We start from the raw sequence: 57346 nt of genomic DNA, 5'->3' as shown, positions 1-57346 counted from the left end.
CAGCGTCGCGCGGTCGACGTCGACCGGTGTCGGTGCGGGGGCAGCGTCCGCCGCGGGGACGACCACCTGCTCCGGGCCCTCGACACCGGCGGGGAACACGGTGCGCAGCGACTCGTGCCGTGCGACGACGTCGGCGAGCGCGGCCCGCAGCGCCCGCACGTCGAGGTCGCCGGCGAGTGTCACGGCGAACGGGATGTTGTAGAGCGGTGAATCGGTATCGAGCTGGTTGACGACCCACATCCGTTGCTGCGCCGGCGACAGCGGCAGCCGGGCGGGCCGCTCGCGTCGCGCCGGTGCCGGGACGTCGACCGGTCCGCCCGCTCCACCGCCGGTCGTCATCAGTTCTTCGGCCCGGCGGGCGAGGCGCCTCGGGGTGGGGTGCTCGAACAGGTCCCGCACGGTCAACGACACGGGCAGCGCCGAGACGACCCGGGCGACGACCCTGGTGGCCACCAGCGAATCACCGCCGAGATCGAAGAAGCTGTCGTCGGGCCCGACCGGGCCGGCCACGGCCAGCACGGAGGTGAACGCGTCCACGACCGCCCGCTCGGTCTCGGGTCCCGGGGTCCCGGCCTCCGGCTCGGCCGGGTCCGGGTCGGCCCGCCGGCCCGCCGTGCCCGGCATCGGCGCCCCGGGTGGGGGTGCCGGCGCGGCGTGCAGCTCCGCCAGCGGCGTCGACGGTGCCGCGGCGGCGAACTCGTCGAGGAACGCGACGAACAACCGGTGGTAGGCGCCCTGCAGGTCCTCGGGGTACCGACGCGGGTTCGCCCGGAACCCGACCAACGTGCGCACCGGCCTGCCGGACTGGTAGACGTTGACCAGCAGATCCTCCACCGGCCCGGACGTGACGATGTGGAACTCGGTGGCCAGCTCGCCCATCACGATCTGTGGGTGGAAGAACATCACGTTCACGATCGGCCCCGCCGGGTCGCGGCCGATGTCGCGCAGGATGTCGGCACGGATGCACCGCTGATGCCGTAGCGCGGCAACGAGTTCCATCGACACGCGGTCCGTCAGCGCACCCACCGTGTCGCCCTCGCGGACCTCCAGCGGCAGGGGGAGCAGGTTGGCGGTCATCCCACCCGAGCGGCGCAGCACCGCGGTGCTGCGCGCCGACACCGGGATGTTCACGAGCACGTCGGCGCGCCCGGTCATCCGGCTCATGTAGCCCGCGAACGCCGCGATGATCCGTGCGGCCGCGGACGTGCCCGATCCCGCACCGGCCTCGAGGCTGCGGACCGTCCGCGGTGACAACGCGCGGGACGCGAGCCGGCTCTCCGCGGACGCGGGTGCATCCGCGTCGGTGAGGCCGATCCCGCGGACCGTGGAGAGCCGGTCCGCCCAGTACTCACGGTCGGTGTCGTGGCGCGGGGAGGCCCGGTACCGGTCGTCGATCCCGAGCAGCGTGCGCAGGTCGGCGGCGGCGGCAGGTTCCGGCGGCCGCCCGGTCACCGTCGCGGTGTACAACTCGGCGACACGGTAGAGCATCGTCGCGGCCCCGTAACCGTCGAGGACGATGTGGTGACTCCTGCTGTACCACAGGAAATGTCGCTCCTCGACCTGGAGTATGACGGTCTGGACCAGCCGGTCGACGGACAGGTCGACGGGGGTCGCCGTCTCGCGTCGCATCCACGCGTGCGCCGCCGCCACCGGATCGTCCTCGGCACGCAGGTCGATCAGGGTGATCGAGGTGTCACGCGTCGCGTCCACGTACTGCACGGGCTCGCCGTCGACGGTGACGACGCGCAGGAACGGGGAGCGGAACTCGCGGGCCGCGCGGACGTTCGCCGCCCGCAGCGCATCCACGTCGAGCGGTCCCGTGATGTCGACGTACTGCGCGATGAACAGCGGGACGTCGGGGGCGAGTTGCTGCGCGAACCAGAGGGCACGTTGCGCCTCCGACAGGGGAAACCGGTCGGTGTCCGTGCTCGGGTGTGCGCGGTGTCGTGGGTGAGGATCGGCGAAGTCCATCTATCGCCCTCGGAGGTTCAGTTGTGTTCGCAGCGGTGGCCGCGCCACCGTCGCCGAACGAAACGTTCCCTCCGCCGGAAGCCGTCCCACGACAGCAGCGCCTATCTGTGCAGTATCCACCCGCCCGGCAACTCGGTCCAGAGTGACCGTTCCCGGACGGGAGGATCGTCGGCGGTCGCCGTCGGGTGCGCAGCGGCGGGCGGCACGTGTGGATGCGTGTGGATACTGACACGCATGAACGAGCACATCGAGGGCGGCGGACCCGGTATCAACGGCGACACCGCGGATTTTCGGGTGCGCGTCGCAGCGCAGGCGATCCGGCTGTTCGCCGCGCACGGGTACGAGGCGACGACCGTCGATCAGATCGCGGCGGCGGCCGGGGTGTCGCGGCGGACGTTCTTCCGCCAGTTCCGGTCCAAGGAGGACGTGATCTTCACCGATCACGAGTCGCTGCTGGCGCAGGCGTCGGCGCATCTGGCGGCGACGGACGAGGATCCGTGGACGGCGGTGTGCACGGCCGCGCACCTGGTGTTCGACCGGTTCCGGGAGAACCGGGACCTGTCGGTGCGGCGGTACCGGGTGGTGCAGCGGGTGCCGGCGCTGCGCGACCGTGAACTGGTCACCGTGCACCGGTACGAACGTTTGTTCACCGACTATCTGCGCGACGCGGTCCCGACGGCACCGGCGGTCGACGTGGTCGGGTTCGCCGCGGCCGTCACGGCCTGCCACAACCACCTGCTGCGCGCCATGATCCGCGGGGACGAGACCGCCACCCCCACGGCACTCGAGCGCACCCTCACCGACATCCGCTGCCGGTACGGCGTCACACCCGATGCGCACGTCCCCGCACCGGAGTCGCGCCCCGCGGTGACCGTCGTGACCTACCCGGCCGGAACCGCCCCGGACGAGGTGGCCCGGCGCGTCCGCGAGCAGCTCAGCCAATATTGACCGGCACTCAGTGCCGTGGTTGACTGGAAGCAACTTTGTTGCGTGCACGCAACCGGCGAAAACATCACCGGTTACCGCGTCACCACACCCACCGAAAAGTGACACTCAGTGCCCCTGCTGAGTAACCGGACGAGGGGCGGCCGGCGCTGCCAGACTGGACTCCCGACCGTCCCCGCACACCGAGGAGCGTCCCCATGGCCGGCAATCCGGATTTCCCCCTCTTCCAGCTGAACGAGGAGCACGACGAACTGCGGGCCGCGATCCGCTCGCTCTGTGAGAAGGAGATCGCCCCACACGCGAAGGACGTCGACGAGAAGGCCCGCTTCCCCGAAGAGTCCCTGGCAGCGTTGATCAACTCCGGCTTCAACGCCGTCCACGTGCCCGAGGCGTACGGCGGTCAGGGCGCCGATTCGGTCGCCACGTGCATCGTGATCGAGGAGGTCGCGCGGGTGTGCGGCTCGTCGTCGCTGATCCCGGCCGTCAACAAGCTGGGCACGATGGGCCTGATCCTCAAGGGTTCCGACGAGCTCAAGAAGCAGGTGCTGCCGGGCATCGCGGAGGGCGCGATGGCGTCGTACGCGCTGTCCGAGCGGGAGGCCGGCTCCGACGCCGCCGCGATGCGCACCCGAGCCAAGGCCGACGGTGACGACTGGATCCTGAACGGCTCCAAGTGCTGGATCACCAACGGCGGCAAATCCACCTGGTACACGGTGATGGCCGTGACCGACGCCGACAAGGGCGCCAACGGCATCTCCGCGTTCATGGTCCACTCCGGCGACGAGGGCTTCGTCGTCGGCCCGCTCGAACACAAGCTGGGCATCAAGGGTTCCCCCACCGCCGAGCTGTACTTCGAGAACTGCCGCATCCCCGGCGACCGCATCATCGGGACGCCCGGCACCGGTTTCAAGACCGCCCTCGAGACTCTCGACCACACCCGTCCCACCATCGGCGCGCAGGCGATCGGCCTGGCGCAGGGCGCGTTCGACGCCGCGCTGGCCTACACCAAGGACCGCAAGCAGTTCGGCAAGTCGATCGCCGACTTCCAGAACACCCAGTTCATGCTCGCCGACATGGCCATGAAGATCGAGTCGGCCCGCCTCATGGTGTACACCGCCGCGGCCCGCGCCGAGCGCGGCGAGAAGAACCTCGGATTCATCTCGGCGGCCGCGAAGTGCCTCGCCTCGGATGTCGCGATGGAGGTCACCACCAACGCCGTCCAACTGTTCGGCGGCGCCGGCTACACCACCGACTTCCCGGTCGAGCGGATGATGCGGGATGCGAAGATCACCCAGATCTACGAGGGCACCAACCAGATTCAGCGTCTGGTGATGTCACGCGCACTCCTCAAGTGACGCGCACGGCTCGAGTAACGCGCGCTTCTCGAGTGACGCACAGTTCCGTGTCAGCGGTTCCCCCGCACCCGGCACCCGTGTTCCATGGAAGGGACGGCGCTCTCCCGCGCCGTCCGTGAAGCACGGTTCGGGCCGGAATCAGTCGGGGCGTCGGCCGCGATGCCGTGACCGACGTGCAAGGAGTTGATTCCCGTGGGATCGATAAGCATCCTCAGTGAACTGGTCGGCGTCCTGGGCCAGCTGATGGGCATGATGGGCCAAGGTGGTGGGACTGGTGGCCTCGGAGGCCTGGGTGGCGGCGGCAGCCTCGGCGGGGGCGGCGGCAGCCTCAGTTGACCGAGGCCGGAAACGAATTCGGGCCGGTGGGCGCATGTGCCCACCGGCCCGAGTTGCAGAATGATCTTGGACAGCGCGTCACCGCACCGGTGACGTGAAGAGACGACAGTGGAGATTCGACTGTGGAGCTTGTGGGTGTGATCGGTGGTGGCACGATGGGTGCCGGTATCGCCGAGGTGTGTGCCAAGGCCGGGAGCAACGTGCTGGTGCTCGAGACGAAGCAGGAGTTCGCCGACGCCGCGCAGACGCGCATCGCGTCCTCGATCGGCAAGGGCGTCGCCCGCGGCAAGATCACTCAGGAGGAGGCGGACGCCGCCGTCTCCCGGGTGCGCGTGACCCTCGACATCGAGGAGTTCGCGGACCGTGACCTCGTCATCGAGGCCGCCCCGGAGATCGAGGCCCTCAAGTACGAGATCTTCGGCAAGCTCGACAAGATCGTGAAGCCGTCGGGCATCCTGGCGACCAACACGTCGTCGATCCCGGTCATCAAGGTTGCGAACGCGACGCAGCGCCCCGAGCAGGTCGTCGGCGTCCACTTCTTCAACCCGGTTCCGGTGATGCCGCTGGTGGAGATCATCTCGACGCTGGTCACCGCCCCGGAGACCGCGGCCGCCGTCACCGACTACGCCAAGAACACCCTGGGCAAGACCACCGTGCAGGCCGGTGACCGGGCGGGTTTCATCGTCAACGCGCTGCTCATCCCGTACCTGTGCGACGCCGTCCGGATGCTCGAGTCCGGTTACGCGACCGCCGAGGACATCGACGACGCCATGAAGGGCGGCTGCGGCTACCCGATGGGTCCGCTGACGCTGCTCGACACGGTCGGTCTGGACATCGCCCTGGCCGCCGCCGAGTCGCTGTACGCCGAGTTCGGTCAGCCGCACTACGCGCCGCCGGCACTGCTGCGCCGCAAGGTCGACGCCGGCCACCTCGGCCGCAAGACCGGCCGGGGCTTCTACAGCTACAAGTAGTTACCCCGCAACGACTTCCGGCCCGCACCCCCTCGAGGAGGGCGCGGGCCGGAGTCCGTTCGGGCGGAGATCAGCCCTTCGGCATCAGCGCGTTCACTGCGCCGACGAGCGTCAGGATCGCGCCCACGCCGCCGAGGACGGTGCCGACACCGCTGACGACCGGCTGGATCTGCTTGATCAGCGCGAGATCAGACTCGGAAGAACCCATGTCAAAACTCCTCACAATGAAGTGTGTCCGCGCTGGTGCGCGTCCGATTGGCTGCCGCGACGCCCACGAGAATACGTAAGTCGTTCGGGCAGAGATTCTGTGAGACAGCCGATTTCGCCTCCGGCCTCCTCGAATCTCCGTGAGAAATAATCACGCGACCCGGCAACGGTTCGAGAACGGCCGGGTGACGTCGAGGAAAACAGTTACCGACGAGTCGGTGGTTCCGACTCGATCAGCTCGACACGACCGGCAGCAGGTCGGGGGCGACCACGTCGGACAACCGGTCCCACGGCACGGTCACCACGATCAGGCCGGCCGCGTGCGGACCCACCTGGTAGTCGGTGAAGTGCAGTTCCATCCCGGCCGGGGTCGCCACCCAGTTCGCGAAGTTCTCCACCCGCGGTTCGATGCCGTCCCGGACGAAGTCCGGCCCCGCAGCGGTGGACGGCAACAGCCGTGCCGACTCCTCCGACAGGCGTTGCAGGCCGGCCTGCAGGTTCGGGAACAGCCGGTCCAGGGTGATCGGCTGGGCGTCGTCCCCGATCACGACCGTCGCGACCAGCGGCGTCGGGTGCGCTCCCGGCGGGTCGGCGTTCCACGACGTGATCAGCAGTCCGCTCACGACGCGGGCCCCGATGTGCGTGACGGCCGAACCCCGGCCGCTGTCGAGCGTGAACCGCTCCCCCGACCGGCCGTCGATCTGATCCTGCAGCGCCGCCCGCATCGACTCGTCGAACTCGCCCGTCACTGCCGGATCCCCGCCGGTGAGTTGCGGGACGAGCACGTCGTAGCGGACGCGTCCGGTGTCGCCGGTGACCTGTATCGAGGTCGGGGTGTAGGGCACGGCGGGTACACCGGTGGAGGTCGGCTCGTCGAACGTCCCGACGGACACCGACGCCGATGCAGATGCCGTCGCCGGTGCGTCGTGTGCGGTGGGGGTGCCGTCGGTGGTGGACGAACAGCCCGCACCGAACGCGAGCGATCCGGCGGCGAGCAGGACGAGGGCGGTGCGCGGGTTCCTCATCGCCTCATTGTCGCGCCGACCGGACGTGGTTGCCGGGTGTTTGACGGCCCTGACCCCGGCCTGCGGGCTGTTGCTGCGCCATCGCCCGAGTGGCGTGCGCAGCAACAGCCCGCAGCGGATCGGTCGTCTCGAGGCTGATGCAGGTCGGCCCGCGACCGCCGGCCACACCGGCGCGATACTCCACGGGTACGCCGCCGTATTTCCACACGGCGTCGAGGTTCATCGCGTCGAGCAGGCCCCGTGGCCGGGTTGCGTTCCTCTCCCCGTGTCCCCCGCGTTTCGCGCACTTGTCGCGGCCGGATCACCCGATCCGGCGCGACAAGTGCGCGAAACGCGAGAGGGTCAGACGTTGTGGCAGGCGACGAAATGCCCGTCGCCGACCTCCCGCAGCTGCGGCTCCTCCGACGCGCACCGGTCCGTCGCCAGCGGGCAGCGGGTCCGGAACCGGCACCCCGACGGCGGGTTGAGCGGCGACGGCAGGTCGCCCTCGATCACCGGGGTGGCGTCGGCCTCGCCGCGGTGGATGTCCGGGTCGGGGATCGACGCCAGCAGCAGCCGCGAGTACGGGTGCACGGAGCGCTTCTCCATGTCGTGGCTCGGCGAGATCTCGCACACCTTGCCCAGGTACATCACCATGACACGGTCGCTGATGTTCTTGACCACCGCCATGTTGTGGGCGATGAAGATCATCGACAGGTCGAACTCGGCCTTCGTGTCCTCGAGCAGGTTGAGGATCTGCGCCTGGACGGACACGTCGAGGCTCGACACAGGCTCGTCGCAGATGAGGACCTTCGGGTTCATCATCATGGCGCGGGCGATGCACACGCGCTGGCACTGGCCGCCGGACAGCTCGCCGGGCAGCCGTTCCCACACCATGTCCGGGTCGAGGCCGACCGAGCGCAGCAGGTCCCGGGCGAGTGTCTCGAGCCGTTCCTTGTTGTGCTGACCCCACATCCGGGCACCCTCGGTGACCAGATTCTTGACCTTGCGGCGCGGGTTCAGCGACGAGATCGGATCCTGCATGATCATCTGCATCTTCGCCCGGATCGAGCGCAGCGCGGACGGGCTCAGCGTCGTCAGTTCGATGCCGTCGATTTCGACGCTGCCCGACTTCGGTGACGGCAACTGCAGCACCGCGCGACCGGCGGTGGACTTGCCGCAGCCGGATTCGCCGACGATGCCGAGGGTTTCACCGGGCATCAGATCGAAACTGATGTCGGACACCGCGTACACCGTCTGGCCCCGGCCGGCCGGGAACTCCACGACCAGGTTCTCGACGGTGAGGACGGGTTCGGCATCCCTGCGCAGGTGCGCAACTCCACTACCGGCCATCAGATGTTCTCCACTTCGAGCTCACGATCGAGCGCACCCTCGGTGCGCGGCATCCCGAGGTCGGCGGTGCCGGCCAGCGGGAAATGACATGCCACCTGGTGCGGGTGACGATCGCCGGCCGTGTCGGCGGACGACGTGAGGGTGGGCACGATCTCGCGGCACTTGTCCTGCGCGTACTTGCAGCGCGACGCGAACGAGCAGCCCTTCGGCGGCTTCGTCATGTCGGGCAGGCCGCCGTCGATGGACTCGAGCCGGGTGTGCGGTTCCTGTTCGAGCCGTGGCACGGCCGCGAGCAGTGCCTCCGTGTAGGGGTGGCTCGGGTTCGTGAACAGCTCCCGGGTGGGGGCGGTTTCGACGATCCGGCCCGCATACATCACGGCGACCCGATCCGTCTGTCCGGCAACGACACCCAGGTCGTGGCTGACGAGGATGCCGGCCATGCCCATCTCGGTGCGCAGCGAGTCGAGGAGCTCGAGGATCTGCTTCTGCACCGTGACGTCGAGGGCCGTGGTGGGCTCGTCGGCGATGGTCAGCTTGGGGTCGCAGGCCAGGGCCATCGCGATGACGACACGCTGACGCATGCCGCCCGAGAGCTCGTGCGGGTACTGGTCGATACGCCGCGACGGCTCGGGGATCCGCACCTTGCGCAGCAGTTCGATCGCCCGCTCCCGGGCCTGCGTCTTGTCCAGACCCAGGTGCGACCGCAGCGACTCGGTGAGATGCGTGCCGATCCGCTTGAACGGGTTGAGCGCCGACATCGGGTCCTGGAACACCATCGCGATGTCGTTGCCCCACAGCTTCTGCTGATCCTTGCGGCTCAGCGTCTGCATGTCGCGGCCCATGAACTGCACCTTGCCGGTGACGGTGGTGCTGCCCCCGTGCGAGACGAGGCCCATGATGGTCTGTCCCAGAACCGATTTCCCGGATCCGGACTCGCCGACCAGGCCGAGGGTCTCGCCGGCCTCGAGGGTCAGCGACACGCCTTCGACGGCGCGCAGCTGCCCACGCTTGGTGCGGAATCTGGTGGACACGTCGTCCACGGTCAGAAGTGGTTCGTTGCTCACAGCTTCACCTCCCGGGCTCCGCCGGTACGCTTCTGGGCCTTCTCGCCGACCATGTTGAACGCGAAGACCGTCAGGAACAGGAACAGGCCGGGCACCAGCACGATGTACGGGTGCTTCTCGAAGACGTTGCCCTGGCCCTCCGAGATCATGTTGCCCCACGTCGGGGTCGGCGGCTGGATGCCGAGACCGAGGAAGCTCAGCGACGCCTCGGCGACGATCATCACCGAGAGCATCACCATGCCGAGCGAGGCTAGCGGCAGTGCGACGTTGGGGGCGATCTCCCGGATCATCACCCGCCACTTGGTGGCGCCCATCGAGCGGGCCGCCAACACGAATTCCCGTTGCGAGAACACCAGGGTGTTGGCTCGCGCGATCCGGATCATGCTGGGGATCGCCAGGATCGCCAGGGCGAACGAGATGTTCCGCAGGTTCGGCTCGAGCACCGACGCGAGCGCGATCAGCAGGATCAGTGCCGGCACCGCGAGCAGCGAGTTGGTCAGCACACCGATGATCTTGTCGACCTTGCCGCCGAAGTAGCCGGAGATGATGCCGATCGCACCGCCGACGATCAGTCCGATCAGGACCGCGGACACCGCAACCACGAGCGAGCCGCGGGCACCGAAGATGGAGCGTGCCAGCATGTCGAGGCCGAAGTTGTTGGTGCCCAGCGGATGATCGGAGAACAGGCTCGGCGGCGAGTAGCTCTTGGCGCCGAGCGTCTTGGTGGTGTCCTCGTGTTCGGCGAGCGGCAGGATCGGGGCGAGCAGGGCCGCCGAGACCAGGATCACGAGCCAGATGCAGGACAGGATGAACGTCAGGTCGAAGTCGGGTCCGAAGCGGGCCAGTCCCAGTCGCCGCGCACCCATGTAGAGGGCGATCAGGCCGACCGCGACGAGCACGATCCGGCCCCCCGTCACCAGCATCGGGGCGATCCCGAGTCCGGCGGCCACGACACCCACGACGGTGAGGATCGTGCCCACGCGGTACAGGTTCCGCTGTTCGGCGGAGTCCGTGGTGTCGATCACGGTCGTGGTCGCACCGTCGTCCAACTCCCGGCCCGTCTCGGCCGGCATCTCGATCTCGTCTGTTGTGGTGTCAGACATGGGCACGTCGGCTCCTTGGGTCGAGGTATCCGTAGGAGAGGTCGATGACGCTGTTGGCGACCACGTAGATGACCGCGATCACCAGCACCGCACCCTGCACCATCGGCATGTCACCCTGCTGCGCGGCACGGACGATGAGCGAACCCATGCCCGGCAGCGAGAACAGCGTCTCGACGATGACAGTGCTGCCGATCATCGAACCGAGGACGATGCCGAGCATCGTGATGAGCGAGAACGACGACGGCCGCAGCGCATCGCTGAACAGCAGGTGCCGGTTCGACATGCCCTTGGCCTTCGCGACGAGGATGTAGTTCTCCTTGAGCGTCGTCACCAGGTCACTACGCAGGATGCGGGTGAACATCGCCATCTCCAGAAGGCTGATGGCGACGGCCGGCAGGATCGCGTGGTACAGGTTGTCGCCCAGCCCCTCGGACACGCGCACCCACTGCGAACGCGGGAACCAGCCGAGAGCGTTGACGAAGATCATGATGAGCAGCAGGCCCGACAGGAAGCTCGGGATCGACAGCACACCGAAGGTGCACGCGCTGATCGCGCGGTCGATCCAGCCGCCCTGGTGGCGGGCCGAGTACATCGCCAGCGGCACCGAGACGACGAGTGCGATGACCAGGCCCATGACGGCCAGCTGCACGCTCACCGGCAGCGCCGACGCGATGCTGTCGGTCACCGATCCCTGCGGCGGAACCATCGACTGCCCCAGATCACCCTGCAGGGCACCGGACAGCCAGTGCCAGTACCGCGTCAGGAAGGGGTCGTCGAGGCCCATCTCGGCTCGAACCTTCGCGTACTCTTCCGGGGCACGTCCCTCACCGAGCACTGCCACCGACGGATCGCCCGGGATGAACGATACGAGGGCGAACGTGCCGAGACTGACGATGAAGAGCACGACGACCAGTTCGACCAACTTGTCGATCACTGTTCGCGTCATCGTGTCACCGCCTCCTTCCTGTTATTCGTGAGCGTCCCAATCCGAGTTGCGACGAGAGTTGATTCAGGACGCGGAACCGGAAGTGAGTCATGCGTTTTCCGAAAAGCATGATCCCGTCCGCGCTGGGATGGATACCGTGTGCATTCCTGCGTCACGGGATGAAGGGTCGGTCGGTGTCGGCGTCGAACACCACACGGCCGTCGACCACCGTTGCGAGCACGGCGACGTCCTTGATCGCCGACGGCGGGCAGGACAGGGGGTCCGTGTCCAGGACGACGAAGTCCGCGAACAGACCCGGTGCGATCGAGCCCTTGACGGCGTCCTCGCCGACGAGCAGCGCGGCCTCGCTCGTGTACCCGGCGACCGCGGTCGCGGCGTCGACGCGCTGCTCGGGTCCGAGCACCTGGCCGCCGCGGGTGATCCGGGTGACGGCGGTGCCGATCGTGAACAGCGGATCCACCGGGGTGACCGGACTGTCGCAGTGCAGCGCGAACCGCAGGCCGGCCCCGGTGATCGAGGCGAGCGGGCTGATCCGTCCGCCGCGGTCGGGTCCGAGGAACCGGTCCCGGTGGCGATCACCCCAGTAGTAGACGTGGTTGACGAACACCGATGCGGCGACGCCGAGTTCGCTCATGCGCCGAATCTGGTCCTCGCGCAACGTCTGCACGTGTTCGAGGCGATGCTGGAGTCCGTTCGGGAGGCCCCTGCCGCTGGCGGCCACGGCCTTCTCGATCGCGTCGAGCGCGACGTCGATGGCGTGGTCGCCGTTGGTGTGGATCGCGACCTGCAGTCCCGCGGCATGGCAGCGGGCCACCATCACGTCGAGGTCTCCGGACGGAATCGCCATCTCGCCGCAGTGGCAGCCGTCGAGATCGTGGTAGGGCTCCGACAGGGCACCGGTGTGCAGTTGGATCGAGCCGTCCGAGATCAGTTTGACGCCACCGACGGTCAGGGTGTCGCCGGACAGGTCCTCGGCGGCAGCGGCCGGATCGAACCCGTCGAGCGCACCGGAGCCGATGTACAGGCGTCCGCGCAGCGTGAGGTCACCGGCCGCCTGCAGGCGCCGGTAGGAGTCGATCATCACCGGGGTGACGTACATGTCGCTGAAGCTGGTGACGCCGACCGACGCCATCCGGGCCAGGGCGCGGCGCAGCGACGCATCCAGGTCCTCGGGGCCGGGCATCGTCTCGGCGGGGTCGACGACCAGGCTCATCGCCGGCATCTCCCGGAACTCGCCGGTGGGGGCGCCGGACGCGTCGCGGACGATCACGCCGCCCTCCGGGTCCGGGGTGTCGCGGTCGATCCCCTTGGCCTGCAGGACGAGCGAGTTCACGTACACCGCATGCCCGGACAGGTGCCGGACGAAGATCGGCCGGGTCGTGTCGGCCCGGTCGAGGTCGGTGGCGGTCAGTCCGCGGTCGTCCGCGACGAGGGTGTCGTCGAATCCGGCGGCGAGGACCGCCTGCCCCGGCGCGGTGCCGGCTGCACGGGCCGCGAGCGCGACCACCAGGGTGTCGACGTCCGGGCAGGCGGTCACGCCGGCGTCCACATCCGCCTCGGCGTTGCCGGACATGTGGGGGTGGACGTGGGTTTCGACGAAGCCGGGGAGGACGGTGCGGCCGGCGAGGTCGACACGGGTGGTGCCGGGTCCCGCGAGGGCGGCGATCTCGGCGTCCGAGCCAACCGCGACGAACCGTCCGTCACGTACGGCGAAGGCCGTGACCGGACCGGGGGCCGCCATGGTCTGCACGACGCCGCCGAGGCAGATCAGGTCGGGACGCAACGTGCCTGTATCGGCACCCGCTGCCAAACAATCGACCATTTGATCTCCTTCTGAGACGTGCGTCACAAGACGCTTGAGGGAGGCTAACGCACAATGGAATTCGTTCCGGCCGTCGGGGCGTTCCTACTGGCGAGTAGGTTCCGAAATGCCCTGATCCGGACAAGAAACCGCACGTCGGGGCCCAGTCCCGCTCAGCGAGACCGGCAGGCTCACGGACGTGACCACCCGATAGCGCTCGGCCGGATGCACGTGCACCCCCACGGCCTCGAGCAGGTCGTCCATGTCGAAATGACGATGGGTCACCACCAGTGCGGCGCTACCTTTTTCGACACCCAGTGCCGTTGCGGCAGCGGCCGGTACCTCGGCCGCCGACACCTCCTGGGTGATCCGCTGCCGGATCAGATTGACGATGTCGAAGCGGCCGGACATCAGCATCTGCCGATGCGGCAGATCCGCTCGCAGATACAGCTCACTCCAGCAGGGCGGCGGCCCCGACGACTCACGCAGCTCACGCACACCCGAGACGCAGAACCATTCCGATCCCACCGCGACACCCAGCCTGTCCGCCAATCCCCGGTCCGCGACAAGAACATTCGAGACCGGACGCCGGATCCGTGTCCGCTGCACGAACGCCAGCAACTCCGCACGGCCGGCGACGAAGGCGTGGTAGCCGTCCGCCGGGGACGGCGCGGTGACCGTGGTGCCCGCGCCGCGCCGACGGGTGATGATCCCGGCATCCTCGAGATGTCCCAGCGCCTGCCGCACGGTGCCCCGGGACAGGGAGCGACTCGCGCACAGTTCGAGCTCGGTGGGCAACCGGTCGCCCACCCCGAACTCACCCGCACGGATCCGCGCGATCAACTCCTGAGCGAGGAGCACGTGCTGCGGATCCGGCACGACACCTCCGCTTCCGGCGCTTGCCGTCGCACTCGCTGCCCTCACCCCGAAAAGAGTGCTGAGCTGCGAAAACGACGGTACTGGACATTGTCTGTACAAACTCGCGTCCCGACAATCTAGGACACGTTTCTCAGTTCCACAAGGGTTTCCCGGAAATCTGCGCCGCCGGTACGAATGCCGCTGGGAGAGCAGCGAACACCGGATTGCCCGAATCCTTGTGTGACGCCCGTCTCGCCCGCTAGAGTCCGTTTCTGCAACGGACCGCGCGGCGTGCAACGCCATGGCCGTCAGCACTCGGCGACCGGGCACTCCGCCCTGTCGGATGCCCGAGATATCAACTCGATCAGGCGGACGGGACCTACGAAACCCGTACCGGCAGCGCGGGCGCCAACCCCCAACCGTGGAGGTTCTTCATGAACAAGTATTCGAGGAGAGTCAGCCGGATGCTGGCGATGGTCGCCATCGGCGCAGTCGCTCTCACCGGCTGCGCCAGCAACGGCGGCAGCGAGGAGAGCTCGTCGTCCGGCGGTGCGACGACGACGGCCTTCGGCATCCTGGGCGACCAGGGCGACGGCGGCACACCGGTCGCCGGCGGCACCCTCAGCTACGCCACCTACGCCCCCGTCACGAGTCTCGACCCGACCGTCACGCAGCCCGCGGGCGCGACCGGCGGCTCCGAGATGGCCGCGGTGTACGACGTGCTGGTCCGCTACGACACGCAGAGCCAGACCTTCGAGCCGCAGCTGGCGAAGTCGTTCGAAGAGAGCGCCGACCACCTGACGTGGACGCTGAAGCTGCGTGACGGCGTCACGTTCAGCGACGGCACCCCGCTCGACGCGAATGCCGTCGTCGCGAGCATCAACCGCTACAACCAGCGGCGCGGCGCCAACTCGCAGGTGTACACGCAGATGGTCAAGAGCACCGAGGCGAAGGACGGATCGACCGTCGTCTTCACGCTCAACCAGCCGTGGCGCACCTTCCCGGCGATCCTGTCGTTCGGTCACGGCATGATCGTGGCGCCGTCGGCGCAGCAGGGTGACAAGTTCACCCCGATCGGTGCCGGCCCGTTCACCGTCGTCAGCCTGGCACCGCAGCAGGAGCTGCAGCTCAAGGCCCGCCAGGACTACTGGGGCGGCGCACCGAACCTCGAGGGCCTGAAGTTCGTCGCGATCAACGCCGAGCAGCCCAAGATCGATGCCCTCAAGACCAACGGCGTCGACATGATCTACCTGCGCAACGCCGAGACGGTGAATGCGGCCAAGGACGAGTTCCCCGGCTACATCGAGACCGTGAGCATGTCGATGGTCGGCCAGCTCAACAACGCGGAGGGACGCCCGGCCTCGGATCCGCGGGTCCGCCAGGCGATCGCGTACGCCGTGGACCCCGAGGTCCTGAACCAGCGGGCGCGTAACGGGCAGGGCATGCCCGGCACCGACCTGTTCCAGCCGTGGTCGATCTGGCACGGCGAGACCGACGGCATCACCCCGGACGCCGCGAAGGCCAAGGAGCTCGTCGAGCAGGCGAAGGCCGACGGTTTCAACGGCAAGATCACCTACGTCGGTGTCAACGAGCCCAACGCCCAGCAGATCGCGCTGGCCGTGCAGGCGCAGCTCAACGCCGTCGGTTTCGACGTCGTGCTGGAGAACACCAGCAACATCACCGACATGGTCAAGCGGCTGTACGTCGACCGCAACTACGACGTGAGCTTCGGCGCCTACAGCATCTCGGACGTCGCACCCGAGATCCGGCTGTTCAGCTCGCTGTCGAGCACCTCGACCAACAACATCCTCGGCTACAAGAACCCGAAGATGGACGAGCTGCTCGGCAAGGTGCTCTCGGCACCGGACGAGACCGCCAAGCGTGCCGCCATCGACGAGATCCAGCAGCTGGTGAACACCGATCAGCCGTTCCTGGCGTGGGGTGCCGGCACCAACTTCGTCGCGTGGAACGACAACGTGTACCGCGTGAACCCGACCGTCGACGGCATGATGCTGTTCGACAAGGCGTTCAAGAAGTAACGCGACACCGCATCACCCACGAAGGCCCCGCCACTCGAGAGTGGCGGGGCCTTCTGCCGTGATGACGGCTACCCGGTCACGGACGCCGGCGCCGGCTGCGCACCGCGGACGAGACGCCCCGGCAGCGCCCCGGTGTGTGCGCCGTGCTCGAACACCACCTCGCCGGCGACGACCGTCGCGACGTATCCCGACGCGGTCTGCATCAGCCGCCGCCCGCCGGTGGGCAGGTCGTAGCGCACCTCGGGACGGTGGGCCTGCAGCCGGTCGAAGTCGATCACGTTGAGGTCGGCGCGGTAACCGGGCCGCACCTGTCCGCGGTCGAGCAGCCCGACGACTGCGGCAGTGTCGGCGGTGTGCCGCTTGACCAACCATTCGACCGGGAACCGGTCGCCGCGGCGGCGGTCCCGGCCCCAGTGCGTCAGCAGGGTCGTCGGGAAACTGGCGTCGCAGATGGCGCCGCAGTGGGCACCGCCGTCGCCGAGCGCCGGGACGGTGTCGGTACGAGCCAGCATCTCCCCGACCGCGTCGAGATTGCCGGCCGCATAGTTGAGCATCGGGAAGTACAGCAGGCCGTGCCCGTCGCCGGACGTCATCGCGTCGTACGCCACCGCGGCCGGATCGGCGCCGACCCGCTCCGCGAACGCCGCCACCGAATCCTCCGGCCCCGGCTCGTAGTTCGGCGGATCGCCGAGCAGGTACACCTGATCGAAGCGGGTCGAGAGCCGAGCGACGAACTCACTGTCGGTGACCGGGCTCTCGGCCAGGATCGCCGCACGGACCTCGGGGCGTCGCAACTGTTCGACCCGTTCGGCCGGCGGCAGGTCCGCGAACGCCGCGTAGCTCGGGTACGCCATGAACGGATGCCAGCTCAGCTCCCAGCCCAGGACGACGCCGACCGCACGCGGTGCCACCTGACCGGTGATCGGGACACCGTGTCGCGCAGACGCGTCCGCGAGCCCACCCAGCAGGCTCCGCCACTTGTCCGGCGCCCGGTCGCTCTGCACGATCGACACCGACATCGGACGCCCGGACGCCTCGGCGATCGCGCGCACGAACTCCATCTCCTCGGGCTCGTCGAGGAAGTCGGAGACGAGGTCGACGACCCCGGCACCCGCCTGCGCGAGTCCGCGGGCCAGATCGGTCAACTCCTGTCGGGACGCCGTGAGGCTCGGGGTCGGTTCACCGGTGGACGTCTTGTGCGCCGTCGTGCGCGACGTGGACCAGCCGAGAGCGCCGGCCTCGACCGCTTCGGCGACGAGGTCGCGCATCCGGGCCGATTCTGCGTCGGTCGGCCGGGTGAGGTGGTCGCCGCCCCGCGGACCCATCACGTAGGTGCGCAGCGCACCGTGCGGGAGCTGGGCCGCGAAGTCGATCGCGTGCGGGGTGTCGATGGCGTCGAGGTATTCGGGGAAGGTTTCCCAGTTCCACGTCATCCCTTCCGCCAGAACACTTCCCGGGATGTCCTCGACACCCTCCATGAGGCCGATCAGCCAGTCGCGCCGGTCCGCCTCGACGGGTGCGAACCCGACGCCGCAGTTGCCCATCACGACGGTGGTGACGCCGTGCAGAGACGACGGTGTCAGCAGCGGATCCCAGGTGACCTGCCCGTCGTAGTGAGTGTGGATGTCGACGAATCCGGGGGTGACGAGCAGTCCGGCGGCGTCGATCTCGCGTCGTCCGGTGCCGGGAACGTCCCCGACCGCGGTGATGCGACCGTCGTCGACCGCGACGTCCGCGGCGCGCGGCGGCGCACCGGTCCCGTCGATCACCCGCCCGCGGCGGATCACCAGATCGTGTACATGTGCCCGGTCCGTGGAATCACCTGTTGCCATGGACTGAAATGTAACTCTAGCGTCGGCCCATGACAACGGGAGCGATCCACTCGTCGGGAATCGGATCACCTTGTGGCAGTGGGAACAACGAGTTCCCACCCACCTACGAGGTGGTCGTGGTCGGGGCCGGTTTCGCGGGCCTGTACGCGCTGCACAGTCTGCGCCGGCGTGGGCTGTCGGTGCGCCTGTTCGAGGCCGAGGACGGGGTGGGTGGCACGTGGCTGCGGAACCGTTACCCAGGCGCGCGCTGCGACGTGGACAGCGCCGACTACTCGTACTCGTTCGACGATGCCCTGCAACAGGATTGGGTGTGGACCGAGCGATTCCCGGCGCAGCCGGAGATTCTGCGCTACCTCGAGCACGTCGCCGACCGGTTCTGCCTGCGCGAGGACATCACGTTCGGCACCCGGGTGACGTCGGCGCATGTCGACGACGCCACCGGGTGGTGGACGCTCCGCACCGATACCGGTGGACGTGTCGACACGGTGACGGCCCGTTGGACGATCATGGCGACCGGCGCACTGTCCGCCGCCCGGATTCCCGATATTCCGGGCCTGGACACGTTCACCGGCAGCGTCTTCCACACCTCGGCGTGGCCGGCGGGCGACGTCGACTTCACCGGCCGGCGGGTCGGCGTGATCGGCACCGGATCGTCCGGGGTGCAGGCGATCCCGGTGATCGCCGAGCAGGCCGAACGGCTGACGGTGTTCCAGCGCACGCCGGGGTTCGTCGTCCCGGCCCGCAACCGGCCGCTCGACCCCGGTGAGCTCGACGCGATCAAGGCCGACTATCCGGCGCGGCGGCAGCGGCTGCGCGAGTCGCACGGCGGCTGGACGATCGCTCCTCCGGTCGGCCTCGCCCGCGAAACCGCCCCCGAGGTCCGCGACAAGGAGTACGAGGGCCGCTGGGCGGCAGGTGGTATCGGCTTCCAGAACACGTTCGGCGACATCATGCTCGACGCCGATGCCAACGAGACCGCCGCCGAGTTCGTGCGCACCAAGATCCGGGAGACGGTCGGCGATCCGGCCACCGCCGAGACTCTGTGCCCGCGGGGCTACCCGTTGGGTGCGAAACGGCTGTGCATCGGCACCGACTACTACGAGACCTACAACCGCGACACCGTCGACCTCGTCGATGTGCGGGCCGACCCGATCCGGGAGATCGTCCCGGCCGGGATCCGTACCGAGACGGGGGTCCGCGATCTGGATGCGATCGTGTTCGCCACCGGATTCGACGCGATGACCGGCGCCCTGGATGCCGTCGACGTCCGCGGGCGTGGCGGTGTCCCGCTGCGCGCGGTGTGGCGCGACGGCCCGCGCACCTATCTCGGGGTCGCGGTCGCCGGTTTCCCCAACCTGTTCCTGATCACCGGGCCGGGCAGTCCGTCCGTGCTGTCCAACGTCGTGGTGTCGATCGAGCAGCACGTCGAATGGGTGATCGGGTTCCTCGACCACCTGCGCGCGACCGGCGCCCGGATCGCGGAGGCGACGCGGCCGGCGCAGGACGACTGGGGCGACCACGTCACCGGTATCGCCGCCGGCAGCCTCTACCAGCAGGCCGACTCCTGGTACCTGGGCGCCAACGTGCCCGGCAAACCACGCATCTTCCTGCCCTACCTCGGTGGGGTGGGCGCCTACCGGGCGCTGTGCGACCGGATCGCGGACGACGGGTACCGGGGATTCACCACAACCGCCGATCTCGGGTAGATCCGACGTGGTTACATGGAGGTCGAGCTCGCTGTCCGTGACGAACCGTCGTTGGGAGATGCGCTGTGACCACGTCCGAGAACCCCCCGGAGCCGACTGCCCCGGACATCAAGCCGCGGAGCCGGGACGTCACGGACGGGCTCGAGAAGACCGCGGCCCGCGGGATGCTCCGTGCGGTCGGCATGGGCGACGACGACTGGGGTAAACCGCAGATCGGGATCGGGTCGTCGTGGAACGAGATCACCCCGTGCAATCTGTCGTTGGATCGGCTGGCGCAGGCCGCGAAGGAGGGGGTGCACGCGGCGGGCGGGTTCCCGCTCGAGTTCGGCACGATCTCGGTCTCGGACGGCATCTCGATGGGCCACGAGGGCATGCACTTCTCGCTGGTGTCGCGGGAGGTGATCGCCGACAGTGTCGAGACGGTGATGCAGGCCGAACGTCTCGACGGTTCGGTGCTGCTCGCCGGCTGCGACAAGTCCCTGCCGGGCATGTTGATGGCCGCGGCACGTCTGGATCTGGCGAATGTGTTCCTGTATGCGGGGTCGACGCTGCCGGGTGTGGCGAAACTGTCCGACGGCAGTGAACGCGAGGTGACGATCATCGACGCGTTCGAGGCGGTCGGCGCGTGTGCACGCGGGCTGATGAGCCGAGCGGACGTCGACGCGATCGAGCGCACCTTCTGCCCCGGCGAGGGTGCGTGCGGCGGCATGTACACCGCGAACACGATGGCGTGTGTGTCCGAGGCGCTGGGTATGTCGCTGCCGGGCAGTGCCGCCCCACCCGCGTCGGACCGGCGCCGGGACCACTACGCGCGGCGCAGCGGCGAGGCCGTCGTCGAACTTCTCCGGCGGGGCATCACGGCCCGCGACATCCTGACGAAGGATGCGTTCGAGAACGCGATCGCGGTGGTGATGGCCTACGGCGGATCCACCAACGCGGTGCTGCACCTGCTGGCGATCGCCCACGAGGCGGAGGTCGATCTGACCCTCGACGACTTCACCCGGGTGGGCCGGAGGGTGCCGCACCTCGCGGACGTCAAACCGTTCGGCCGCCACGTGATGCTCGACGTCGACCGCCAGGGCGGCGTCCCGGTGCTGATGAAAGCACTGCTCGACGCCGGTCTGCTGCACGGCGACTGCCTCACCGTCACCGGGCGGACGGTCGCGGAGAACCTCGCGGAGATCGACCCACCGGATCCGGACGGCAAGGTGCTGCGGACCCTCGCCGACCCGATCCACCCGACCGGCGGCATCACGATCCTGACGGGCACGCTCGCGCCCGGCGGGGCGGTGGTCAAGTCCGCGGGATTCGACGATTCGGTGATACACGGCACCGCACGGGTTTTCGACCGCGAACGGGCCGCCCTCGACGCCCTCGAGAACGGCACGATCACCGCCGGGGACGCGGTCGTGATCCGCTACGAGGGCCCCAAGGGTGGTCCGGGTATGCGGGAGATGCTGGCGATCACCGCCGCGATCAAGGGTGCCGGTCTCGGCAAGGACGTCCTGCTGCTCACCGACGGCCGCTTCTCCGGCGGCACCACCGGGCTGTGTGTCGGGCACGTCGCCCCCGAGGCCGTCGACGGCGGGCCGATCGCGTTCGTCCGCGACGGCGACCCGATCCGGCTCGACGTCGCGTCCGGCACGTTGGATCTCCTGGTCGACGAGAAGGAGCTCGCCACCCGCCGTGGCGGGTGGGAGCCCCTGCCTCCGCGCTACACGCGCGGCGTCCTGGCCAAGTACACCAAGCTCGTCGGGTCCGCCTCCGACGGTGCCGTGTGCGGGTGACCCGCCGGCACCGCCGGAAGCCGGATCAGATGGGTCGGAATCCGGCCCCCACCCCGCCGCTCGCGTTGATGTTGTCGATGATCGGCTGCATGTTCGTGCCCAGTTCGGGGCCGAGGCACGCCACCCCGAGGTAGGCGTTCACCATCGCCACCAGCGTGGTGCCGACGACGACCGGGGACCCGGAATCGCCCTCTATGACGCACATCTGCGTCCACGTCTCCTGGCTCTGCAGCAGATCACCCCACACCACACCGCACGTGTGCCCGGTGGTGCGACCCTGCTTGCAGGCGACCGCCGGGAACTGTGCGGGCTGCCCGATGTTCGTGACCGTGACCTGGCCGATGGTGTTCACCGGTGTCACCTTCGCCGGATCGAACTCGATCACCGCGTAGTCGTAGTCGTGGTTGGAGACCGCGAAGCGGCCGATGACCCCGGCGTCGGGGTCGGCTTCGGAGACCACCGGCCAGCCGGCCTCCCCGCAGTGGCCGGCTGTGAGGCCGACGAGGCGACCGGCATTGTCGTGCCCGATCGTGGTGAGCGTGCATTCGTACTTGTCGTCGATCACGATTCCGGAACCGCCACCCATGACCGCTTTGGCTGGTGCGGCGGTCGCGGTTCCTATCCCGACGGTGGCGGCGATCATCGCCACCACCGCGAACAGCAAGGAAAGTCGTCGGAGCATGTTGCCCTCCCGGTTTGGCAATGAGAATGTGCCACCGGCAACTCTCCCACCCGGGTATCACCCGCCGGGCAGGCTTGATCCGATCGTCACCGAATCGCCGACCCCGACGCCTACCTCAGTGCTTCGAGTGCCCGACGTGCGTCCTCGAGTTCCTTCGCCAAAGCGGCAACCCGCTGCTCGGCAGCGTCCCGAGCTGCGGAAATGACCGATTGGACGGCGTCGAGGGCCCCCGGTTCCCCGAGTTCGCGCATCGCCCGATCGACGGCGTCCGGGCTGACCGGAACCGCCTTGCTCGGCCGTTTCGCACCGTGCGCGACGGTGACGGTCCACTCGTTCTCCGGGCCGGCGTGGATCGTGACGCTCACCCCGCCCTGCGGCTTGCGGGGCCGACGCGGCGCCGGGGCGGGAGCCGGCTCGGCCGGCTGCACGGGGGCTGCCGGAGCCACCGGCCGCATCGGGGCTGCCGTCTTCACAGGGGCCGGCTTCACGACGGCCGGCTTCACGGGGGCGGGGGCGGGCTTGCGGGCCGGGGCCTTCGCGGGCGCGGCCGGTTCGGGGGCCTTGCGGTTCATGCGCAGTTCCTCCGCCTCGAACGGCAACTCGTCGTCGACTCCCTTGGGCCGGATGAGCACCGTATTACCGTCCACCGACACGACTTTCGCGGAGCAGCCGGCCTCGATCCCGAGGCTGGGCATCGCGTCCCGCAGATAGACGGTGACGCGTCTGCCCTCGGCCAGGGCCGCAGCCAGCGTCTCGAGATTGTCCGCGGTGAGGTGTTCCGACGATCCGGAACGGCTGCGGGGCGGCATGATGGGGTTCCTCCTGACACATACGGGCGTCTTGCATCGGTCACTGTCCCACAGACCTCCGACAGTCGTTCCGGGTCACGGCGTCCGGCTACAGTTCCGGACGGATCCACCACACGATCGTCGTCGCGAAGGGGAAGCGCCGTGGAACTGTCCGAGCACCTCGATCCGGCCGTGCTCGGCCTGATCCAGTCCGAGGTGGAGCAGACGCTGCTCGGCGGGCCCCGCCGCTACACCCGTGACCAGATCGCGGACCTCGCCGGGATTCCGCTCGAACGCGCGCAGCGACTGTGGGTGTCGATGGGTTTCGCCGTCGACGCGGACACGGACGCCGTCATGTTCACCGACGCCGACGCCGACGCACTGCGACTGCTGGTGGCGTTCGTCGACGGCGGCGCACTCGCCCCCGACGCCGCTGTCGCGGCCACCCGTGCGCTCGGACAGTCGATGTCGCGTCTCGCCGAATGGCAGGTGGCAGTTCTCAATTCGCACCTGGCCGACGGTCTGGCCGCGGCGCACGAGCAGGCCGGAACCGTCGACGAGGACTCGCTGCGCGCCGCCGTCGGCACCCTCACCTCCGGGATGCTGCCGACGGTCGAGGCGCTGCAGACGTACGTGTGGCGGCGGCACCTGGCCGCTGCCACCGCCCGCCGGTCCGGGAGTGTCGGGGAGGACACCGCACACCGCACCCTCGTCGTCGGGTTCGCGGACATGGTCGGGTACACGAGCCTGACCCGCCGGATCCGTGTCGACGAACTCAGCGCGCTGCTCGAGGAGTTCGAGTCGCGCACCACCGCGGTGATCACGCAGGGCGGCGGCTGGGTGATCAAGAACGTGGGCGACGAGGTGATGTTCGCGGCCGAGCACGCGTCCGACGCCGCCCGGATCGCGCTCGCCCTGCAGGAGGTGGCACGCACCGACCCGGACCTGCCGGACCTGCGGATCGGGCTCGCGCTCGGCCCGGTGCTGGTGCGGTTCGGCGACCTGTTCGGCGCGGTCGTCAACATCGCCGCCCGGCTCACCAGCGCGGCCAAACCGGGAACCGTACTGGTCGACGCCGATCTCGCGGACGCGCTGCGTGACGTCGACGGCCTGTCGCTCCGGTCGCTGCGACCGCTGCGGGTCCGCGGCTACAACCGGCTGCGGGCGTTCGCGGTCCGGGCGACGACCGCACGCTGACGGTCCGCGGCCCGGGCCGTCAGGAAGTCGTCGACGATCCGCACGCACGCATCCGAGCCGAGCGGCGTGAACGTCGCGAGCCGGGTGAAGACGAGCGGGCCGACGAGTTGGGCGAGCGCGAGGTCGTAGTCGAAGTCGAAGTCGCCGAGCAGTTCCTTCGCCTCGTCGCTGCCGAGTACCCGGTCGAACGCGACCCGGTACTGGACGACGACGTGCTCGCGCAGCGACCGGAACTCCGGGCGGTCCGTGGCACCGGCGGGCCCGGGGGCGCCGTCGTCGAGTACCGGCCCCATGCCCAGCCAGCACAGCGCGGTGACGTGCATCGGCGCGTCCTCGATCATCCGCGCCTGCACGGTGAGCAGTGCGATCAGCTGCTCGCGCAGCCCCCCGGGCAGCGGCGTCTCGGGGGCCGGGGCGATCAGCTTCCCGAATGCGGCGGCCACGAGTTCGGTACCGCTGTCGAAGTTCCGGTACAGCGTCGCGCGGGCCACCTTCGCGAGTTTGGTGACGGCATCGATCGTGACGGCCTCGGTGCCGCCCTTCACGAGCAGTGCCGTCGCCGCGTCGAGCAGCCGTGCCCGTGACCGCGCCCTGCGCGGGTCCCGCTGCGCCGCATCCACGTCCGAACTCATCCGTCACCGCCTGCCTGCGAAACCGTCAGTTCATTTACGATACCGTCAGTCTCGTTTTCTGCAGTCCCGCTCCCCACGACGGAGGCCCGCATGAATCGCACCCCGACCGGACGTGCCGAGCGGATGACCCGCGGCCAGATCTGGACGCTGACGGTGGCGTGCGGCGCGGTCGCGCTCGTCGTCGCCGCGATGGCCGCGCTCAACACCGCACTGGCCGACCTCGCCCGCGACACCGGCGCCACCCAGTCGCAGTTGACCTGGATCGTCGACGGCTACACCCTCGCGCTCGCATGCCTGCTGCTGCCGTCCGGCGCGCTCGGCGACCGCTACGGACGACGCGGACTGCTCGTGATCGGACTCGCGGTGTTCGCGGCCGCGGCCGCGGCCCCGGTGCTCTTCGACTCGCCCACCGCGATCATCGCGGCCCGCGCCGTCGGCGGCGCCGGCGCCGCGCTCGTCATGCCGGCGACACTGTCGATCCTCACCGCGAACTTCCCCGCCGAACGACGATCCAAGGCCGTCGGCATCTGGTCGGGTGTCGCCGGCTCCGGCGGCATCGCCGGTCTCATCGGGTCCGGGTTGCTGCTCGAACAGTGGTCGTGGCGAGCGATCTTCATCGGCCTGGCTGCCGCGTCGGCGGTGCTGTTCGTGGCGGCGTTCACGGTGCCGTCGTCGCGGGACGACGAGTCGTTCGTGTTCGACGTGCGCGGCGCCGTGCTCAGCGCCGTCGCGATCGGCCTGTTCGTCCTGGGCATCATCGAGGCGCCCGGACGTGGGTGGCTCGATCCGTGGGTGCTCGCCGCGATCGTCACCGGTCTCGGTGCCGCGGTCGTGTTCGTCGCGGCCGAGGCCCGCACCGCGCATCCACTCCTCGACGTCCGGTTGTTCCGGAACCGCACGTTCGGGGTGGGTGCCGCCTCGCTGACGCTGCAGTTCCTCGCGACGTTCGGCCTGTTCTTCCTGATCATCCAGCATCTGCAGTTGGTGCTCGGCTATTCGCCGCTGCAGTCCGCACTGGCCCTCGCCCCGATCGGTGTCGTGGTGCTCGCGCTGTCGATCGCGGCGCCGTGGATCATCCCGTGGACCGGGCTGCGGTTCCTCACCGTCACCGGGCTGGCCGTCATGGGTGTCTCGCTCGTACTGATGGGGCAGCTCGACGCCGGCAGCTCGTACCGGGACGTCGCGATCCCGCTCACCGTCGCCGCGATCGGCCTCGGCCTGTGCACGGCACCGGCCACCACTGCGATCGTCGCGAACACTCCCACCGCACAGCAGGGTGTCGCGTCGGCCGTCAACGACGCGGCCCGCGAGATCGGGGCCGCGATCGGTGTCGCCCTCGCCGGCAGTGTGCTCGCCGCCGGCTACGGCCGGGAGATCCGGCCGGTCGTCGACGTCGCCCCCGCCCCCGCGAAGGGGCCGGTGTCCGACTCGCTCGCCGCCGCCCTCGAGGTGGCGAAACTCGGTGGGGCGCAGGGTGAGCAACTCGCCGATTTCGCGAAGGTGGCGTTCCTGCAGGGCATGCAGGAGGCGTCGATCGTCCTCGGCGGGGTCATGCTCGTCAGCGCCGTCGCACTCGGTCTCTGGTCGCCGGGGGGACGCGGGATCGCGGCACTGTGCGAGGACGACGAACCGGTGACCGTCAGCGCCGGCGAGTAGCCCGCGGGATCGGCACCGGAACAGCATCGAGCAGTTGCCGCGTGTAGTCCTCCCGGGGCGTGCGGTAGATCTGCTCCACCGTCCCGGATTCGACGACGGCCCCGGCCCGCATCACCAGCACCCGGTCGGCGATCACCTCGATGAGCGCCAGGTCGTGGCACACGAACAGGTACGCCAGCCCGAGTTCCTCCTGCAGATCCCGCAGCAGGTTGAGCACCTGGGCGCGCACCGAGACATCCAGGGCCGCAACGGGTTCGTCGCACACGATGAGTTTCGGTTCCAGGGTCAACGCGCGGGCGATCGCGACCCGCTGCAACTGCCCTCCGGACAACTCCGCCGGATAGCGTCCGAGATACCGCGAACCGATGCCGACCTTGTCGAGAAGTTTCTCCGCCCGTCGACGTCGGGCACTCCGGTCGAGGTCGGTGTGCACGATCAGCGGTTCGATCACCGCATCCGCGACGGTCATCCGCGGGTCGAGCGAGGAGTGCGGGTCCTGGAAGATCATCTGCATGCCGCGCCGGAGCTGCCGCAGCCGGGCCGGTGTCGCGGCGCGCACGTCCTCGCCGTCGAAGACGATTCCGCCGGTGTCGGCCTCGATCAGCCGCAGCACCATCCGCCCCACCGTGGACTTGCCGGCCCCGGATTCCCCGACGACGGCGAGGCATTCACCGGCGTCGAGGGTGAAGGACACGTCCCGCACGGCGTGCGTCCACCCGGTGCGCCGACCGAGGACGTCGCGGCGGGTGGAGAACGACTTCGACAGGCCGGTCACGTCGAGCAGGGTCATGGCTCGTCCACTCCTCGCAGGTCCAGGTCGGTCACCCGCAGGCAGCGGGCGGCACGGTCGGCGGTGGTGTCGGTCAGGGCCGGGTGCACGGTGTCGCACAGTCCGGCGCGGGCGTGCGGGCAGCGGTCGTGGAAGTGGCAGCCGGCCGGCCACTCCCCCGCGGCCGGAATGCGTCCCGGGATCGCGGTCAGCCGCCGGTCGCCGCCGAGTCCGGGGTGCGGGATCGACGACAGCAGGCCCGACGTGTACGGATGCTGCGGGCGGAAGAAGACGTCGTCGGCGCGACCGTCCTCGACGACCTCGCCGGCGTACATGACGACGACACGTTCGCACAGTTCGGCGACCACCCCGAGGTCGTGGGTGACGAACAGCAGCGCCACCCCGGTCTGCTCCTGCAGGTCCCGCAGCAACTGCAGGATCGTCTCCTGCACCGTGACATCGAGGGCGGTGGTGGGCTCGTCGGCGATGAGCAGCCGCGGATTGCACGCCATCACCATCGCGATCATCACCCGCTGGCACATGCCGCCGCTGAACGCGTGCGGGTATTCGCGCACCCGCTCGGCGGCCCGGGGGATCTGCACCAGCTCGAGCATCTCGACGGCCCGGGCCATCGCGGCCCTGCGGTCGAGACCGAGATGCTTGCGGACGGATTCGGCGATCTGGTCGCCGACCGTGTAAGCGGGGTTGAGGCTGCGGATGGGCTGCTGGAAGATCATGCCCATGCCGCTGCCGCGCAGCGACCGCCACTGTTTCGGCGGCAGGGCCGTCAGGTCGCGTCCGTCGAATTCGACGCTGCCGCGGGCGATCCGGCCGCCGGTGTCACCCGTCAACCCCATCACCGCGAGCGACGAGACGGTCTTGCCGGATCCCGATTCGCCGACCAGGGCGACGGATTCGCCGGCGGCGACGTCGAACGAGACGTCCTGCACGGCGGTGACCCAGTCCTTGCGGCCGGCCCGGAACTGGACCGTCAGGTCCCGCACCCGCAGCAGCGGGCCGGCCGAGCCGATACCGGGACCGTCGGGACGGGTGAGTGTGTCAGTTGCTGCCATTGCGGCTCCTCGTCAGGGTCCGGCGAACCCCGTCGCCGAGATAGGTGAACGCGAGCACCGTCAGGAAGATCATCACGCCGGGCGGCCACACCAGGTACGGGGCGAGTTGCATGTTCGACGCCGCCGTCGACAGCATCGACCCCCAGCTCGCGGCCGGCGGTTTCGCGCCGAGCCCGAGGAAACTCAGGCTGGCCTCCGCGGCGACCGCGGTGCCCAGCGACACCGAGATGACCAGCACGATCGGGGGCATCACGTTCGGCAGGATGTGTCGGACGATCGTGCGGGACGTGCTGCAGCCCAACGCGACCGACGCCTCGATGTAGGTGTCGCCGCGCACGTCCATCGTCGATGCCCGCGCCACCCGGTAGAAGCGGGGCGCCATCACCAGACCGACCGCGAACATCGCGGTGGTGATACCGGAGCCGAGGACCGCGACGATCGTGATGGCCAGCACCAGCGACGGCGCACTCATCAGGGCGTCCATGATGCGGGTCGAGACGGTGTCGACCCAGCCACCGCGGTAGCCGGCGATCACGCCCAACGGCAGGCCCAGCACCAACGCCAGGACGACGGCCTGCAACGACGCCTGCAGCGACACCCGCGCACCGAAGATCAACCGGCTCAGCACGTCCCGGCCGTAGTCGTCGGTGCCCAGCCAGTGCGCCGACGACGGCGGCTGCAGCCGGTTCACGACGTCCTGCGCGTACGGGTCGTACGGGGCCAGTAGCGGCGCGAAGAGCGCGGTCAGGATCAGCGCGAGCACGAAGACACCCGCGAGCACCGTCACCGGACGGTTGCGGACGAACCCCCACACGCGTGCCGGTACACCCGAGTGTTCCTGTGGCTGTGCGGTTGTCGGCTGTGTGGTCGTCATGCGCGCACCTTCGGATTGAAATAGCCGTACGAGATGTCGACCAGCAGGTTGACCAGCACCACCACGCACGTGGTGAACAGGACGAACCCGAGCAGCACCGGAACGTCGTGGTTCTGCACGCTGTTGACGGCGAGGCTGCCCATGCCCGGCATGCTGTAGATGATCTCGATGGTCACCGCGCCGCCGAGGACCTCCGCGACCCGGAACCCGAGGACCGTCACCACCGGGATGCACGCGTTCTTCAGACCGTGCTTGAGGACGACGCTGGCCTGCCCGAGACCGCGTGCCTTGGCGTTGAGGATGTAGTCGCTGCCCAGCACCTGTCCGAGGGAGGACCGCAGTTGCAGCGTCACCTCCGCCGCCGGCAGCAACGCGAGCGCCACACCCGGCAGCACCAGATGCTGGAACCACGGCACCACCCCGTCGGACAGTGGCACGTACCCGAACGCCGGGAAGATCTGGTTGGACACCGCGAACAGCGACACCAGCACCAGACCGAACCAGAACGCGGGGATCGCGATCGCGACCGACGCGATCACGTTGACGGCGCGGTCCACGACACCACCGGGCCGCAGCGACCCCAGCACGCCGAGGACCACCCCGATCACCACGGCCAGCACCATTGCGAACCCGACGAGGGACAGCGTCGTCGCCATCCGCCGCACCAGCAGTTCGCTCACCGTCTGGTTCGACAGCAGCGACGTCCCGAGGTCGCCGTGCAGGACACCGCCGACCCAGTCGAGGTACCGCACGAACACGTTCTGGTCGAGGTTCAGGGACGCCCGCAGCTGCGCGAGCCGCTCCGGGGTCGCCTCCTCCCCCGCCAGGATCACCGCCGGATCACCGGGCGCCAGGTCGATCAACAGGAAGATCAGCAGTGGCACGATCAGCAGCAGGGGAATCGCCGCCAGCAACCGCCGGCCCGCGTAACGCAACATGGTCGGCTCCCCCGCGCTACTTCGTCATCCCGACGTGCCGCAGATCGAAGATCCCGAGGTTGACCCACGGCATGTCCTCGGCACCGGTCACCTTGGGCGACGAGACGGTGACGTTGGTCTGGTTGCAGATCGGCACGAACATCGCCTCCTGCAGCGTCAGATCCCAGATCCGGTTGTACAGCGGCGCCCGCTCGTCCTGCGAGAGAGTGGGATTCGCGGCCTTCGTGACCAGTTCCGTGATCTGCGGATTGCCGTTCGCCAGATCGTAGGGGCCGGTGACGAACGTGGCGGCGGTCTCGGCCGGGTCGACCTTGGGGCTGAAGCTGCCCGCGACCATCGACTGGAAGTCGCCCGCGATGTAGCGGGGCTCGTTCTGGGTGTTCGGGACCGGGTTGAGCTCGGCCTCGATACCGGCCTGCGACAGCGCCGACTGGATGACGTTGGCGGGTTTCTCGGTGTTGGTGCCGGCCGCGAACGTCAACTGCACCTTCGCGCCGCCGGCCTGCTGGACGAGGCTCTTGGCCTTGTCGAGGTCGTACCCGTAGGGGTACCGGTACGACTCGTCCCGCGACCAGCTACCCGCCGGATACAGCTGACGGCTCGGGGTGCAGGTGCCGGAGAACAGGGCACTGATCGCCTCCGGGTCGATGGCCGACGCCACCGCCTGCCGCACCTCGGGTTTCGCGAGGTCGCCCTGCGACCGCATGTACACCCCGAGGACGTTGCGGAACGGCACCTCGGTGACGGCGACGGTCCCCGACTTCCCGAGGCTGCCCGCCTCGACGACCTCGTTGGCCGAGCTCACCCAGCTCAGGTCGGTGGCACCGGTCTTGATGCCGTTGAGCCGGGTGCTCGCATCGGTCACCCACTCGAACTTCATGCCGGCGAGCTTGCCGGCCTCGGGATCCCAGTTGGCGCCCTCCGCGCGGGCGAGCGTCACCGATTCCTCCGGCACGTAGGCACTGACGACGTAGCCGCCGGACCCGGCGAGTCCCGGATTGTTGCGCAGATCGGCACCGTCGGCGATCGCCTTGGGGCTGACCATCATTCCCACGTTGGAGCTGAACACGCCGGGCAGGTCGACACCGGTTCCCGGTGCCAGACGCAGACGCACGGTGCGGGCGTCGACGACGTCGACACCGGTGATGTTCTTCAGCGCGGCCGTGACCGTGCTGCCCTCCATCGTCTGCCCGCGCCGGATGTTCGCGGCGACGGCATCGGCGTCGAACGGCGTCCCGTCGTGGAAGGTGACACCGTCGCGCAGCGTCAGTTCCAGGTACGAGCCGTCCGGCGCGAACTGCCAGGACTCGGCCAGGCCGGGTTCGAGGTTCCCGTCGGCATCGACGACGGTGAGCCGGTCGAACACCGGTGTGAGGTAACCCCATCCGCCGTAGCTGGTCTGCAGGTAGGGGTCGAGGTTGCGGGTCGGTGCCGCGGCCGTCACCCGCAGGACGGCCGCCGGGTCGAGTTCGCCGGTCGGGCCGCCCGACGCCGTCGACGACGACGCACCGCCACCGCACGCCGTCAACACCACCGACGCGGCCGCGGCCAGCGCCAGCGCCTGCGACGCGCGGATCATCGTGTTCCTCATGCTGTGTCCTCCCGAGCAGCCGCGATCGGACGACCGACCGCGGGTACGCACAATCCGGTATCGAGTAGTAGGCGGCGGAGCACCTACCCGACTGACAACCAGTTCGGACGGTTCACGCCGATAGCGGAGAGCCTCAGCGGCACCCTCCGAAAACCAAGCAGCAGAGCGCAATCGAGCGCTTGCTCGGCCGCTGCGAGAACCCTAACAGAAGCAAACGTTAGATGTGTGACAAGTCACATCACTACCCGCCGGTATCTTTCGCGGCTTCACGGGAGGGGGAAATTCGCCGCACTCGGCGCCACCCCGCCCCGACAGCTGAAGGGTCCCTTCGTGCGCCTGTGGCGAACAAAGGGACCCTTCAGCTGAACGGAGGGGCCGTCACGCGCCGGGAAACTCACCGTTGCCACTGTGACGGCGGCCATTGTATGGTTCAGCTAACAGTAACCATCAGTCACATACAGATGGCGTGCCGCGCCCGCGGCCGTGGCAGAACGAGGGGTAGTCATGACCACTGCGACTCCGTCGACTCGCACAGCTCCGCCGGTGTCCGATCGTGAGGAGACGGCACGCCGGCTGCTGGCGTCGTCGGCCCGTAAGTCGTACGACCCGATGGTCGAGGTGGACTGGTCCGCGCCGCTGCCGGACGACAAGTTCGGTCTCACCCCCGAGTGGAGCACGCTGTACGGCACCGCGATGTGGGACGAAATGACCGACGCGCAGAAGATCGAACTCACCAAGCACGAGGCCGCGAGTGTCTCGAGTGTCGGCCTGTGGTTCGAGATCCTGCTCATGCAGATGCTGCTGCGCGACGTGTACGGCCGCGACAAGCATTCGCGGCACGTCCAGTTCGCGCTCACCGAGGTGGCCGACGAGTGCCGCCACTCGGTGATGTTCGCCCGCGCCGGCGAGAAGTTCGGGATGCCCGACTACGGTCCGATCCCGTTCATCCACAAGGCTGGACGACTGTGGGGCGGTTTCTTCCGCGGCGCCAACGCGTATGCGAGCGTGATGGCGGCCGAGGAGATCCTCGACATGATGCAGCGCGACTTCATGAAGGACGAGCGCGTCCAACCGATCACCCGCACCGTCAGCAAGATCCACGTTCTCGAGGAAGCGCGGCACATCCGCTTCGCCCGCGAGGAGGTCGGACGCCGCCTCCAGGGCGCGAGCCGGGCCCGCCTCGCCGTCGAACGCATCAACACCGCGGCGGTCGTCTACTTCGTCATGAAGTCCATGATCCACCCGGACGTCTACGCCAACGCCGGTATCGACAAGGACCGCGCCGTCGCGGCCGCCCGCACCAACAAGCACCACCACGACAAGATCCGCACGTCCGGCGCGAAGCTCATGAGCTTCCTCGACAGCGTCGGCCTGGTCGGCGGCCCGTCGAAGGTGCTGTACAAGAAGGTCCACCTGCTCTGAGGGGCAGGATCACGGCGCGACGTGCGCGGCGCACGAGGTGGGGAGGCCTCGGGTTCCGCGCACGTCGCGTTTTCGATCCGGGATCAGCCCCAGCGCGACTGGCCGCCGTCGAGCGGGATGGTGGCACCGGTGAGGTAGCCGGCGTCCTCGCCGACGAGGAAGACCACGGCGCGGCCGATGTCGGTTTCGGCGTCGCCGATGCGACGCAGCGGGATACCGGCCTTGAACTCCTCGGCCTCCTCCGGGAAACGATTGATCCACCCCTCGAGGGCGGGAGACATCGCATGCGGTGCAACGGCGTTGACGCGGATGCCGTCGATGCCCCATTCGCAGGCGGCGGCGCGGGTCAGCGAACGCATACCCTCCTTGATGGCGCCGTACACGCCGTAGTTGCTGGCGTCCCAGCGCACCGCCGCGGACGTCACCAGGTTGATGATCGATCCGCCGCCACGTTCCTTCATCGACGGGTGACACGCGCGCATCAGGCGCAGCGTGGCCAGCGGACCGGTCGCGAACGACCGCTCGAAGTCCTCGTCCTTGACCGCGAGCAGCGGCGACGGGCCGCCGTCGTTGGCGTTGTTGACGAGGATGTCGATGCCACCGAAGTGGGCGACGGCCTGCCCGACGGCGCTGTCGATGGCGTCGACGTCGGTGACGTCGCACGTGATGGCGAGCGCCTTCCCGCCGAGCGCCTCGACCTGCTCGACCGTGGTGACGAGCTTGGACGCGGTCCGTCCGAGCGCCGCGATCGCGACGCCCTCCTTGGCGAGCGCGAGCGCGATACCCTGCCCGATGCCCTGACCGGCGCCCGTGATCAGCGCGACCTTGCCGTCCAGCTTGCCCATGTGTACTCACTCTCGAGATCTTGTGAACTGGGAAGACCTGGTGCTGGAGGTCTCCAATCGACTATTCTTGACCAAGCATTTGCTTGTGGCGAGTGTTTTCGCAAAATTGGCGTCGGAAACTTTTCCGAACACGGACGATCCTCGTGGCGCGGGGGTTGCATCACGACAGAAAGGCAGTTCGCATGAACTACCCGAATCCGATCGACTTCACCGGTCGCGCAGTCATCGTCACCGGCGGCACCAAGGGCATCGGCTACGTCATCGCCGAACACTTCCTGCAGGCCGGTGCCGACGTGCTGGTGTGCGCCCGCAACGAGCCCGAGCAGCTGCCCACCGTCGACGGTCGCACCGCCGCCTTCCGCGCCGTGGACGTCCGCAACCCCGACGACGCCACCGCACTCGTACAGGACGCCGTCGACCGCTTCGGCCGCCTCGACATCATGGTCAACAACGCCGGCGGCTCCCCCGACGTCGACGCCGCCACCGTGTCGCCGCGGTTCACCGAGAAGATCGTCGCCCTCAACCTGCTGGCCCCCGCCTACATGGCGCAGGCCGCGAATCTCGTGATGCGCGAACAGGAGACCGGCGGCGCGATCGTCAACATCGGCAGCGTCTCCGCGCACCAGCCGCAGCCCGGCACCGCCGCCTACACCGCCGCGAAGGCCGGCCTGCTCGCCCTCACCAAGGCCCTGGCCCTCGAGTGGGCGCCGAAGGTGCGCGTCAACCACATCACCACCGGCCTGATCCGCACCGAAGCCGCAGCCACCGTGTACGGCGAGGACGGCGGCGCCGCCGTCACCCGCACCCTGCCCATGGAACGCATGGCGGTGCCGTCGGACATCGCGAAGGCCTGCCTGTTCCTGTCGTCCGACCTGTCGTCGTACGTCAACGGCGCCGACATCGCCGTCCACGGCGGCGGCGAATACCCGGCCCGCTACATGGCGACGCACCCCGAACTCTGATCCTCCCCGCTCACGGCCGAATGTCACACACGTTCAGTTGGACTGAACGCGTGTGACATTCGGCCACCACAGCGGTTGCTACTTCGCGATCCACGCCTCGTCGAGCAGCAGGATGCCGTCGAGACTCGGGTCGACACCGTGGACGGAACGGTCCCAGCCGACGAACGCCTCGGTGGCGCCGAGGTTCACGAACGGGACCTGCTCGTTGACGAGGGTCTGCAGCTTCCCGAACGCCTGCACCTTGTCATCGCGCGAGGTGGCCGACTGGATCGCGTCCAGGGCCGCATTGATCTCCGGCGAGTTCACACCGCTGATGTTGTTGGTCGACGTGCTGTCGACCGCACTGTAGAGACGGATCTCCGGGGCCGCGTCGAACAGGCTGATCGCGCCGTAGCCCAGGTCGAAGTCCTTGTCGACGTACAGCCGCTTGACCATGTCGGTCGCGCTGGGCACGTACTCGATCGTCACATCGAAGCCGACGGCGTTGAGCTGCGCCTGGATCGCGAGCGCGTTCGCCTGCGAATTCGGTTCCGCGATCGACAGATACGTGGCCTTGCCGTCGTAACCGTCGGCCTTCGCCGCCTCGAGCAACTCCCGCGCCTTCGCCGGATCCGGTGCGATGCCGGGGACGTCACCGTGCCACTGCGACCAGTCCTGGAAGATCACCGAGCCGGGCATGCCCTCACCGCCGCGGGCCCGCTGGTCGACCACTGCGGGATCGACCGCGGAGGCGATCGCCTGACGGACCCGCACGTCCGAGCCGGCATGGCCGGGACGCTGGTTGATCTGCAGGACCTGACCGAGGCTCACCGGGTCGACGTAACCGGGGAACTGCCCCTTCGCGGCGTTGACGGTGTCGGAGTTGCGCAGGTAGATCATGTCGACGCCACCGGACTGCAGGGTGTCGATCTTGGGCTGATCGCCCTGGATGTTGACGATCTTGACGGCATCCAGGTTCGGACGGCCGTCCCAGTAGTCGTCGCGGGCCACCAGTTCGATCGATTCGGGCGGGTTGAACGCACCCAGCGTGAACGGCCCGGCACCGATCGGCGTGAACTTGCCGTCCGGACCCTCGGCCGCCGGGGCGGTCACCATGCCGTGCCCGAACGTGAACATCGCCGGGAACGCGCTCCACGGATCGGTCAGCGTGAACGTCACGGTGTCCGGGGCGGTGGCCTCCGTCTTGGAGACGGCCGCGATGTACAACTGCGAGTAGGCGCTCTTGTTCCGGTTCACCCGGTCGATGCTCGCCACGACCGCGTTCGCGTCGAACGGCGTTCCGTCACTGAACGTCACACCGTCGCGCAGCTTCATCGTCCAGGTGAGCCGGTCCCCGCTCTCCTCCATGGACTTCGCCAGGTGCGGCACGAACTCGTTCGTCGCCGAATCGTGCCGGATCAGTAGGTCGTAGATCGCGGCCATCTCGGTGCCGCCGGTGGTACCGGCGACCTGGGTGCGGGCCGGATCCAGGCTCGCCGGCATCGAGTACGCCGCATACGTCAACGTCCCGCCGGACTGGACGGGCCCGCCGTCGCCCTGGTCCCCGATGATGCGCGCCGCACCCGACCGGGTGGATCCGTCACTGCCGCCGTCGGCGCTGCCCGAGGCGCAGCCCGTGACCAGCACTGCACTGGCACACGTGGCAACAACCGCCACACCGAACCGCCGACCGAACGTTCGTCTCGTCAACCGTCAACCCTCCGTGAATGTGTCGAACACACGATGACCCCACCGCACGCCCGAGGCGTGCATCGTCCGCGCCTGATCGTGGGTGCCTCATCGTATAGGCACGAACATGCAAGGCGCGCAGTGAATCACGAATATCGATCAAACGTTCGTCCCGATTCCGACCCTGCCGTAGCGCGGTACGAACATCGATCACACCCATGTGTCGCCGGTCACATTCGAGTGCTGTAGCCTCTCCACAATCCACTTGAAACGGGCATGTGAACATCCCCTGGACCCCGAGGAGATCAGGTTGTCCGACCACACACCGGAAGCGACGAACGCAGCATTCGACGATGCGGTCGTCATCGACGGATGCTCGGTATCCGCCACGGCCTGGCACGAGCGCATCGAGCACTCCGGTGCCACCGCACTCCAGACCGTCGTGACCTGGCCGCGGGACGATCTGAATCAGGCGTTGAACCGAATCCAGAGTCACCGCAGGATCATTCGCGACGAGAAGCGGTTCGACCTGGTCCGGACGGTCGACGACATCCACCGCTGCAAGGACGAGGGCCGAGTCGGGCAGATCCTGGGCGCGCAGAGCACCGACATGCTGGGCCGGGATGCGTCGCTGGTGGAGGTGCTCCACGACGCCGGCCTGCGGGTCATGCAACTCGCCTACAACGAGCGGAACACGGTCGCCGACGGGAGCCTCGAGGCGTCGAACGCCGGGCTGTCGCACTTCGGCCGGGAACTCGTCCACGCCATGAACGAGACCGGGATGCTGATCGACCTCGTCGACACCGGCATCGCCTCCAGCCTCGAGACGATCGAGTTGTCCGCCAAGCCGTGCGTGTTCTCCCGACTCAATCCGCGGGCCACGGCGCTCGAGCAGCAGCGGAACCTGACGGACGAGCAGATCACGGCCTGCGCTGCGAAAGGTGGTGTGATCGGGCTGATTCCCTACAGCCCGCTGTGCGCGACCACCCCCGGTCAGCGGCCGAGCATCGACGACTACATCCGGCACATCGACTATGTCGTCGACCTCGTGGGCATCGACCACGTCGCGATCGGCACCGATTCCGAGGCCACCCCAGGCAGCGTGTCCCCCGACCTGGCCATGCTCATGGGCCGGATCGGCCGCATGGCCCTCGGGTCGGACAACAGCATCGGCGAGATCGCCGCCGGAATGGGCCTGCGCAAGCCACGGACGACGCCGATGACCTACTTCGAGATGGCCGAGGCACTGCAGCACGGCAACTGGGGTGCAACAGGATTCGAGAACGTCGCGAAGCTCCCGAATCTCGCCACCACGTTGACGGACGCCGGATGGTCCGACGACGACCTCCGCAAACTGCTGGGCGGAAACCTGCTCCGCGTCTACGCGGCGAACTGGTCCTGACCCCCCGAGAACACCGATGGCCGAATGTCACACACGCTCAGTTGGACTGAACGCGTGTGACATTCGACCACAGCGAGGGGGGAGACCTACTTCGCGAACACCGCGTGGGCGCCGGAGATGGCTGCCTTACCGTCGCGCACGAGTTCGAACGCCACGCCGTCGGCGTCGCCCCACGCGCGCACCTGGGCGGTGTCGCCGGGGAACATCGGGGCGGCGAAGCGGCCCTGCAGCTCGAGCAGGTCCGCCGGGTGCACGCCGAGCTCACGGGCGAGCGGCAGTGTGGACGCGGCGAGCGTGCACAGGCCGTGCATGATCGGGCGCGGCTGCCCGATGACCGCGGCGGCCTCCGGGTCGATGTGGATGTGGTGCATGTCGCCGAGCAGACGGTAGAGGGCCGTCTGGTTGGCGGCGGTGACCAGGTCCACCGTCACGGTCGGTTCACCCTCCGGGCCGGCCGGCTTGGACGGTCCGCGTTCGCCGCCGAATCCGCCTGCGCCCGGGGCGAACAGGGACCAGGTCGCGACGAAGTACTCGCACTCGACCTTGACCTCGAACACCGCGGCGGCGCCCTTGTCCCACACCTCGCCGACGCTGGCCTTCAGCTCCACCGATCCGCTGCGGGGCAGCGGGGCGAGAACCTTCAGCTCCTGCGAGCCGTGCAGGGCGGTCTTGGTGTCGAACGCGCCGCGCGAGCCGAGCTCGTCGGGCGCCCACTGGGCCAGCGTCAGGGCGAACGTCGGGAGGACCCGCAGCCGCTCCTCGAACACCAGGTCCAGATCGGTGGCCTGGGCACCCACCGCGAGGGCGTAGATGATCGCGTCCCGCTCGGTGTAGGAGACGGTGCGGGTGCCGAGGTCGACACCGCGCCAGTCGCCGGCCGTCTTCTGCTCCACTGCAGTCATTCTCGTGTCCTTCCGGAGGTGTCAGGCCAGGCCGAGGAGCAGACCGGACGTGGGAACCGCGGTTCCCGCCGTCACGATCATGTTCTCGACGCTGCCGGGCTGGTTGGTGGACGTGCCGCGCAGGACGCGGACGGCCTCGGCGATGCCGTTGACGCCGTGCAGGTACGCCTCACCGATCTGACCGCCGTGGGTGTTCGACGGCAGCCGGCCGCCGATCTCCAGGTTGCCCTCGCGGATGAAGTCCTTGGCCTCGCCGACACCGCAGAAGCCGAGCTCCTCGAGCTGCGGCAGCACCAGCGGCGTGAAGTGGTCGTAGAGGACCGCGGCACCGATGTCGTCCGGGGTGAGCCCGGACTGTGCGTACAGCTGGCGTCCGACCAGGCCCATCTCCGGGATGCCGGTGATGTCGGGGCGGTAGTAGCTGGTCATCATGTGCTGGTCCTTGCCGGACCCCTGCGCCGCGCCCTTGATGACGACGGGCGTGTTCTTCAGGGTCTTGGCGCGTTCCGCGGAGACGATGACGAGGGCCTGGCCGCCGTCGGTCTCCTGGCAGCAGTCCAGCAGGTGCAGCGGTTCGGCGATCCAGCGCGAGTTCTGGTGGTCCTCGAGCGTGATCGGCTTGCCGTAGAACCAGGCCTTCGGGTTGTTCGCGGCATGCTTGCGGGCGACGACGGCGACGCGGCCGAAGTCCTCGCTGGTGGCGCCGTACTGGTGCATGTAGCGGCGCGCGAACATGCCGACCCACTGCGCCGGCGTGGACAGGCCCTGCGGCGTCATCCACGCGTACGCGGCACGGTCCGCGGTGGAGTCCATCGGACGGTCGTGCTGGCCGAGACCGTAACGGACACCGGAGCGTTCGTTGAACGCGCGGTACACGACGACGACGTCGGCGACACCGGTGGCAACAGCCATCGCGGCCTGCTGGACGGTGCCGCAGGCGGCGCCGCCGCCGTAGTGGACGCGCGAGAAGAACTTGAGCTCGCCGAGACCACAGTTGCGGGCGACGATGGCCTCACCGTTGGTCTCGGACGTGTACGTGGACAGGCCGTCGACCTCGGACGGGTCGATGCCGGCGTCCGCGAGGGCCGCGACGATCGCCTCGCACGCGAGCTGGAGTTCGCTGCGGCCCGAGTTCTTGGAGAACTCGGTGGCGCCGATACCGACGATCGCGGCGGCACCGGAGAGCGGGCTGACGGCCATCAGGCGTCCTTCCCTTCGCTGGCGGCGGGATAGGCGTTCGGAAAAGACACGGTGACGGTCCCGGCAAGGTGGTTGCCGAGGCTGTTGGCGCCGACGATCTTCACCTCGACGAGTCCGTTCTCCTTGGCGACGACCTCACCGGTCATCGTCATGGTGTCGCCCGGGTAGTTCGGGGCACCGAGCCGGATCTTGACGCGGCGCACCGTCGCGACGGGGCCGGCCCAGTCGGTCACGAACCGTCCCGCCAGACCGTTGCTGGTGAGGATGTTCATGAACACGTCCTTGCTGCCGCGCTGCTGCGCCAGCTCCGGATCGTGGTGCACGTCCTGGAAGTCGCGGGTGGCCAGGGCCGTCGCGACGATCAGGGTGCGGGTCAGCGGAATCGCGAGCTCGGGCAGCGTCTCGCCGACGGTGATGTCGTCGTAGCTGCGGCCGGTCAGTGCAGCGGCGGTCATGCGACCACCTCGACACCGGCGGCGAGCTGCGCACCGAGACGGGCGAGATCCGACGCGGACCCACCGAGGGTGGCGCCGATCTGCTTGCCCCACAGCAGGTGTCGATGCACCGGGTAGTCGGTGTCGACGCCCATGCCACCGTGGACGTGGGTGGTGCGGTGCACGACGCGCTGGCCGCCGTCGGTGGCCCACCACTTGGCGACGAGCACCGAGGTGCCCGGGTCCACGTCGTCGACGAGGTTCTGCGTGGCCTGCCACAGCGTCACGCTCATCGCCTGCAGGTCGATGTAGCAGTCGGCCAGCTGGTGGTTGACGGCCTGGAACGTGGCGAGTGGACGCCCGAACTGCTGGCGGCCGTTGAGGTAGTCGACGGCCTGCGACACGGCACCGGCGCCGACACCGAGCGCGATCGCGGCGAGCGCCAGCTCGACGCGGCTCTGCAGCCACGGCGCGGTGGTGCCGTCGGCGGGGCCGAGCAGTTCGGCGGGGGCGTTGTCGAGGGTGACGTTGCCGCAGATCTCCCAGGTGGTGGACTGCGTCTGCTCCACCGTGACACCTGCACCGGCGAGGTCGACGACGAACAGGGCGGCGCCGGACGCCGTGGTGGCCGAGACGATCGCGCGCTCGGCGACGTGGACGATCGGGACGACGGCCTTGGTGCCGGTCAGGGTCCAGACGCCGGCGGTCTCCACCGCGGTGGTCGCCGGAACCCCGTCCGTGTACGGGCCGAACTCCTCGATCCCGACGGTGAGGAACGTACGGCCCTCGGCGACACCGGGAACCAGCGCGGCGGCCTGCTCCTCGGTGCCGAACTCGGCGACCGCGAGCGCGGCGAGCGCGGACTGCCAGATCGGCACCGGTGCCACGTGGCGGCCCTGCTGCTCGAGCAGCACGTACAGCTCGGACAGGCCGAGGCCGCCGCCACCGAGGTTCTCGGGCAGGGCGATACCGAGCAGGCCGGTGTTCGCGAGTTCACGCCACAGGTCGCGGTCGAGACGCTCGTCGCTCAGCTCGATCGCCTTGACCCGGTCGATGTCGGCCTTGCTGGTGAAGACCTCGTCGGCGAGGGTGCGAATCGCCTCTTGCTCTTCGCTGAAGTTGAAGTCCATCAGTGCTCCTCCCGTGCAGCCGGCCGGAACGCGGGCAGCGTCAGATCCGGGTCGGCGTCGATCCAGTCCAGTTCCACCGGCATGCCGATCTCGACCTGCTCCGGCGTGATGCCGGACATGTTCGCGATCAGGCGGGTGCCCTCTTCGAGTTCGATGGTCGCCACGATGAGCGGGTACTCGAAGCCGGGGATCCGCGGGTGGTGGTTGACGACGAAGCTGTAGACGGTGCCGCGGCCCGACGCGTCGACGGTGTCCCACTCGAGCGACTGGCACTCACCGCACATGGGGCCGGTGGGGTGGCGCAGCACGCCGCAGTTCGTGCAGCGCTGGATCACCAGACGGTGCTCCTTGGCGGCCTCGAACCAGAAGGCGTTGTCGTGGTTGAGGGCCGGACGCGGGCGCAGGCCCACATCGGCCTTCTTCGGCTTCGGCGCGAACCGCAGGGTGCGCCACCGCTGCGTCGCGACGGTCTCGTCGTCGCCGTTGCGATACGTCTTGAGAGTGGTGACGAAGTGCCCGGTGCCCAGGCCGGTCGTCTTCTCCTCGGAGATCGACTCGATCGTCTCGGTGACCGAAACCCGGTCGCCGGCACGCAGTTCGGCGAAGAACTCGAAATCCGAGTCGGTCGCGACGACCGACGAGAACCCGGCCTCGTCGAACGCGGCGATCATGTCGGTCCACACCTGCGACGGATCGTTGTTCGCCATCTTGTCGGTGAACGTGCGCATGATCCACACCTGCGCCATGAGCGCGGGCGCGACGGCACCGTCCCGGCCGGTGGCGCGGGCGGCGTCGTCGTCGAGGTAGATCGGGTTGGTGTCCCCCATCGTCTCGACCCAGTGCCGGATCATCGGGGTGTTGACCTCGTCCGGACCCCAGGTCTTCGGGGTCAGGACCTGACCCTCGAATTCCTTGATCTTGGTAGCGAATTCGCTCACTTGACCCTCTTCTCCCGCACCAGGCCCAGGCCCATCGTGCCGACCATGTCGCGCAGGACCTCGTTGACGCCGCCGCCGAACGTGTTGACCATGCCCTGGCGGGAGATCTGCTCGACCTGACCGGCCAGCAGCGCGCCCGGCGACTCGGGCCGGATGCGTCCGGCCGCACCGAGGATCGCGAGCAGCGACCGGTAGACGTCGATGTGGGTCTCGGTGCCGTACGCCTTGGTGGCGCCGGCGTCCGCACCGGAGAGCTTGTCCGCGGCGACGGCCGCGGTCATCTTCCAGTTGAGCAGGCGCATCGCCTCGAGCTTGGCGTGGGTACGCGCGAATTCCTGCTGCACCCACGGGATCTCGATGGCGCCGTTGTCCTTGGCCCAGTCGAGTACCTGGTGCCACAGGCCGTAGGTGCGGCCGCCGATCGCGGCCAGGCCGATGCGCTCGTGGTTGAGCTGCGCGGCGATCAGCTGCCAGCCGCCGTTGACGTCACCGATGACGTCCGACGCCGGGACGCGGATGCCGCTGTAGTAGGTGGCGGTGACCATGAGGCCGCCGACGGTGTTGATCGGCGACCACGAGAAACCGGGATCGTCGGTGGGCACCACCAGGATCGAGATGCCCTTGTGCTTCGGGGCCTCCGGATCGGTGCGGGCGGCCAGCCACACGTAGTCGGCGGTGTTCGCGCCCGACGTGAAGATCTTGGCGCCGTCGACCACGAAGTCGTCGCCGTCGCGGACCGCGCGGGTCTTGAGGGACGCGAGATCGGTACCGGCCTCGGGCTCGGTGTAACCGATCGCGAAGACGATGTCGCCGGAGAGGATGCCCGGCAGGAACCGGTCCTTCATCTCCTGCGTGCCGTACTTCATCAGCGTCGGACCGACGGTGTTGACGGTGACGAACGGGAACGGCAGACCGGCGCGCTGCACCTCGTCGAAGAACACGAACTGCTCTTCGATGGAGCGGCCCTGTCCGCCGTACTCCTTGGGCCAGCCGATACCCAGCCAGCCGTCCTTGCCGAGCAGCTTGACGACCTCACGGAAGTACTCGCCGCCGACACCTTCCTCACCGGCCTTGCGACGCTTCTCCTCCGGCAACAGCTGCGCGAAGTACGCCCGCAACTCCTGACGGAGCGCAAGCTGTTCGGGGGATTCCCTCAAATCCATCGTTAACTCTCCCTGACAACGAAACGAGTGACTATCGACGCCGATTGCCGAAACAGGCAGCCGCCGGAGCGGCGGCTGCCTGTCTGCATGGTTCCGGACGCTAGCGAGCATGCCGGATCGCTGGGGCGGGCGTCTCGCCCAGCGGGAAACCCTCAGAGGAAACGTCGGCGTCCGAACGAGACGAACTCGGCCTCGAGTGCGTCCTTGCTGTCGTCGGTCATCGCCACGTACACGGGCTCGCCGCGGCCCTCCCAGCGGTACACCGGTTCGCCGGTGCGCCACAGCTCCGCCTGCAGTTCCCGCTTGAGGACCTTGTTGGAGCCGGTGACCGGCAGGTTCGTCGACACCCGCAGGAACCGCGGGGTCGCCTTGCTGCCCAGGTCGTCCTGACCGGCCAGGTACTCGGCGAACTTGTCGACGTCGAACGTATCGAGCGACGCGACCTCGATCGCGGCCATCACCTGGTCGCCCGAGCGGGCGTCCGGGATCGCGTACACACCGGTCGCGATGACCTCGGGGTGGCGTCGGATGACCCGCTCGATCATCAGCGCGGACGTGTTCTCGCCGTCGACGCGGATCCAGTCGCCCTTGCGTCCGGCGAAGTAGAGGAAGCCGGCCTCGTCGACATAGCCGAGGTCGCCGGTCCAGTACCAGCCGTGCTTGATGCGGTCGGCGTCGGCGGCGTCGTTCTTGTAGTAGCCCTCGAACGCGCGGGCGCCCTCGGTGTTGATCATCTCGCCGATGGCGTCGTCCGGGTTGGTCACGCGGCCGTGCTCGTCGAGGATCGCGCGGGCGCATTCCTGACGGGTCTCCGGGTTCACGACGAGGATGCCGGCGTGTGCGGGACGCCCCAGCGCACCCTCCGGTGCCTCCGGGTCGAGCTTGACCGACCCGGCGCCCTCCGAGCTGCCGTAGCCCTCGAACAGTTCGGCACCGAAGCGGCGCACGAACTCGACCTTGTCCTCCGGCGACGCCTCCGTGCCGAAGGCACGCTCGAGCTTGTTGTCACGATCGTCGGCCTGCTCCGGCGTCGCCATCAGGTAGCCGAGCGCCTTGCCGACGTACGTGAAGAAGGTGGCACCGAAGTACTTCACGTCGGGCAGGAAACCGGACGCGGAGAACTTGCGGGCCGCGGGCAGGCAGACGGTGGCGCCGTTCGCGAGCGCCGGCGCCCACAGCGCCATGAGCGCGTTGCCGTGGAACAGCGGCATGCAGCAGTAGTCGACGTCGTCGCGGGTGTGCCCGTACTTGGCGGAGTTGGAGTACGCGAGCCGGGCCAGCCGGCCCTGACTGCACTTGACGCCCTTGGACATGCCGGTGGTGCCCGACGTGAACAGCAGCAGGAACAGCGAGAACTCGTCGAGGCCGTCGGCGACGGCCGGCTCGACCCGGTGGGCGTCGATCCGTGCCGGGTAGTCGGGCGCGTCGACGAGGACGAACCGGTCCGCGGACAGCCCCAGATCGAGGCCCCGCAGCTTCTCCATGCCCGCCGTGTCGGTGACGATCAGCTGGCAGTCGACGTACTTGATCTCGGCCTCGAGTTCGGTGGCACCGCGGGTCGGGTTGATACCGACGACCGTCGCCCCGGCCAGTGCCGCGCCGCCGAGCCAGAACAGGAAGTCCGGGACGTTCTCGAGCAGGATGCCGATGTGGAACGGGCCGTCGACGCGCAGCGAGCGGGCCAGGTCACCGCGCGCAGCGCTCTCCCGCACCACCTCGTCCCAGGTCCAGTCCTGATCGCGGGTACGGAGACCGAGGTGCTGGTCACCGACGCGATCGAGCAGCATCTCGGCAATCGTGGTGCGTTCCAACTTCAACTCTCCTGTCGGGGCGCCCGTGGGCACGGGCGGCGTTCTTTCGCGAAAAGTAACCGTGCACTGTCACGCAGATCACCGACAGTCTCGCTCAGTGGTAACTGCTCCCGCTGACGGTTCCGGACGTGAGAAATTGCCATGAGAAACCCGTCACATCCCATTTCCCCGAGCCTGGAGAGCAGGGCGTTCACGAGTACCGCGGTGAACAGGAACGACTCTGGCACGGAAGAAAGGCCCCTCATGACTGCCCCCGCGGATCCGCAACTGCACCTGGATCAGGTGATGTCCCGTCTGACCGGCCCCGGCGGCGAGTTCGAGATCGTCGAGGAGCCGGTTCTCGGTGCCCGCATGACGGTGATGAAGAACCGGGCCGGGTCCGTCGGCGACCTGCTGACCGCGTCGCTCGCGTGGGGTGAGCGCGACTACATCGTCACCGCGGACCGCCGCATCTCCTTCACGCAGAATGCCGCCGACTCGTACGCGCTGGCCGCCGCTCTGAAGGACCGGTTCGGTGTGGAGAAGGGCGACCGGGTCGCGATCCTCGCCGCCAACACCCCCGAGTGGATCACCACGTTCTGGGCGACGCAGGCCCTCGGCGCCATCACCGTCGGCCTCAACGGCTGGTGGGTGCCCCGCGAGATCACCTACGGCCTCGAGCACAGCACCCCCAAGGTGCTCGTCGTCGACGCCAAGCGCGCCGCCGGCCTGACCGACGTGGACACCACCGGAGTGACGGTCCTGACCATGGAGGAGGACCTGCCGAAGCTGATCGCCGAGTACGCCGGCGCCGACGCTCCCACGGTCGACATCGACGAGGACGACGCGTCGGTGATCCTGTACACCTCCGGCACCAGCGGCCGCCCCAAGGGCGCGCTGCACTCGCACCGCAACCTGATCGCGGTCGCCGACTACCACCGGTTCAGCGACGCGATCATGGCCGCCTTCTCCGGCAAGCCGTACGACGCCGCGTTGCCGTCCGAACTGCGCTACCTGCTCACCTCGCCGCTGTTCCACATCGCGAGCCTGCACAACCTCGTCGTGCCGCGCGCCGCGACCGGCAGCGCGATCGTCATGCACCAGGGCGGGTTCGACGTCGACAAGGTCCTCACCCTCGTCGAGCGGGAACGCGTCACCAACTGGGGCGCCGTCCCGACCATGGCGTCGCGGCTGCTCGAGCACGGCAACATCGGCAAGTACGACGTGTCGTCGCTGACCTCGTTCTCGCTCGCATCGGCCCCGTCGTCGATCGCGTTCAAGGAGCGTCTGCGCGAACAGGTTCCATTCGCCCGCAACGCCCTCGTCGACAGCTACGGCCTCACCGAGTGCTCCACCGCGATCGCCGTCGCCAGCTCCGCCGAGCTCGAGGAGTACCCGGGCACCCTCGGCCGGCCGATCATCACGGTCAGCATGGAGATCCGTGACCCGTACGGCGAGTGGCTGCCCGACGGCATGGAGGGCGAGGTGTGCGTCCGCAGCCCGTTCGTCATGCTCGGCTACTGGAACGACGCCGACGCGACCGCCGCATCGATCACCGCGGACCGCTGGCTGCGGACCGGTGACTTCGGTGTCGTCGAGAACGGCCGTCTGCGCCTGACCGGACGCCGCTCCGACCTGATCCTGCGCGGCGGCGAGAACGTCTACCCCACCGAGATCGAGCAGACCCTCGACGAGCACCCGGCCGTGCAGGAGTGCGCCGTCATCGGCACCCCGCACCCCGACCTCGGCCAGGAGGTGTCCGCGGTGGTCGTCATCGCCGAAGGACACACCGTCACCGAAGAGGAACTGCGCGAGTACGCGAGCGAGCGCCTGTCGTACTACAAGGTGCCGACCAAGTGGCGTATCACCGGCGACCTGTTGCCGCGCAATGCAACCGGCAAGATGATCCGGAAGCAGATCGAGGTCTGATGACCGCTGCGGCCGTCGCACGGCTCGTCGCCGTGGAGGCGATCCGCGACCTCGCCCACCGGTACACGCACCTCGTCGACGAGGGGCGACTGGAGGCGGTCGCGGAACTCTTCTCCCGCGCGGTGTACGGGCAGTGCGACGGTCACGGCACACCGGTGGGGTCGGTGCGCGACTCCGACCCCGCCGGTGTGCTCGGTGCGTGCCGCAGTTTCATCCGGATGCACGGCACCCCGCCGCGTCCGCGCACCAAGCACGTCGTCACCAATCTGCGGGTCGACATCGCCGACGACCACCGCACTGCAACATCGCTGTCGTACTTCACAGTGCTGCAACAAACCGATACTCTTGCGCTGCAACCGATCCTGGCGGGACGCTACTTCGACGCGTTCGCTGTGATCGACGGTGAGTGGACGTTCACGCAGCGGCTGACCTGCGTCGACCTCACCGGGGACCTGAGCGAGCACGCCACCCGCGCACTGTAGAGGAGCACCATGCAGGTCGGTCTGAACATCCTGGGCGCGGAACGCCTGTACGACGACCGGATCCGGTCGGTGCTCGACCTCGCCGCCGCCGCGGACCGCGCCGGTGTCGACATGATCTCCACCGGCGACCATCTCGGGTTCGAGGCGTCCGCACACGCCGAACGGGTACGCGAGCACGGCTTTCCGTTCCCCCTCGACCACGACTGGTACGAGCCGCTCACCCTGCTGTCGTCGGTGGCCGCGGTGACCGAACGGGTCCTGCTGAACGTCTCCGTCCTCATCGCGACCCTGCGGCCACCGCTGCTGCTGGCCAAGCAGATCGCGACCCTCGACCGACTGTCCGACGGCCGCGCCGCGATCGGCATGGGCGTCGGCTGGCAGGAAGCCGAATACACCGCCTCCGCCATGCCGTTCGACGCCCGCTTCGGCCGGATGGAGGACACCGTCCGGGCCTGCCGCGTACTGTGGGCGTCCGCGCCAGCGTCCTTCACCGGACGTGATTTCGCGTTCGACGACTTCCATTCCTTCCCGCAGCCCGTCCAGCCACGGGTGCCGGTGATCTTCGGATTCGCGCCCAGCCCACGCAATTTCGCGCGCATCGCCCGCGTCGCCGACGGCTGGACCGCCAACCCCGCCGACATGGCATCCTTCACCGACAGCGTCACCCTGCTGCGCCGGACCTTCGAGGAACACGGCCGCGACCCGCACTCGGCGATCGTCCAGGTGTCGGTGGCCCCCGAACACCGCGACGACGGCACCGTCGACTACGACGCCACCGCCGACACGGTCCACGCCTGGCACGCCGCCGGCGCCACGACTGCAGTGTTCCGTCCCGCCACGTTCTGCACAGCGGGAGAAGAGGTTCCGCAGCTGATCGACTGGGCGGTACGACTGAAGGCCACACTGCTGCACGGCTGAGAGGCGGATCGATGACGGCGGAGACACGGGCACTGGCCGAACTACTCGACAAGCAGGCCATCCACGAGGTGGTGCTGCGCTACTGCCGCGGCATCGACCGCCTCGACTTCGACCTGGTCCGCAGCACCTACCATCCGGACGCCGTCGACCATCACACCGGATTCGACGGCGGCATCGACGATTTCATCGCCTGGGTGGAGCCGAAGCTGCGGGCGATCGGCGGCACGATGCACCACATCGGCAACCACCTGATCGAGGTGCACGGCGATGTCGCGATCAGCGAGGCGTACTCGACGTCCGCGCACTGGGGTGGCGGCGACGGCATCGGAATGATCAACTTCACGAGCGGCTGCCGCTACGTCGACCGCATGGAACGCCGCGACGGCACCTGGAAGATCGCCGAACGGTGGGCGGTCCGGGAATGGACACGCTCCGACGCCGGACGCCTCACCCTGCCCGAGAGCGACGGCCCCCGCGGCCGCCGCGACGGCACCGACCCCCTCGACACCCTGCGGGCGCGACTGGGCTGACCGCGCCAGCGCCCCGTGCTTGACTGAAGGTGTGTACCGCGAACAGGCCTCCCGGGTGATCCCCGGCGCGGTGGTGTGGCGCACCGACCGCACCACCGCCGGATCGGTGCTGCCCGACGGCTGTATGGACCTGGTGTGGCGGGACGGTGTCGTCCTGGTCGCCGGCCCGGACACGGAACCGTTCACGGTCGACGCATCACCCGGACCTGCGGTGGGGCTACGATTTCCGCCCGGACTGCTCCCCCACCTGCTCGGGGTACCGGCGTCTGATCTGCAGAATCTGCGAGTGCCGCTCGACGACGTCGTCGGGCGGCGCGCATCTCCTCTCCGCTGCGTCGACCCCGGCGATGCGGCCGGCGCGTTCGAGACGTTCGGTCTCGCCCGCCTGTCCGATGTCGGGGCCCCGGATCCCGCGGTGACCGCGGCCGCCGACCTGCTCGCGGCCGGCACCCCCGTCGCCGCCGTCGCCGCCACCACCGGCCTGTCACCGCGGGCCCTGCACCGCCTCGCCGTCCGCAACTTCGGGTACGGACCCAAGACACTGTCCGCGATCCTGCGACTGCAGCGTGCCCTCGACCTGGCGGCGCGTGGGCTACCGTCCGCCGACGTCGCCGCCGCCTGCGGGTACGTCGACCAGGCGCACCTCATCCGCGAGTCCCGGCGGCTCACCGGCCGCCCGTTCGGGGAACTCCGTCAGGACGGCAGCGACGCGAACAGGTCCACCCCGTTACCGTCCGGGTCGACAACCGTCGCATAGCGCTGCCCCCACGGGGCGTCGAACGGTTCGACACCCGTGTGACCGGCGTCGGAGAGACGCGCCCACACCGCGTCCACCTCCGCCGGATCGGCGCACGCGAACGCCAACGCGACCCGCGCATCACCCGTCGGCGGCGTGTACGGGCCCGCGAACGACTCCACCGTCGCGACCGTGTCCCACATGAGCCGCACCCCGCCGGCGACCACCTCGACATGCGGCTGCGACTCGGCGTCGCCGGGGACGTCCAGACCGAGCAGCCGGTAGAAGCGGAGGGACGCAGCGAGATCGGCGGTCACCAGGCCGATCGCATTCAACTGAGGAGTCATGGTGGACACGCTAGCGCCCCCGCCCGGCCCAGCGATTGGATCTTTCGGTCAACCGATACCCCGAGGCGAAGCCGGGGTGAATTCGTCCGGATCAGCCCCCGGCCCGGCCGACCGTCGGGTTTCATGCGTCCGAACTCACCGGATCGACCCCCGAAAGGAAACCCCATGATCGACCTCCCCGGCATGATCACCGCCTTCGTCCAACCCCTGTTCACCGGCAGCCTCGGCAGCTCGTCGGGCAGCCTCGGCAGCCTCGGCAGCACCTCCACCGGCAGCCTCGGCAGCTCCTACGGCAGCGCCGTCGACGCGCCGGGCAGCTGAGCGGGACCGCCCCCCGAAACAGCTGAAGGGACCCTTCGTACGCTCTGGGCGTACGAAGGGTCCCTTCAGCTGAAAAACGGAACAGAGCACCTACCGTGGGCGCGGCACGCCGGCCTCGATGAACAGGCCTTCGACGGAGACGCAGACCTCGCCGGCGGCGTTGCGGATCTCGCCGACGGTGTGGATCTTGCGGCCGTCGACGGAGGTCTGCTTGCCGGTGATGGTGAGTTCCTCGAACAGCGGGGTGGGCCGGTGGTAGCGCGTGTTGAGCTGCGCGGTCATACCGGACTTGCCGCCCCAGGCGTTGGCGACGCCGAGGACGTGGTCGAGGAGCATCGCGGAGACGCCGCCGTGGACGCATCCGGGAGGGCCCTGATAAGGCAGGGTGAGGGTGACGATGCCGCGGACGGTGCCGTCCTCGAGGCCCTCGAGGACGAGCGGCGGGGCGATCGCGTTCTCGGGACCGGTGATCGGGTCGTGCCGGGTGACGCCTTCCCCTGACCACATGTCGACCATGCGGTCGGCGACGGCGGGGGCGTGGTCCTCGAGGTGCGCGACGATGCTGTCGAGTTCCTCGGCGACCCGGTCGAGGTTGGCGTTACCGCGGTCGGTGCGCAGCATCGCGTCGACGAGCCGGCGGGCCGCGGCGGTGGCGCGGTCGACGGGGGCATCCTGCGGCGGCGACGTGAGAACGGTGCCGTTCGGGTGTGAGTGCTTGGTGGGGTGGTCCCCGGTCTCCATCACGAGCGGACCTCCATCGTGGCGTGGGTGAGCACCGGCTGGCCGTCGCGCTCGGGGCAGGTGGCGAGCAGGGTGAGGGTGTTCCCGTCCTGCCAGACGGACGTCTCGATGGTCTCGCCCGGGTAGATCGATCCGGCGAAGCGCACCGAGAAGTTCTGCACGCGGGACGGATCGCCGTCGAGCATCCCGTCGACGACGGCCTTGCACACGACGCCGTACGACGCGAGCCCGTGCAGGATGGGGCGGTCGAAGCCGGCCATCTGCGCGAACGACGGGTCGGCGTGCAGCGGGTTCATGTCGGCGCTGAGCCGGTACACGAGGGCCTGCGCGGTGCCGGTCTTCGAGACCAGCACCGTGTCGGCGTCCCGCTCGGGGACTGCGCTGACGGCGTCCGGTCCGGCGTCGCCGCCGAAGCCGCCCTCGCCGCGCGCCCAGATCTGCATGGCGGTGGTCCACAACGGGTTTCCGTCGAGATCGGTGGCGGCCTGCTCGAGCACGATCATCGCGGCCTTACCCTTGTCCCACACGTCGGCGACGCGGGACGAAACGAGCGCCGAACCGGATGTCGGGATCGGGGCGTGCAGGGTCAGCGACTGGCCGGCGTGCAGGATCTTGCGCAGGTCGATGTCGATGCCGGGCATGTTCATGCCGGCCGGCTTCAGGGTGCCGGCGGAGACACCCTGGCCGGCGACCATCGCGAACGTGGGCAGAACTTTCAGGCCCTTCTCGTACACCCAGCCGAGTTCGGCGGGGTCGAGCGCGTCCACCCCGGCGCCGAGACCCAGGTGGTAGAGCAGGACGTCACGCTCGGTCCAGTTGGCCTCGCGCACAGTCGGTTCGGCCGACAGTGCGGCCTTCACATCAATGGGCACTATGACTCCTCAGAAATGGTCCCGGCGCGGTACAGCGTGATCACGCACGCCCCACCGAGACCCAGATTGTGTTGCAGGGCAACCGAAGCACCCTCGACCTGACGGGCACCGGCCTGCCCGCGCAACTGCCACGTCAGCTCCGCGCACTGCGCGAGGCCGGTGGCACCGAGCGGGTGCCCCTTCGAGATGAGACCGCCGGACGGATTGACGACGACCCGCCCGCCGTACGTGGTGGCCCCGGATTCGACGAGCTTGCCGCCCTCACCGGGTGCGCACAGGCCGAGACCCTCGTAGGTGATGATCTCGTTGATCGCGAAACAGTCGTGCAGTTCGATGACGTCGACGTCGTCGATCGACAGCCCGGACTGCGCGAACACCTGCTCGGCGGCGACCCGCGTCATGGGTGCGCCGACGACGTCGATCATCGACTTGTCGGCGAACGCCTCGTCGGTGTCGGTCGTGAGCGCCTGCGCGACGATCTCGACCGCCCGGTCCTCGAGGCCGTGCTCACGCACGAACTTCTCACTGACCACGATCGCCGCGCCGGCACCGTCGGACGTGGGTGAGCACTGCGAGCGAGTGAGGGGCGCGTGGATCATCTTGTCGCCCAACACCTGCTCGAGGGTGTACTCGTCCCGGAACTGCGCGTACGGGTTGTTCACCGAATGCCGGTGGTTCTTCACGGCGACGGCCGCGATCTGTTCGGCGGTGGTGCCGTAGCGCTCCATGTGCTCGAGCGCCGCGTTGCCGAACAACTGCGCGGTCATCGGGCCACCGCCCCAGCCGTGCTTCTCGACCATGACCTTCAGCTGGTCGTCGAGGGTGGTGACCTTCGGCATCTCACCGGTACCGGTGAGCGTCGTCTTCGTCATCTTCTCGAAGCCGACGGCCAGTGCGCAGTCCACGAACCCTGCCTGGACCCATTCGCGGGCCATGAGCAGGGCCGTGGACCCCGTCGCACAGTTGTTGTTGACGTTGACGATCGGGATCCCGGTCAGACCCGTCTCGTACAGCGCCCGCTGTCCCGCGGTGGACGCACCGAACACGTAGCCGGCGGCGGCACGCTGAACCTGCGAGTAGTCGATACCCGCGTCCGTGAGCGCCTTGCCCACGGCCTCGGTGACCATGTCCGGGTACTCCCAGTCACGGCTCTCGATCTTCTCGAACTTGGTCATGCCGACGCCGACGACGAAGGTGCGATTCATGGGACTGTTGTCCTACTTTCCGGGTTCGGGATCGCGCGGCAGACCCAGGATCCGCTCGCCGATGATGTTCAACTGAACATTCGTCGTACCACCCGCGATCGACATGCACTGCGAATTGAGGAACATCTGCGTGGCGGACTTGCTGTGCTGCTCGCCGAGCAGCGCCGACGGTCCGGCCCAGTCCATCGCCACTTCCCACACCTGCTGAATGTGCTCGACGCCCAGCAGTTTCGCGATCGACGACTCGGCACCCGGCTGCGCGCCGGACAGCGAGCGCATCGTCGTGCGCAGACCCATGAGGCCACCGGACTGTGCGTCGCACAGCACCTTGCCCAGAACGGTCAACTGTTCGGCGTCGATGCCGCCGGGCAGCGTGTCGGCGAGCGTGAGCAGCGCCTCGCCACCCGAACCGAGGGACGAGTCGTGCGACAGCGACACCCGCTCGTTCGCGAGCGTGGTGCGGGCCAGCTTCCAGCCGTCGCCGGGCTCGGCGACCAGGCAGTCGTCCGGCACGAACACGTCGTCGAGGAACACCTCGTTGAACAGGGCCTCACCGGTGATCTCGCGCAGCGGCCGGATGTCGAGGCCACTGTTCTTGATGTCGATGAGGAAGTACGACAGACCCTTGTGCTTGGGCACGTCGGCGTCGGTGCGGGCCAGGCAGATGCCCCAGTCGGCCTCGCGGGCCATCGACGTCCACACCTTCTGGCCGTTGAGCTTCCAACCGCCGTCGACCTTGGTGGCCTTGGTGGACAGGCCCGCCAGGTCGGAGCCGGCGCCCGGCTCCGAGAACAGCTGGCACCAGGTGATGTCACCGCGTAGCGACCCGGGCAGGAAACGCTCGGTCTGCTCGGCGTTGCCGTGCGCGATGATCGTCGGGACGACCCAGTTGCCGATGATCATGTCGTGCGGGACGAGGTCCGCACTGCGGAGCTCTTCGGCGATGACGAGCTGGGTGACGGCGTCCGCACCCTTGCCCCACGGGGCGGGCAGGTGCGGCGACGTGTAGCCCTTCTCCGCCAGGTACGCCTTGCGGGCGTCACCGTCGAGGGCCTTCGCGGGCTCGAGCTCGGCGCGGACGTCGGCACGGATCTGCTCGGCTTCCTCGGGCAGGTCGATGCTGAGCACGCGACGGGCCCCGTCGATCGTCAGCTGCGCGACCCGACGCTTCCAGGATGCGGTGGAGCCCAGCAGGATTCGCAGGGACTGCGCGCGACGCAGGTACAGGTGTGCGTCGTGCTCCCACGTGAAACCGATGCCGCCGAGAACCTGGATGGCGTCCTTGGTGACCTGGAACGCCGACTCGAGGGCCACCGCACCGGCGACGGCCGCCGCGAGCGACGCCTCCTCGGCAGGCACGTCCTCGCGCAGTGCGCGGGCCGCGTCCCACGCGGTGACGCGGGCCTGCTCGGCGAGGCTGAGCATGCGGGCGACCTTGTGCTTGACGCCCTGGAACTGGCCGATGACCCGGCCGAACTGCTGACGCACCCGCGCATAGTCGGCGGCCGTCGTGGTGGCCCAGTCCGCCAGACCCGACGCCTCCGCCGCGAACAGCGTCGCCGCGACGTCGAGGATCCGCTGCGAATCGAGTTCCAGCACATCGCCGTCGGCGAGCTCGAGGCCGTCCACTGCCACCTCGGCGTTGCGCCGGATCACGTCGTGGCTGGGCAACTCGGTGACCGTCAGGCGAGCCCGGTCGACGGCGACGAACACCAGCGCACCCTGATCGTCGCGCGCCGCGAGCAGGAACAGGTCGCCCACCTGGCCGCCGAGCACGAAGCTCGACGTACCCGACAGCACGACCTTGCCGCCGTCACGCGTCAGCGTCAGGCTGCCCGGCTGCAGGGCCACAGCACCGAAGGTGGAGCCGTCGGCCAGGCCCTCGAGGTCGGCGGTGCGGCCGGCCTCGTGCAGAACGGTCGAGACGACGACCGTCGGCAGGAACGGTCCCGGCACCATCGCGCGGCCGAGTTCCTCGACGACGATCGCGAGTTCGACGAGGCCGTAGCCGACGCCGCCGACCTCCTCGGGCAGGTGCAGGCCCAGCATGCCGAGCTCGGCGAGCGAACCCCAGTACGCGGGACGCGCCTCGGCCTTCGCCTCGTCTGCCTCCCGGATCACGGCCGGGGTGGCGTAGCGCGCAGCCCAGCCACGCACGGAATCGCGAAGCTCGCGGTCTTCGTCACTCAATCCAATGGTCATGAAAAGTCCTCGGTATCAGAAGAAGGTGGGTCGCTGTGCGCCTTTTTGGTAGCTGGTACTACCAAAAAGGCGCACGGGTGCCGAAGGCGCCTAGACCCGCTCGATGATCGTGGCGGTGGACAGGGCGCCGCCGGCGCACATGGTGACCAGGCCGGTGGACTTGTCGGACCGCTCGAGTTCGTGCAGTGCGGTGGTGATGAGGCGGGCACCGGTGGCGCCGACGGGGTGGCCGAGGGCGATGGCGCCGCCGTTGACGTTGACCTTGCTCATGTCGGCGTCGAGGACCTGCGCCCACGACAGCGCGACGGATGCGAAGGCCTCGTTGATCTCGACGAGGTCGATGTCACCCAACGACATTCCGGCCTTGGCGAGGACCTGGCGGGTGGAGTCGATGGGGCCGTCGAGGTGGTAGTAGGGGTCGGAGCCGGCGAGGGTGGCCGAGACGATGCGGGCGCGCGGGCGCAGGCCGAGCGCGGCGGCCTTCTCCTCGCTCATGAGCAGCACGGCGGCGGCGCCGTCGCTGATCTGGGACGAGTTGCCGGCGGTGTGGATGCCGCCGTCCATGACCGGCTTGAGTGCGGCGAGGCCCTCGAGGGTGGTCTCGCGCAGGCCGCCGTCGCGGGTGACGGTGGCGGTCTCGCCGGTGTACTCGCCTTCCTTGGTGACGACGGGCGCCTCGACGGGGATGATCTCGCGGTCGAAGCGGCCCTCGGCCCACGCCTGTGCGGCGCGGCGCTGCGACTCGAAGCCCAGGGCGTCGACGTCACCGCGCTTGATGCCGCGGTTGGCGGCGATGCGCTCGGCGGCGACGAACTGGTCGGGCATGTCGACGGACCAGTCCGCGGGGATCGGGATGCCGGTGCCGGGGGCGAGTGCCTGGCCGAGGAAGACGCGGCTCATCATCTCGACACCGCAGCCGATGCCGGCGTCGATCTGGCCGGACGCGATGAGGCCCGTGATCATGTGGACGGCCTGCTGGGAGGAACCGCACGCGCAGTCGATGGTGGTGGCGGCGGTGGTGTAGGGCAGTCCGGCGTGCAGCCACGCGTTGCGGGCGACGTTGTTGGACTGCTCGCCGGCCTGGGTGACGGCGCCACCGACGATCTGTCCGATCTCCTCGGGTGCGACACCTGCGCGTTCGAGGACACCGCGCTGGGCGAAGCCGAGCAGCGTGGCCGGGTGCAGGCCCGCCAGCTGACCGCGGCGGCGGCCGATGGGGGTACGGGCGGCCTCGACGATGACGACGTTGGTCATGGAGAGTTCCTCCTGGGGTGCAGCGAATACGTGCGGTCCACGAGCTGCACCGAACTGCAACTCGTTCATTTCTGGAATGTATTCTACTTACCCGGGCAGGGCAATGGCGCCGGAGGACGGGAGCACGTCACGACGACTCGTCGATGCGGCACGGACCGATCGGTTTTCGGCACGAGGCCAACCGTCAAAAACTAGAATTCATTTCAATTTCGACGGTCGTTCGTACCCGCACCGCGTCAGAGATTCGTCGGCGTCCGCGCATTCGACAGGTCCGCGAGCAGCAGCCGGCACGCCGTCCGCAGATCGGCCTCGGCGTCCGGCACCGAACTGCGTCCGTTGAGGCACGACTGGATGATCCCGAACCACGTCGAGACCAGTAAGCGCACCAGCACCGAATCGCTCTCGGTGACCTGCTCGATCCCCGCGGCGTCGAACAGCACCTCCCGGAACTGGCGGTCGACGCGGGCGACGTCGG

The 57346-nt window shown here is 68.8% G+C and carries 52 protein-coding genes (2 of these 52 running past the window's edge); 18 read left to right on the top strand and 34 right to left on the bottom strand.

From position 1 onward, the window contains the following. Positions 1 to 1971 carry the 5' end (the start) of a non-ribosomal peptide synthase/polyketide synthase gene (locus tag E0497_RS02075; protein WP_137723098.1) on the bottom strand. The gene continues 22491 nt to the left of window position 1, outside the view, so the window shows 1971 of its 24462 coding nt (coding positions 1-1971); it begins with the start codon at positions 1969 to 1971; its stop codon lies beyond the left edge, outside the window. 234 nt (positions 1972 to 2205) lie between these two features. Here E0497_RS02075 and E0497_RS02070 point away from each other — a divergent pair, with 234 nt between their 5' ends. From E0497_RS02070 to E0497_RS02060, 4 genes are all read left to right on the top strand, one after another. Continuing rightward, on the top strand, positions 2206 to 2919 hold the full coding sequence (locus E0497_RS02070) for a TetR/AcrR family transcriptional regulator (protein WP_137723097.1): 714 nt from the start codon (positions 2206 to 2208) through the stop codon (positions 2917 to 2919). 194 nt (positions 2920 to 3113) lie between these two features. Continuing rightward, the gene (locus tag E0497_RS02065) at positions 3114 to 4271 is read left to right on the top strand and encodes an acyl-CoA dehydrogenase (protein ID WP_137723096.1); all 1158 of its coding nucleotides are present in this window, start codon (positions 3114 to 3116) and stop codon (positions 4269 to 4271) included. A gap of 192 nt (positions 4272 to 4463) precedes the next feature. Continuing rightward, entirely contained in the window at positions 4464 to 4607 is a 144-nt protein-coding gene (locus E0497_RS20570; protein ID WP_170312833.1) for a hypothetical protein, read from the top strand. Between the two features lie 122 nt (positions 4608 to 4729). Next, positions 4730 to 5578: a 3-hydroxybutyryl-CoA dehydrogenase gene (locus tag E0497_RS02060; protein ID WP_137723095.1), complete on the top strand. Its 849-nt coding sequence runs from the start codon at positions 4730 to 4732 to the stop codon at positions 5576 to 5578. Positions 5579 to 5648: 70 nt separating this feature from the next. Here the strand turns inward: E0497_RS02060 and E0497_RS20565 are convergent, their stop codons facing one another. From E0497_RS20565 to E0497_RS02025, 8 genes are all read right to left on the bottom strand, one after another. Then, positions 5649 to 5786 carry a hypothetical protein gene (locus E0497_RS20565; protein WP_170312832.1) on the bottom strand — a complete coding sequence of 46 codons (138 nt, stop codon included), beginning with the start codon at positions 5784 to 5786 and terminating at the stop codon, positions 5649 to 5651. A gap of 232 nt (positions 5787 to 6018) precedes the next feature. Then, a complete protein-coding gene (locus E0497_RS02055; RefSeq protein WP_137723094.1) occupies positions 6019 to 6810 on the bottom strand; it encodes an RsiV family protein in 792 nt (263 codons plus the stop codon). A 342-nt stretch (positions 6811 to 7152) separates the two neighbouring features. Continuing rightward, positions 7153 to 8142, bottom strand: a complete 990-nt coding sequence (locus tag E0497_RS02050; protein ID WP_137723093.1) for an ABC transporter ATP-binding protein — start codon at positions 8140 to 8142, stop codon at positions 7153 to 7155. Continuing rightward, a complete protein-coding gene (locus E0497_RS02045) occupies positions 8142 to 9206 on the bottom strand; it encodes an ABC transporter ATP-binding protein (RefSeq protein ID WP_137723092.1) in 1065 nt (354 codons plus the stop codon). The genes E0497_RS02050 and E0497_RS02045 overlap by 1 nt, the downstream gene beginning before the upstream one ends. After that, the gene (locus E0497_RS02040) at positions 9203 to 10309 is read right to left on the bottom strand and encodes an ABC transporter permease (protein WP_137723091.1); all 1107 of its coding nucleotides are present in this window, start codon (positions 10307 to 10309) and stop codon (positions 9203 to 9205) included. The genes E0497_RS02045 and E0497_RS02040 overlap by 4 nt, the downstream gene beginning before the upstream one ends. After that, on the bottom strand, positions 10302 to 11255 hold the full coding sequence (locus E0497_RS02035) for an ABC transporter permease (RefSeq protein WP_137723090.1): 954 nt from the start codon (positions 11253 to 11255) through the stop codon (positions 10302 to 10304). Before E0497_RS02035 ends, E0497_RS02040 begins: the two co-directional genes overlap by 8 nt. A 151-nt stretch (positions 11256 to 11406) precedes the next feature. Continuing rightward, positions 11407 to 13077, bottom strand: a complete 1671-nt coding sequence (locus tag E0497_RS02030; RefSeq protein ID WP_137723089.1) for an amidohydrolase — start codon at positions 13075 to 13077, stop codon at positions 11407 to 11409. Positions 13078 to 13161: 84 nt separating this feature from the next. Further along, positions 13162 to 13935: a GntR family transcriptional regulator gene (locus tag E0497_RS02025; protein ID WP_241665657.1), complete on the bottom strand. Its 774-nt coding sequence runs from the start codon at positions 13933 to 13935 to the stop codon at positions 13162 to 13164. Between the two features lie 413 nt (positions 13936 to 14348). Here E0497_RS02025 and E0497_RS02020 point away from each other — a divergent pair, with 413 nt between their 5' ends. After that, on the top strand, positions 14349 to 15953 hold the full coding sequence (locus E0497_RS02020) for an ABC transporter substrate-binding protein (protein ID WP_137723088.1): 1605 nt from the start codon (positions 14349 to 14351) through the stop codon (positions 15951 to 15953). A 68-nt stretch (positions 15954 to 16021) separates the two neighbouring features. Here the strand turns inward: E0497_RS02020 and E0497_RS02015 are convergent, their stop codons facing one another. Next, positions 16022 to 17785 (bottom strand): N-acyl-D-amino-acid deacylase family protein, encoded by a 1764-nt coding sequence (locus E0497_RS02015; protein WP_137723087.1) that lies wholly within the window; start codon positions 17783 to 17785, stop codon positions 16022 to 16024. A 29-nt stretch (positions 17786 to 17814) separates the two neighbouring features. Here E0497_RS02015 and E0497_RS02010 point away from each other — a divergent pair, with 29 nt between their 5' ends. Next, the gene (locus E0497_RS02010) at positions 17815 to 19491 is read left to right on the top strand and encodes a flavin-containing monooxygenase (RefSeq protein ID WP_137723086.1); all 1677 of its coding nucleotides are present in this window, start codon (positions 17815 to 17817) and stop codon (positions 19489 to 19491) included. Between the two features lie 65 nt (positions 19492 to 19556). Further along, entirely contained in the window at positions 19557 to 21278 is a 1722-nt protein-coding gene (ilvD, locus tag E0497_RS02005; RefSeq protein ID WP_137723085.1) for a dihydroxy-acid dehydratase, read from the top strand. 25 nt (positions 21279 to 21303) lie between these two features. Here ilvD and E0497_RS02000 read toward each other — a convergent pair whose 3' ends face one another. Together E0497_RS02000 and E0497_RS01995 are read right to left on the bottom strand one after the other, a co-directional pair. Beyond that, positions 21304 to 21960: a S1 family peptidase gene (locus E0497_RS02000; RefSeq protein WP_137723084.1), complete on the bottom strand. Its 657-nt coding sequence runs from the start codon at positions 21958 to 21960 to the stop codon at positions 21304 to 21306. A gap of 110 nt (positions 21961 to 22070) precedes the next feature. Further along, positions 22071 to 22769 (bottom strand): DUF6319 family protein, encoded by a 699-nt coding sequence (locus tag E0497_RS01995; protein ID WP_137723083.1) that lies wholly within the window; start codon positions 22767 to 22769, stop codon positions 22071 to 22073. 141 nt (positions 22770 to 22910) lie between these two features. On the opposite strand from E0497_RS01995, the gene E0497_RS01990 reads away from it, so the two are divergent. Further along, a complete protein-coding gene (locus E0497_RS01990; RefSeq protein WP_137723082.1) occupies positions 22911 to 23945 on the top strand; it encodes an adenylate/guanylate cyclase domain-containing protein in 1035 nt (344 codons plus the stop codon). Here E0497_RS01990 and E0497_RS01985 read toward each other — a convergent pair. Continuing rightward, positions 23897 to 24577: a TetR/AcrR family transcriptional regulator gene (locus E0497_RS01985; RefSeq protein ID WP_170312831.1), complete on the bottom strand. Its 681-nt coding sequence runs from the start codon at positions 24575 to 24577 to the stop codon at positions 23897 to 23899. The two genes, E0497_RS01990 and E0497_RS01985, sit on opposite strands and share 49 nt — an antisense overlap. A gap of 90 nt (positions 24578 to 24667) precedes the next feature. On the opposite strand from E0497_RS01985, the gene E0497_RS01980 reads away from it, so the two are divergent. After that, positions 24668 to 26233, top strand: coding sequence for an MFS transporter (locus E0497_RS01980; protein ID WP_137723081.1), 1566 nt, complete (start codon positions 24668 to 24670; stop codon positions 26231 to 26233). Here the strand turns inward: E0497_RS01980 and E0497_RS01975 are convergent. The 5 genes from E0497_RS01975 to E0497_RS01955 are packed head-to-tail and all read right to left on the bottom strand — an operon-like array spanning position 26217 to position 31478. Continuing rightward, positions 26217 to 27023, bottom strand: a complete 807-nt coding sequence (locus tag E0497_RS01975) for an ATP-binding cassette domain-containing protein (RefSeq protein WP_137723080.1) — start codon at positions 27021 to 27023, stop codon at positions 26217 to 26219. The genes E0497_RS01980 and E0497_RS01975 overlap by 17 nt on opposite strands. Continuing rightward, positions 27020 to 28075: an ABC transporter ATP-binding protein gene (locus tag E0497_RS01970; protein WP_137723079.1), complete on the bottom strand. Its 1056-nt coding sequence runs from the start codon at positions 28073 to 28075 to the stop codon at positions 27020 to 27022. Before E0497_RS01970 ends, E0497_RS01975 begins: the two co-directional genes overlap by 4 nt. Next, the gene (locus E0497_RS01965; RefSeq protein ID WP_137723078.1) at positions 28062 to 28949 is read right to left on the bottom strand and encodes an ABC transporter permease; all 888 of its coding nucleotides are present in this window, start codon (positions 28947 to 28949) and stop codon (positions 28062 to 28064) included. The genes E0497_RS01970 and E0497_RS01965 overlap by 14 nt, the downstream gene beginning before the upstream one ends. Continuing rightward, positions 28946 to 29887, bottom strand: a complete 942-nt coding sequence (locus E0497_RS01960) for an ABC transporter permease (protein WP_137723077.1) — start codon at positions 29885 to 29887, stop codon at positions 28946 to 28948. Before E0497_RS01960 ends, E0497_RS01965 begins: the two co-directional genes overlap by 4 nt. Positions 29888 to 29903: 16 nt before the next feature. Then, positions 29904 to 31478, bottom strand: a complete 1575-nt coding sequence (locus E0497_RS01955; RefSeq protein ID WP_137723076.1) for an ABC transporter substrate-binding protein — start codon at positions 31476 to 31478, stop codon at positions 29904 to 29906. Positions 31479 to 31982: 504 nt separating this feature from the next. On the opposite strand from E0497_RS01955, the gene E0497_RS01950 reads away from it, so the two are divergent. Next, complete coding sequence (locus E0497_RS01950; protein WP_137723075.1) at positions 31983 to 32900, top strand: AurF N-oxygenase family protein; 918 nt, start codon at positions 31983 to 31985, stop codon at positions 32898 to 32900. A gap of 83 nt (positions 32901 to 32983) precedes the next feature. Here E0497_RS01950 and E0497_RS01945 read toward each other — a convergent pair whose 3' ends face one another. After that, positions 32984 to 33745, bottom strand: coding sequence for an SDR family NAD(P)-dependent oxidoreductase (locus E0497_RS01945; RefSeq protein WP_137723074.1), 762 nt, complete (start codon positions 33743 to 33745; stop codon positions 32984 to 32986). 182 nt (positions 33746 to 33927) lie between these two features. Between E0497_RS01945 and E0497_RS01940 the strand changes: the two genes are divergently transcribed. Beyond that, on the top strand, positions 33928 to 34707 hold the full coding sequence (locus E0497_RS01940; protein ID WP_137723073.1) for an SDR family oxidoreductase: 780 nt from the start codon (positions 33928 to 33930) through the stop codon (positions 34705 to 34707). A 78-nt stretch (positions 34708 to 34785) separates the two neighbouring features. On the opposite strand, the gene E0497_RS01935 is transcribed toward E0497_RS01940, so the two are convergent. Next, positions 34786 to 36333, bottom strand: coding sequence for an ABC transporter substrate-binding protein (locus E0497_RS01935; RefSeq protein WP_241665656.1), 1548 nt, complete (start codon positions 36331 to 36333; stop codon positions 34786 to 34788). Positions 36334 to 36685: 352 nt separating this feature from the next. Between E0497_RS01935 and E0497_RS01930 the strand changes: the two genes are divergently transcribed. Continuing rightward, positions 36686 to 37777: a dipeptidase gene (locus E0497_RS01930; protein WP_161987378.1), complete on the top strand. Its 1092-nt coding sequence runs from the start codon at positions 36686 to 36688 to the stop codon at positions 37775 to 37777. A gap of 86 nt (positions 37778 to 37863) precedes the next feature. On the opposite strand, the gene E0497_RS01925 is transcribed toward E0497_RS01930, so the two are convergent. The 7 genes from E0497_RS01925 to casI all read right to left on the bottom strand — a co-directional run bounded on the left by E0497_RS01925 (position 37864) and on the right by casI (position 45361). Beyond that, positions 37864 to 38679 (bottom strand): MaoC/PaaZ C-terminal domain-containing protein, encoded by an 816-nt coding sequence (locus E0497_RS01925; RefSeq protein ID WP_137723070.1) that lies wholly within the window; start codon positions 38677 to 38679, stop codon positions 37864 to 37866. Between the two features lie 21 nt (positions 38680 to 38700). Next, the gene (locus tag E0497_RS01920) at positions 38701 to 39879 is read right to left on the bottom strand and encodes a lipid-transfer protein (protein ID WP_137723069.1); all 1179 of its coding nucleotides are present in this window, start codon (positions 39877 to 39879) and stop codon (positions 38701 to 38703) included. Continuing rightward, positions 39879 to 40334: a MaoC family dehydratase gene (locus E0497_RS01915; RefSeq protein WP_137723068.1), complete on the bottom strand. Its 456-nt coding sequence runs from the start codon at positions 40332 to 40334 to the stop codon at positions 39879 to 39881. The genes E0497_RS01920 and E0497_RS01915 overlap by 1 nt, the downstream gene beginning before the upstream one ends. Next, complete coding sequence (locus E0497_RS01910; RefSeq protein ID WP_137723067.1) at positions 40331 to 41443, bottom strand: acyl-CoA dehydrogenase family protein; 1113 nt, start codon at positions 41441 to 41443, stop codon at positions 40331 to 40333. Before E0497_RS01910 ends, E0497_RS01915 begins: the two co-directional genes overlap by 4 nt. Continuing rightward, entirely contained in the window at positions 41443 to 42381 is a 939-nt protein-coding gene (locus E0497_RS01905; RefSeq protein ID WP_137723066.1) for a bifunctional MaoC family dehydratase N-terminal/OB-fold nucleic acid binding domain-containing protein, read from the bottom strand. Before E0497_RS01905 ends, E0497_RS01910 begins: the two co-directional genes overlap by 1 nt. Next, positions 42378 to 43544, bottom strand: coding sequence for an acyl-CoA dehydrogenase family protein (locus E0497_RS01900; protein WP_137723065.1), 1167 nt, complete (start codon positions 43542 to 43544; stop codon positions 42378 to 42380). The genes E0497_RS01905 and E0497_RS01900 overlap by 4 nt, the downstream gene beginning before the upstream one ends. A 152-nt stretch (positions 43545 to 43696) precedes the next feature. Then, entirely contained in the window at positions 43697 to 45361 is a 1665-nt protein-coding gene (gene casI, locus E0497_RS01895; protein ID WP_137723064.1) for a steroid-22-oyl-CoA synthetase, read from the bottom strand. A gap of 237 nt (positions 45362 to 45598) precedes the next feature. Here casI and casG point away from each other — a divergent pair, with 237 nt between their 5' ends. The 5 genes from casG to E0497_RS01870 are packed head-to-tail and all read left to right on the top strand — an operon-like array spanning position 45599 to position 49950. Continuing rightward, positions 45599 to 47263 carry a steroid-24-oyl-CoA synthetase gene (gene casG, locus E0497_RS01890; protein WP_137723063.1) on the top strand — a complete coding sequence of 555 codons (1665 nt, stop codon included), beginning with the start codon at positions 45599 to 45601 and terminating at the stop codon, positions 47261 to 47263. After that, on the top strand, positions 47263 to 47745 hold the full coding sequence (locus E0497_RS01885; RefSeq protein ID WP_137723062.1) for a nuclear transport factor 2 family protein: 483 nt from the start codon (positions 47263 to 47265) through the stop codon (positions 47743 to 47745). Before casG ends, E0497_RS01885 begins: the two co-directional genes overlap by 1 nt. A 9-nt stretch (positions 47746 to 47754) precedes the next feature. Next, complete coding sequence (locus tag E0497_RS01880) at positions 47755 to 48663, top strand: TIGR03619 family F420-dependent LLM class oxidoreductase (RefSeq protein ID WP_137723061.1); 909 nt, start codon at positions 47755 to 47757, stop codon at positions 48661 to 48663. Between the two features lie 11 nt (positions 48664 to 48674). Further along, entirely contained in the window at positions 48675 to 49193 is a 519-nt protein-coding gene (locus E0497_RS01875; RefSeq protein WP_137723060.1) for a nuclear transport factor 2 family protein, read from the top strand. Between the two features lie 19 nt (positions 49194 to 49212). Then, positions 49213 to 49950 carry an AraC family transcriptional regulator gene (locus tag E0497_RS01870; RefSeq protein WP_241665655.1) on the top strand — a complete coding sequence of 246 codons (738 nt, stop codon included), beginning with the start codon at positions 49213 to 49215 and terminating at the stop codon, positions 49948 to 49950. Here the strand turns inward: E0497_RS01870 and E0497_RS01865 are convergent. After that, the gene (locus tag E0497_RS01865; protein WP_137723059.1) at positions 49887 to 50276 is read right to left on the bottom strand and encodes a VOC family protein; all 390 of its coding nucleotides are present in this window, start codon (positions 50274 to 50276) and stop codon (positions 49887 to 49889) included. The genes E0497_RS01870 and E0497_RS01865 overlap by 64 nt on opposite strands. A 165-nt stretch (positions 50277 to 50441) precedes the next feature. Between E0497_RS01865 and E0497_RS20375 the strand changes: the two genes are divergently transcribed. Continuing rightward, entirely contained in the window at positions 50442 to 50597 is a 156-nt protein-coding gene (locus E0497_RS20375; RefSeq protein WP_161987377.1) for a hypothetical protein, read from the top strand. Positions 50598 to 50687: 90 nt separating this feature from the next. Here the strand turns inward: E0497_RS20375 and E0497_RS01860 are convergent, their stop codons facing one another. From E0497_RS01860 to E0497_RS01835, 6 genes are all read right to left on the bottom strand, one after another. After that, entirely contained in the window at positions 50688 to 51338 is a 651-nt protein-coding gene (locus tag E0497_RS01860; protein WP_137723164.1) for a PaaI family thioesterase, read from the bottom strand. Next, a complete protein-coding gene (locus E0497_RS01855) occupies positions 51338 to 52210 on the bottom strand; it encodes a MaoC/PaaZ C-terminal domain-containing protein (RefSeq protein ID WP_137723058.1) in 873 nt (290 codons plus the stop codon). Before E0497_RS01855 ends, E0497_RS01860 begins: the two co-directional genes overlap by 1 nt. Continuing rightward, entirely contained in the window at positions 52210 to 53415 is a 1206-nt protein-coding gene (locus E0497_RS01850) for a lipid-transfer protein (RefSeq protein WP_137723057.1), read from the bottom strand. Before E0497_RS01850 ends, E0497_RS01855 begins: the two co-directional genes overlap by 1 nt. A 12-nt stretch (positions 53416 to 53427) precedes the next feature. Continuing rightward, complete coding sequence (locus E0497_RS01845; protein WP_137723056.1) at positions 53428 to 55617, bottom strand: acyl-CoA dehydrogenase family protein; 2190 nt, start codon at positions 55615 to 55617, stop codon at positions 53428 to 53430. 90 nt (positions 55618 to 55707) lie between these two features. Then, on the bottom strand, positions 55708 to 56871 hold the full coding sequence (locus E0497_RS01840) for a steroid 3-ketoacyl-CoA thiolase (protein ID WP_137723055.1): 1164 nt from the start codon (positions 56869 to 56871) through the stop codon (positions 55708 to 55710). Between the two features lie 236 nt (positions 56872 to 57107). Continuing rightward, positions 57108 to 57346: the end of a TetR/AcrR family transcriptional regulator gene (locus E0497_RS01835; RefSeq protein WP_137723054.1), read on the bottom strand. The gene runs 391 nt beyond the window's last position; only the last 239 of its 630 coding nucleotides appear in the window; its start codon lies beyond the right edge, outside the window — the gene reads right to left on this strand; it ends in the stop codon at positions 57108 to 57110.

The organism is Prescottella subtropica, assembly GCF_005434945.1.
GTDB lineage: Bacteria > Actinomycetota > Actinomycetes > Mycobacteriales > Mycobacteriaceae > Prescottella > Prescottella subtropica.
The sequence above is the reverse complement of the archived record's forward strand: the minus strand, read 5'-3'. Positions and strand labels throughout refer to the sequence as shown.

What these genes read in the sequence shown, in the direction of transcription:
- E0497_RS02070 (WP_137723097.1), top strand. Translation starts at nt 2,206, where the DNA reads ATGAACGAGCACATCGAGGGCGGCGGACCCGGTATCAACGGCGACACC.
- E0497_RS02065 (WP_137723096.1), top strand. Translation starts at nt 3,114, where the DNA reads ATGGCCGGCAATCCGGATTTCCCCCTCTTCCAGCTGAACGAGGAGCAC.
- E0497_RS20565 (WP_170312832.1), bottom strand. Translation starts at nt 5,786, where the DNA reads ATGGGTTCTTCCGAGTCTGATCTCGCGCTGATCAAGCAGATCCAGCCG.
- E0497_RS02055 (WP_137723094.1), bottom strand. Translation starts at nt 6,810, where the DNA reads ATGAGGAACCCGCGCACCGCCCTCGTCCTGCTCGCCGCCGGATCGCTC.
- E0497_RS02050 (WP_137723093.1), bottom strand. Translation starts at nt 8,142, where the DNA reads ATGGCCGGTAGTGGAGTTGCGCACCTGCGCAGGGATGCCGAACCCGTC.
- E0497_RS02040 (WP_137723091.1), bottom strand. Translation starts at nt 10,309, where the DNA reads ATGTCTGACACCACAACAGACGAGATCGAGATGCCGGCCGAGACGGGC.
- E0497_RS02035 (WP_137723090.1), bottom strand. Translation starts at nt 11,255, where the DNA reads ATGACGCGAACAGTGATCGACAAGTTGGTCGAACTGGTCGTCGTGCTC.
- E0497_RS02030 (WP_137723089.1), bottom strand. Translation starts at nt 13,077, where the DNA reads ATGGTCGATTGTTTGGCAGCGGGTGCCGATACAGGCACGTTGCGTCCC.
- E0497_RS02020 (WP_137723088.1), top strand. Translation starts at nt 14,349, where the DNA reads ATGAACAAGTATTCGAGGAGAGTCAGCCGGATGCTGGCGATGGTCGCC.
- E0497_RS02015 (WP_137723087.1), bottom strand. Translation starts at nt 17,785, where the DNA reads ATGGCAACAGGTGATTCCACGGACCGGGCACATGTACACGATCTGGTG.
- E0497_RS02010 (WP_137723086.1), top strand. Translation starts at nt 17,815, where the DNA reads ATGACAACGGGAGCGATCCACTCGTCGGGAATCGGATCACCTTGTGGC.
- E0497_RS02000 (WP_137723084.1), bottom strand. Translation starts at nt 21,960, where the DNA reads ATGCTCCGACGACTTTCCTTGCTGTTCGCGGTGGTGGCGATGATCGCC.
- E0497_RS01995 (WP_137723083.1), bottom strand. Translation starts at nt 22,769, where the DNA reads ATGCCGCCCCGCAGCCGTTCCGGATCGTCGGAACACCTCACCGCGGAC.
- E0497_RS01985 (WP_170312831.1), bottom strand. Translation starts at nt 24,577, where the DNA reads ATGAGTTCGGACGTGGATGCGGCGCAGCGGGACCCGCGCAGGGCGCGG.
- E0497_RS01980 (WP_137723081.1), top strand. Translation starts at nt 24,668, where the DNA reads ATGAATCGCACCCCGACCGGACGTGCCGAGCGGATGACCCGCGGCCAG.
- E0497_RS01975 (WP_137723080.1), bottom strand. Translation starts at nt 27,023, where the DNA reads ATGACCCTGCTCGACGTGACCGGCCTGTCGAAGTCGTTCTCCACCCGC.
- E0497_RS01970 (WP_137723079.1), bottom strand. Translation starts at nt 28,075, where the DNA reads ATGGCAGCAACTGACACACTCACCCGTCCCGACGGTCCCGGTATCGGC.
- E0497_RS01965 (WP_137723078.1), bottom strand. Translation starts at nt 28,949, where the DNA reads ATGACGACCACACAGCCGACAACCGCACAGCCACAGGAACACTCGGGT.
- E0497_RS01960 (WP_137723077.1), bottom strand. Translation starts at nt 29,887, where the DNA reads ATGTTGCGTTACGCGGGCCGGCGGTTGCTGGCGGCGATTCCCCTGCTG.
- E0497_RS01955 (WP_137723076.1), bottom strand. Translation starts at nt 31,478, where the DNA reads ATGAGGAACACGATGATCCGCGCGTCGCAGGCGCTGGCGCTGGCCGCG.
- E0497_RS01950 (WP_137723075.1), top strand. Translation starts at nt 31,983, where the DNA reads ATGACCACTGCGACTCCGTCGACTCGCACAGCTCCGCCGGTGTCCGAT.
- E0497_RS01945 (WP_137723074.1), bottom strand. Translation starts at nt 33,745, where the DNA reads ATGGGCAAGCTGGACGGCAAGGTCGCGCTGATCACGGGCGCCGGTCAG.
- E0497_RS01940 (WP_137723073.1), top strand. Translation starts at nt 33,928, where the DNA reads ATGAACTACCCGAATCCGATCGACTTCACCGGTCGCGCAGTCATCGTC.
- E0497_RS01925 (WP_137723070.1), bottom strand. Translation starts at nt 38,679, where the DNA reads ATGACTGCAGTGGAGCAGAAGACGGCCGGCGACTGGCGCGGTGTCGAC.
- E0497_RS01920 (WP_137723069.1), bottom strand. Translation starts at nt 39,879, where the DNA reads ATGGCCGTCAGCCCGCTCTCCGGTGCCGCCGCGATCGTCGGTATCGGC.
- E0497_RS01915 (WP_137723068.1), bottom strand. Translation starts at nt 40,334, where the DNA reads ATGACCGCCGCTGCACTGACCGGCCGCAGCTACGACGACATCACCGTC.
- E0497_RS01910 (WP_137723067.1), bottom strand. Translation starts at nt 41,443, where the DNA reads ATGGACTTCAACTTCAGCGAAGAGCAAGAGGCGATTCGCACCCTCGCC.
- E0497_RS01900 (WP_137723065.1), bottom strand. Translation starts at nt 43,544, where the DNA reads ATGGATTTGAGGGAATCCCCCGAACAGCTTGCGCTCCGTCAGGAGTTG.
- casG (WP_137723063.1), top strand. Translation starts at nt 45,599, where the DNA reads ATGACTGCCCCCGCGGATCCGCAACTGCACCTGGATCAGGTGATGTCC.
- E0497_RS01885 (WP_137723062.1), top strand. Translation starts at nt 47,263, where the DNA reads ATGACCGCTGCGGCCGTCGCACGGCTCGTCGCCGTGGAGGCGATCCGC.
- E0497_RS01880 (WP_137723061.1), top strand. Translation starts at nt 47,755, where the DNA reads ATGCAGGTCGGTCTGAACATCCTGGGCGCGGAACGCCTGTACGACGAC.
- E0497_RS01875 (WP_137723060.1), top strand. Translation starts at nt 48,675, where the DNA reads ATGACGGCGGAGACACGGGCACTGGCCGAACTACTCGACAAGCAGGCC.
- E0497_RS01865 (WP_137723059.1), bottom strand. Translation starts at nt 50,276, where the DNA reads ATGACTCCTCAGTTGAATGCGATCGGCCTGGTGACCGCCGATCTCGCT.
- E0497_RS20375 (WP_161987377.1), top strand. Translation starts at nt 50,442, where the DNA reads ATGATCGACCTCCCCGGCATGATCACCGCCTTCGTCCAACCCCTGTTC.
- E0497_RS01860 (WP_137723164.1), bottom strand. Translation starts at nt 51,338, where the DNA reads ATGGAGACCGGGGACCACCCCACCAAGCACTCACACCCGAACGGCACC.
- E0497_RS01850 (WP_137723057.1), bottom strand. Translation starts at nt 53,415, where the DNA reads ATGAATCGCACCTTCGTCGTCGGCGTCGGCATGACCAAGTTCGAGAAG.
- E0497_RS01845 (WP_137723056.1), bottom strand. Translation starts at nt 55,617, where the DNA reads ATGACCATTGGATTGAGTGACGAAGACCGCGAGCTTCGCGATTCCGTG.
- E0497_RS01840 (WP_137723055.1), bottom strand. Translation starts at nt 56,871, where the DNA reads ATGACCAACGTCGTCATCGTCGAGGCCGCCCGTACCCCCATCGGCCGC.